At 62.4% G+C, this 57,344-nt stretch carries 52 protein-coding genes (2 of these 52 only partly in view); 28 read left to right on the forward strand and 24 right to left on the reverse strand.

The window, feature by feature from the left end:
- The 7 genes in view from JYU29_RS14240 to JYU29_RS14270 are tightly spaced (at most 49 nt apart) and all read left to right on the forward strand, a layout consistent with a single transcriptional unit that may run on beyond the window.
- Positions 1–22: the 3' end of an ABC transporter ATP-binding protein gene (locus tag JYU29_RS14240; protein ID WP_213985463.1), read on the forward strand. It extends 710 nt beyond the left edge of the window; 22 of the gene's 732 nt are visible here — the last part of the coding sequence; its start codon lies off the left edge, out of view; its stop codon occupies positions 20–22.
- Complete coding sequence (locus JYU29_RS14245; RefSeq protein WP_213985464.1) at positions 22–930, forward strand: branched-chain amino acid ABC transporter permease; 909 nt, start codon at positions 22–24, stop codon at positions 928–930. The genes JYU29_RS14240 and JYU29_RS14245 overlap by 1 nt, the downstream gene beginning before the upstream one ends.
- A complete protein-coding gene (locus JYU29_RS14250) occupies positions 927–1,871 on the forward strand; it encodes a branched-chain amino acid ABC transporter permease (RefSeq protein ID WP_213985465.1) in 945 nt (314 codons plus the stop codon). Before JYU29_RS14245 ends, JYU29_RS14250 begins: the two co-directional genes overlap by 4 nt.
- The gene (locus JYU29_RS14255; protein ID WP_213985466.1) at positions 1,861–3,195 is read left to right on the forward strand and encodes an NAD(P)/FAD-dependent oxidoreductase; all 1,335 of its coding nucleotides are present in this window, start codon (positions 1,861–1,863) and stop codon (positions 3,193–3,195) included. Before JYU29_RS14250 ends, JYU29_RS14255 begins: the two co-directional genes overlap by 11 nt.
- Positions 3,196–3,217: 22 nt before the next feature.
- On the forward strand, positions 3,218–4,474 hold the full coding sequence (locus JYU29_RS14260; protein WP_213985467.1) for an ABC transporter substrate-binding protein: 1,257 nt from the start codon (positions 3,218–3,220) through the stop codon (positions 4,472–4,474).
- Positions 4,475–4,497: 23 nt separating this feature from the next.
- Positions 4,498–5,385, forward strand: a complete 888-nt coding sequence (locus JYU29_RS14265; protein ID WP_213985468.1) for an alpha/beta hydrolase — start codon at positions 4,498–4,500, stop codon at positions 5,383–5,385.
- A gap of 49 nt (positions 5,386–5,434) precedes the next feature.
- Positions 5,435–6,613: a pyridoxal phosphate-dependent aminotransferase gene (locus tag JYU29_RS14270; protein ID WP_213985469.1), complete on the forward strand. Its 1,179-nt coding sequence runs from the start codon at positions 5,435–5,437 to the stop codon at positions 6,611–6,613.
- A 224-nt stretch (positions 6,614–6,837) separates the two neighbouring features.
- Here the strand turns inward: JYU29_RS14270 and JYU29_RS14275 are convergent, their stop codons facing one another.
- The 5 genes from JYU29_RS14275 to JYU29_RS14295 all read right to left on the reverse strand — a co-directional run bounded on the left by JYU29_RS14275 (position 6,838) and on the right by JYU29_RS14295 (position 12,166).
- Complete coding sequence (locus JYU29_RS14275) at positions 6,838–7,338, reverse strand: MarR family winged helix-turn-helix transcriptional regulator (RefSeq protein ID WP_250157451.1); 501 nt, start codon at positions 7,336–7,338, stop codon at positions 6,838–6,840.
- On the reverse strand, positions 7,325–7,810 hold the full coding sequence (locus JYU29_RS14280) for a MarR family winged helix-turn-helix transcriptional regulator (RefSeq protein ID WP_213985470.1): 486 nt from the start codon (positions 7,808–7,810) through the stop codon (positions 7,325–7,327). Before JYU29_RS14280 ends, JYU29_RS14275 begins: the two co-directional genes overlap by 14 nt.
- 89 nt (positions 7,811–7,899) lie before the next feature.
- Positions 7,900–8,379: an acyl-CoA thioesterase gene (locus tag JYU29_RS14285; protein WP_213985471.1), complete on the reverse strand. Its 480-nt coding sequence runs from the start codon at positions 8,377–8,379 to the stop codon at positions 7,900–7,902.
- On the reverse strand, positions 8,376–10,007 hold the full coding sequence (locus JYU29_RS14290) for an indolepyruvate oxidoreductase subunit beta family protein (RefSeq protein WP_213985601.1): 1,632 nt from the start codon (positions 10,005–10,007) through the stop codon (positions 8,376–8,378). Before JYU29_RS14290 ends, JYU29_RS14285 begins: the two co-directional genes overlap by 4 nt.
- Complete coding sequence (locus JYU29_RS14295) at positions 10,007–12,166, reverse strand: thiamine pyrophosphate-dependent enzyme (protein WP_213985472.1); 2,160 nt, start codon at positions 12,164–12,166, stop codon at positions 10,007–10,009. Before JYU29_RS14295 ends, JYU29_RS14290 begins: the two co-directional genes overlap by 1 nt.
- Positions 12,167–12,456: 290 nt before the next feature.
- Here JYU29_RS14295 and JYU29_RS14300 point away from each other — a divergent pair, with 290 nt between their 5' ends.
- Positions 12,457–13,248, forward strand: coding sequence for a cyclase family protein (locus JYU29_RS14300; protein WP_213985473.1), 792 nt, complete (start codon positions 12,457–12,459; stop codon positions 13,246–13,248).
- Between the two features lie 152 nt (positions 13,249–13,400).
- Here JYU29_RS14300 and JYU29_RS14305 read toward each other — a convergent pair whose 3' ends face one another.
- From JYU29_RS14305 to JYU29_RS14345, 9 genes are all read right to left on the reverse strand, one after another.
- Positions 13,401–14,642, reverse strand: a complete 1,242-nt coding sequence (locus tag JYU29_RS14305) for a cysteine desulfurase-like protein (protein ID WP_213985474.1) — start codon at positions 14,640–14,642, stop codon at positions 13,401–13,403.
- A gap of 9 nt (positions 14,643–14,651) precedes the next feature.
- Positions 14,652–15,422, reverse strand: a complete 771-nt coding sequence (locus tag JYU29_RS14310) for an amino acid ABC transporter ATP-binding protein (RefSeq protein ID WP_213985475.1) — start codon at positions 15,420–15,422, stop codon at positions 14,652–14,654.
- A gap of 55 nt (positions 15,423–15,477) precedes the next feature.
- Positions 15,478–16,152, reverse strand: a complete 675-nt coding sequence (locus JYU29_RS14315; protein WP_213985476.1) for an amino acid ABC transporter permease — start codon at positions 16,150–16,152, stop codon at positions 15,478–15,480.
- A 72-nt stretch (positions 16,153–16,224) separates the two neighbouring features.
- Positions 16,225–17,019 carry an ABC transporter substrate-binding protein gene (locus JYU29_RS14320; RefSeq protein WP_213985477.1) on the reverse strand — a complete coding sequence of 265 codons (795 nt, stop codon included), beginning with the start codon at positions 17,017–17,019 and terminating at the stop codon, positions 16,225–16,227.
- Positions 17,020–17,103: 84 nt separating this feature from the next.
- Positions 17,104–18,228: an aminotransferase class V-fold PLP-dependent enzyme gene (locus JYU29_RS14325; RefSeq protein WP_213985478.1), complete on the reverse strand. Its 1,125-nt coding sequence runs from the start codon at positions 18,226–18,228 to the stop codon at positions 17,104–17,106.
- Positions 18,229–18,349: 121 nt separating this feature from the next.
- Positions 18,350–19,036 carry a GntR family transcriptional regulator gene (locus JYU29_RS14330; protein WP_250157452.1) on the reverse strand — a complete coding sequence of 229 codons (687 nt, stop codon included), beginning with the start codon at positions 19,034–19,036 and terminating at the stop codon, positions 18,350–18,352.
- A 177-nt stretch (positions 19,037–19,213) separates the two neighbouring features.
- Complete coding sequence (locus tag JYU29_RS14335) at positions 19,214–19,999, reverse strand: MetQ/NlpA family ABC transporter substrate-binding protein (RefSeq protein ID WP_213985479.1); 786 nt, start codon at positions 19,997–19,999, stop codon at positions 19,214–19,216.
- A gap of 30 nt (positions 20,000–20,029) precedes the next feature.
- The gene (locus tag JYU29_RS14340; protein ID WP_213985480.1) at positions 20,030–20,707 is read right to left on the reverse strand and encodes a methionine ABC transporter permease; all 678 of its coding nucleotides are present in this window, start codon (positions 20,705–20,707) and stop codon (positions 20,030–20,032) included.
- The gene (locus tag JYU29_RS14345) at positions 20,697–21,797 is read right to left on the reverse strand and encodes a methionine ABC transporter ATP-binding protein (protein WP_213985603.1); all 1,101 of its coding nucleotides are present in this window, start codon (positions 21,795–21,797) and stop codon (positions 20,697–20,699) included. The genes JYU29_RS14340 and JYU29_RS14345 overlap by 11 nt, the downstream gene beginning before the upstream one ends.
- Positions 21,798–22,084: 287 nt before the next feature.
- Here JYU29_RS14345 and mfd point away from each other — a divergent pair, with 287 nt between their 5' ends.
- Positions 22,085–25,402, forward strand: a complete 3,318-nt coding sequence (gene mfd, locus JYU29_RS14350) for a transcription-repair coupling factor (RefSeq protein WP_213985481.1) — start codon at positions 22,085–22,087, stop codon at positions 25,400–25,402.
- Positions 25,403–25,522: 120 nt separating this feature from the next.
- On the opposite strand, the gene JYU29_RS14355 is transcribed toward mfd, so the two are convergent.
- A complete protein-coding gene (locus JYU29_RS14355) occupies positions 25,523–26,557 on the reverse strand; it encodes an SDR family oxidoreductase (RefSeq protein WP_250157453.1) in 1,035 nt (344 codons plus the stop codon).
- 199 nt (positions 26,558–26,756) lie between these two features.
- Here JYU29_RS14355 and JYU29_RS14360 point away from each other — a divergent pair, with 199 nt between their 5' ends.
- Together JYU29_RS14360 and JYU29_RS14365 are read left to right on the forward strand one after the other, a co-directional pair.
- Entirely contained in the window at positions 26,757–28,541 is a 1,785-nt protein-coding gene (locus JYU29_RS14360; RefSeq protein ID WP_213985482.1) for a thiamine pyrophosphate-requiring protein, read from the forward strand.
- Positions 28,542–28,808: 267 nt separating this feature from the next.
- On the forward strand, positions 28,809–30,437 hold the full coding sequence (locus tag JYU29_RS14365) for an MFS transporter (protein ID WP_213985605.1): 1,629 nt from the start codon (positions 28,809–28,811) through the stop codon (positions 30,435–30,437).
- Here JYU29_RS14365 and JYU29_RS14370 read toward each other — a convergent pair.
- Complete coding sequence (locus tag JYU29_RS14370) at positions 30,434–32,152, reverse strand: hypothetical protein (protein ID WP_213985483.1); 1,719 nt, start codon at positions 32,150–32,152, stop codon at positions 30,434–30,436. The two genes, JYU29_RS14365 and JYU29_RS14370, sit on opposite strands and share 4 nt — an antisense overlap.
- A 116-nt stretch (positions 32,153–32,268) precedes the next feature.
- Between JYU29_RS14370 and JYU29_RS14375 the strand changes: the two genes are divergently transcribed.
- The 4 genes from JYU29_RS14375 to JYU29_RS14390 all read left to right on the forward strand — a co-directional run bounded on the left by JYU29_RS14375 (position 32,269) and on the right by JYU29_RS14390 (position 35,752).
- Positions 32,269–33,387 (forward strand): inositol-3-phosphate synthase, encoded by a 1,119-nt coding sequence (locus JYU29_RS14375; protein WP_213985484.1) that lies wholly within the window; start codon positions 32,269–32,271, stop codon positions 33,385–33,387.
- On the forward strand, positions 33,384–33,983 hold the full coding sequence (locus JYU29_RS14380; protein ID WP_213985485.1) for a histidine phosphatase family protein: 600 nt from the start codon (positions 33,384–33,386) through the stop codon (positions 33,981–33,983). The genes JYU29_RS14375 and JYU29_RS14380 overlap by 4 nt, the downstream gene beginning before the upstream one ends.
- A gap of 72 nt (positions 33,984–34,055) precedes the next feature.
- The gene (locus JYU29_RS14385; RefSeq protein ID WP_213985486.1) at positions 34,056–34,820 is read left to right on the forward strand and encodes a TIGR04290 family methyltransferase; all 765 of its coding nucleotides are present in this window, start codon (positions 34,056–34,058) and stop codon (positions 34,818–34,820) included.
- Positions 34,817–35,752 (forward strand): beta-xylosidase, encoded by a 936-nt coding sequence (locus JYU29_RS14390; protein WP_213985487.1) that lies wholly within the window; start codon positions 34,817–34,819, stop codon positions 35,750–35,752. The genes JYU29_RS14385 and JYU29_RS14390 overlap by 4 nt, the downstream gene beginning before the upstream one ends.
- A gap of 48 nt (positions 35,753–35,800) precedes the next feature.
- Here JYU29_RS14390 and JYU29_RS14395 read toward each other — a convergent pair whose 3' ends face one another.
- Genes JYU29_RS14395 through JYU29_RS14405 form a run of 3 tightly spaced genes read right to left on the reverse strand, consistent with a single transcriptional unit; the run spans position 35,801 to position 39,224 of the window.
- A complete protein-coding gene (locus tag JYU29_RS14395; RefSeq protein WP_213985488.1) occupies positions 35,801–36,796 on the reverse strand; it encodes a Gfo/Idh/MocA family protein in 996 nt (331 codons plus the stop codon).
- Positions 36,793–37,782 carry an MDR/zinc-dependent alcohol dehydrogenase-like family protein gene (locus JYU29_RS14400; RefSeq protein ID WP_431192868.1) on the reverse strand — a complete coding sequence of 330 codons (990 nt, stop codon included), beginning with the start codon at positions 37,780–37,782 and terminating at the stop codon, positions 36,793–36,795. The genes JYU29_RS14395 and JYU29_RS14400 overlap by 4 nt, the downstream gene beginning before the upstream one ends.
- Before the next feature lie 14 nt (positions 37,783–37,796).
- Complete coding sequence (locus JYU29_RS14405; protein WP_431192864.1) at positions 37,797–39,224, reverse strand: UDP-glucose dehydrogenase family protein; 1,428 nt, start codon at positions 39,222–39,224, stop codon at positions 37,797–37,799.
- A 400-nt stretch (positions 39,225–39,624) separates the two neighbouring features.
- On the opposite strand from JYU29_RS14405, the gene JYU29_RS14410 reads away from it, so the two are divergent.
- The 7 genes from JYU29_RS14410 to JYU29_RS14440 all read left to right on the forward strand — a co-directional run bounded on the left by JYU29_RS14410 (position 39,625) and on the right by JYU29_RS14440 (position 47,321).
- Positions 39,625–40,731 (forward strand): NAD-dependent epimerase/dehydratase family protein, encoded by a 1,107-nt coding sequence (locus JYU29_RS14410; protein WP_213985490.1) that lies wholly within the window; start codon positions 39,625–39,627, stop codon positions 40,729–40,731.
- 36 nt (positions 40,732–40,767) lie between these two features.
- On the forward strand, positions 40,768–41,862 hold the full coding sequence (locus tag JYU29_RS14415) for an NAD-dependent epimerase/dehydratase family protein (protein WP_213985491.1): 1,095 nt from the start codon (positions 40,768–40,770) through the stop codon (positions 41,860–41,862).
- A gap of 77 nt (positions 41,863–41,939) precedes the next feature.
- Positions 41,940–43,016 (forward strand): glycosyltransferase family 4 protein, encoded by a 1,077-nt coding sequence (locus JYU29_RS14420; protein WP_213985607.1) that lies wholly within the window; start codon positions 41,940–41,942, stop codon positions 43,014–43,016.
- A 3-nt stretch (positions 43,017–43,019) separates the two neighbouring features.
- Positions 43,020–44,144 (forward strand): CgeB family protein, encoded by a 1,125-nt coding sequence (locus JYU29_RS14425; RefSeq protein ID WP_213985492.1) that lies wholly within the window; start codon positions 43,020–43,022, stop codon positions 44,142–44,144.
- Positions 44,141–45,232: a CgeB family protein gene (locus JYU29_RS14430; RefSeq protein WP_213985493.1), complete on the forward strand. Its 1,092-nt coding sequence runs from the start codon at positions 44,141–44,143 to the stop codon at positions 45,230–45,232. Before JYU29_RS14425 ends, JYU29_RS14430 begins: the two co-directional genes overlap by 4 nt.
- Entirely contained in the window at positions 45,229–46,338 is a 1,110-nt protein-coding gene (locus JYU29_RS14435; protein WP_213985494.1) for a CgeB family protein, read from the forward strand. The genes JYU29_RS14430 and JYU29_RS14435 overlap by 4 nt, the downstream gene beginning before the upstream one ends.
- Positions 46,338–47,321, forward strand: a complete 984-nt coding sequence (locus tag JYU29_RS14440; RefSeq protein ID WP_213985608.1) for a UDP-glucuronic acid decarboxylase family protein — start codon at positions 46,338–46,340, stop codon at positions 47,319–47,321. The genes JYU29_RS14435 and JYU29_RS14440 overlap by 1 nt, the downstream gene beginning before the upstream one ends.
- 34 nt (positions 47,322–47,355) lie before the next feature.
- Here JYU29_RS14440 and JYU29_RS14445 read toward each other — a convergent pair whose 3' ends face one another.
- Together JYU29_RS14445 and JYU29_RS14450 are read right to left on the reverse strand one after the other, a co-directional pair.
- Entirely contained in the window at positions 47,356–47,514 is a 159-nt protein-coding gene (locus tag JYU29_RS14445; RefSeq protein WP_213985495.1) for a YqaE/Pmp3 family membrane protein, read from the reverse strand.
- 103 nt (positions 47,515–47,617) lie between these two features.
- Positions 47,618–48,295: a superoxide dismutase gene (locus JYU29_RS14450; protein ID WP_213985609.1), complete on the reverse strand. Its 678-nt coding sequence runs from the start codon at positions 48,293–48,295 to the stop codon at positions 47,618–47,620.
- Positions 48,296–48,467: 172 nt separating this feature from the next.
- Between JYU29_RS14450 and JYU29_RS14455 the strand changes: the two genes are divergently transcribed.
- Both JYU29_RS14455 and JYU29_RS14460 read left to right on the forward strand, forming a co-directional pair.
- Positions 48,468–49,124 (forward strand): TetR/AcrR family transcriptional regulator, encoded by a 657-nt coding sequence (locus tag JYU29_RS14455; RefSeq protein WP_213985496.1) that lies wholly within the window; start codon positions 48,468–48,470, stop codon positions 49,122–49,124.
- A 60-nt stretch (positions 49,125–49,184) separates the two neighbouring features.
- Entirely contained in the window at positions 49,185–50,534 is a 1,350-nt protein-coding gene (locus JYU29_RS14460; protein ID WP_213985497.1) for a chloride channel protein, read from the forward strand.
- A gap of 49 nt (positions 50,535–50,583) precedes the next feature.
- Here JYU29_RS14460 and JYU29_RS14465 read toward each other — a convergent pair whose 3' ends face one another.
- The gene (locus JYU29_RS14465) at positions 50,584–52,770 is read right to left on the reverse strand and encodes an esterase-like activity of phytase family protein (protein WP_213985498.1); all 2,187 of its coding nucleotides are present in this window, start codon (positions 52,768–52,770) and stop codon (positions 50,584–50,586) included.
- 162 nt (positions 52,771–52,932) lie between these two features.
- Between JYU29_RS14465 and JYU29_RS14470 the strand changes: the two genes are divergently transcribed.
- Positions 52,933–53,589 carry a nucleoside triphosphate hydrolase gene (locus JYU29_RS14470; protein ID WP_213985499.1) on the forward strand — a complete coding sequence of 219 codons (657 nt, stop codon included), beginning with the start codon at positions 52,933–52,935 and terminating at the stop codon, positions 53,587–53,589.
- Positions 53,590–53,600: 11 nt separating this feature from the next.
- Here the strand turns inward: JYU29_RS14470 and JYU29_RS14475 are convergent, their stop codons facing one another.
- The gene (locus JYU29_RS14475; RefSeq protein ID WP_213985500.1) at positions 53,601–54,611 is read right to left on the reverse strand and encodes a YihY/virulence factor BrkB family protein; all 1,011 of its coding nucleotides are present in this window, start codon (positions 54,609–54,611) and stop codon (positions 53,601–53,603) included.
- Positions 54,612–54,721: 110 nt separating this feature from the next.
- Positions 54,722–55,417, reverse strand: a complete 696-nt coding sequence (locus JYU29_RS14480) for a TIGR02117 family protein (protein WP_213985501.1) — start codon at positions 55,415–55,417, stop codon at positions 54,722–54,724.
- Between the two features lie 250 nt (positions 55,418–55,667).
- Between JYU29_RS14480 and JYU29_RS14485 the strand changes: the two genes are divergently transcribed.
- The 3 genes from JYU29_RS14485 to JYU29_RS14495 form a co-directional block, all read left to right on the forward strand.
- Complete coding sequence (locus tag JYU29_RS14485) at positions 55,668–56,141, forward strand: hypothetical protein (RefSeq protein WP_213985502.1); 474 nt, start codon at positions 55,668–55,670, stop codon at positions 56,139–56,141.
- A 204-nt stretch (positions 56,142–56,345) separates the two neighbouring features.
- Positions 56,346–56,600: an acyl carrier protein gene (locus JYU29_RS14490; RefSeq protein WP_213985503.1), complete on the forward strand. Its 255-nt coding sequence runs from the start codon at positions 56,346–56,348 to the stop codon at positions 56,598–56,600.
- A 7-nt stretch (positions 56,601–56,607) separates the two neighbouring features.
- Positions 56,608–57,344: the 5' portion of a beta-ketoacyl-[acyl-carrier-protein] synthase family protein gene (locus tag JYU29_RS14495; RefSeq protein ID WP_213985504.1), read on the forward strand. The gene runs 475 nt beyond the window's last position; only the first 737 of its 1,212 coding nucleotides appear in the window; it begins with the start codon at positions 56,608–56,610; its stop codon lies off the right edge, out of view.

Raw genomic sequence — 57,344 nt, forward strand, 5'->3', positions numbered from 1 at the left:
CGGCGGGGGGCGCAAACACTGATGCTCTTTCAGGTTCTTGCAGACGGGATCCTCACCGGATCCATCATCGCTCTCGGTGCGATCGGGCTGACGCTGACAATGAGCGTACTGCGCTTCCCGAACTTCGCGCATGCCGAGTTGATCACCTTCGGCGCTTATATCGCGTTGGCCGTGCTGGGGCTTACGGGCGCGTTCATGGGGCCGCTTGCGCCATTGTCCTTCGGCCTGCCCCTGATCTTGGCGACGGTCGTTGCCATGGCCGCCACTGCCGTTCTGGCGCTGCTGATCGACCGCCTCGTTTATCGCAAGCTGCGGGCGCGGTCGAAAAAGATGACCGTGGTCTTTGGCTCCTTCGGCGTGTCGCTGCTGGTGCGCATGTCCATTCTTCTGGTGTTCGGTGGAGCTGCCACCTACTACTCGACCGCGCTGCAGAGAGCGATCAGGGTTGGCGGCCTGTTCCGGGTGATGCCCGATCAGGTCTTCACCCTTGGCTTGACGATCATCATCGTTGTCGGCCTGCACCTCTTCCTCAAATTCACGCGGCTCGGCCTTGCCATGCGTGCCTATGCGGAAAACCCGCAGCTGGTGGGAATCTACGGTTATGACAGCGAGCGCGTTCTGCGCTGGACCTGGATTATCGGTGCCGCGCTGGCGGCTCTCGCCGGCGTGCTCTACGGGTTAACAGTGCAGATCCGGCCTGAGATCGGCTTCCACCTGCTCTTGCCCCTTTTCGCCGCGGCGATCATGGGCGGCGTCGGCAATGTCCATGGCGCGGTGTTGGGCGGCCTGATTGTGGGACTGGCGGAGTCGCTGTCGATCTACCTCATCCCACCCGGCTACAAGATGGCCGTGCCGTTCCTGCTACTCCTCCTCATTCTTTACCTGAGACCGACCGGCCTGTTCGGATCGGCAAAAGGAGCCGTGAGATGACCGGGATCCTGCTTTACCTCGTTTTTTTCCTGATCGTGACGCTGATCTATTCGATTGTCGTGATGGGGCTGAACCTGCAATGGGGCTATACCGGCCTGTTCAACGCCGGCGTGGTGGCGTTCTATGCCATCGGCGCGTATGGCACCGCCGTCCTGATGGGGCCCGACCGCTCGACCTTGATCGGCGGCTTCGGCTTGCCGTTCCCAATTGCACTGATTGGAGGCATGGCGGCCGCCGGCCTCGGCGCGCTGATTGTTGGGCTTGCAGCGCTGCGATTGCGCGATGATTATCTTGCCATTGCTACCTTCGGGATCGCGATCTCCGTTCAGCTGGTGGCTCTGAACTTCGAAGGCCTGACCGGCGGCGCACAAGGCCTGATCGGACTGCCGCGCCCGCTGTTTTCCATGTTCGACAGCCCCAACGGGTTCAATCTGTTCTATCTCGGCTTCGTCGCCTGCATGGCCGCGCTGGTCTACCTGGCGCTTCAGACTGCGCTGGGGTCGCCATGGGGACGGTTGCTGAAAGCGGTGCGCGAGGATGAAACCGCGGCTGCTTCGCTCGGCAAGAATCCGGCCATGGTGCGGCTGCAGGCTTTCGTGCTTGGTTGCACCCTCATGGGCCTGGCTGGCGGGCTTTATGTCGGCTTCATCGGCTTTGTCAGCCCGCTGGACTTCCTGCCGATCCTGACGTTCCAGATCTGGGCAATGCTGATCGTCGGCGGCTCGGGCAATACGAAAGGGGCTTTTGTGGGAGCCTTCGCGGTGTGGGGCCTGTGGTCGGTCAGCGGCATGGCGGTCAGCAAGCTTTTGCCGGTGCAGTTTCAGTCGCAAGGTGGCGCGATCCAGACCATGCTGATTGGCCTGTTGATCGTCCTGACCTTGCTGTTCCGACCCCGCGGCCTGATCGGGGAATCCGAAACGATTTCACGCCATGCCAATTAGCCGCCCCAACACCTTCTGGCATTCTCGGGTGCCGCTGCCCGACTGTCCTGCGCTGCAGGGCGGACTGCAAGCTGATGTCGTCGTTGTTGGGGGAGGCTTCACAGGTCTGGCTGCCGCGGCCACCTTGGCCGAGGGCGGCGCGAATGTGGTGCTTCTCGAGGCCGAAGGCCTGGCGCACTCGGCTTCCGGACGCAACGCGGGTTTCGTTGTGCCCAATTTCTCGAAGGCAGATCCGGCGCAAGTCCTGGCAAAACTCGGACCGGAGCGCGGCAAACGTTTGCTTGCCATGGTCAGCGGCGCAGCCGACCGCGTCTTTGAACTGGCTCGCGAAGCGGATCTGGGAGCGGAGGCCGAACAAAACGGTTGGCTGCAACCCGCCCACTCACCGGCAATGGCAAAGACTGTTCAAGCACGGGTCGAGGCTTGGGCGGCGTTGGGCAGACCCGTGGAATGGCTGGACGCGGCAGAAACAGCTCGCCGTACCGGGATCGACATCTATCACGGCGCGCTTTTCGATCGCTCGGGTGGCGTCATCAATCCCGTCGCTCATGCCGCAGCCCTTGCTCGACGGGCGCAAAAGGCAGGCGCGCGGCTGTTCGAGGGCAGCGCTGCACGCAACATAACCCGCCGCAGTTCAGGCTGGAGGGTTGAAACAGCTTCAGGCCATGTCGACGCTCCAAAGGTGCTGATGTGCACCAATGCCCATACGCTCGGGGCAGCCAAGGCGCTTGGACGCACCGTGATCCCGCTCAACGTCTATCAGATCGCAACAGAGCCGCTGGATGCTGCCGTGATCGCGCGCTTTTCGCCGAATCGCGAGCCTCTATCGGACACCCGTGCAAACATCTTCACCTTCCGCCTGACGGCCGACCACCGGCTGATCTCGGGCGGCATGGCGGTGGTGCCGTATTTTGGCGCGGAAGCCCGAATGGCGCGGCGCATCGTGACGCGGCTGGCGCGCGAACTGCGCCTGCCGGCGGTGCCACGCGTCGATCATATCTGGCGTGGCACGGCCGCCGTTACGACCGACTTCCTGCCGCATCTGGTTGATCTTGGTCCAGGCTTTCTAGGCGTCACAGCCTGCAATGGCCGTGGCGTGGCTATGACAACCGTCACCGGTGAGATGATCGGCAAGGCTCTCCTGGAAGGCCATTCTCTGGATGATCTGCCGATTCCGCTGGGCGCGCCTTCGGCTGTTCCGGCACCCTTTCTGGCTCGATGGGCACCCTCGGCCTTTCTCCTGCAGGGCGACCGGGCCGACAGGCGAGCCATCCGTAAAACACAAGAAGACCGGGCTCACGCAAACCGGCAATCGGCAGCCTAACAAACAATCAATGGGATCACACATGAAGAAACTTCTGCTTTCAAGCATCTGCGCACTCGGCGCCATGACCGGTTCTGCCATGGCGCAGGATTGCGAGATCGCGTTCGGGTCCGTTCTTTCGCTCACCGGGCCCAACGCCGCCATTGGCAAGGCGATCGGCGATGCTGGCCAGCTCGCGGTCGACCAGTTCAATGAAGCAGGCGGCGCAGCCGGCTGTAAGGTGCGTTATGTCCTTCGTGACGACCAGGGGCAGCCCAATGTCGGCGTTGATGCCGCCAAGTCACTGGTCGAGATCGATGGTTCTCCTGTGATTCTGGGTTCGATCGCCTCCGGAGTGACGCTGCCGATTCTGACGTCGGTTGCTGTTCCGGCAAAGGTCACGCAGATTTCCTGCTGCTCATCGGCACCGTCGCTGACCGAATTGGCGGCCGAAGGCGGCACGGATGGCTTGTGGTTCCGCACCCTGCCGACCTCGCGTCCGCAGGGTATCGTCATGGCCACGCTGGCTCATGAAGCCGGGCTGAAGACCATGGCGATCGTCTATGTAAACTCCGATTACGGCGTGGGTCTCGCCCGCGACTTCAAGGAAGCGTTCGAAAAGCTCGGCGGCACTGTGAGCCAGATGATCGCCTATAACGAGCAGCAGCCATCCTACCGCGTCGAAGTGAATGCCGCGCTGCAGGGTGAGCCAGAGGCGATGTTCCTCGTGGCGTTCCCGGCAGACGGAGCGACGGTGGCGCGTGAATGGATCTCCTTCGGCGGATCTTCGAAGCTTTATCTGTCGAACGCGATGCGCGCTGACGAATTCGTTCATGCAGTAGGCGCGGATATCCTCGTTGATGCTGTTGGCATCGACAATGCGCAGATTTCCGGCGAAAGCGTCAGCAGCTTCGATGCAGCTTGGGAAAAGCGCTTCGGTTCGGCTCCAAACGGTCCTGGCCTCCATACAATGTATGACGCGACGGCGGTTGCACTCCTGGCCATGGAAAAGGCCGGTAAACCAAACGGTCGAGCCATCGCGGATAACATCCGCACCGTCACGGGTGGTGAGGGCGAGGTGATCCTGCCAGGTGTCGAAGGCTTCACCCGCGCCAAACAATTGGTGGCTGAAAACAAGCCGTTCACCTATGTCGGCGCAACGGGCCCGATCACCTTCGATGCCAATGGCGACGTCAATGGTCCCTACCTGATCTGGGGCGTCAAGGACGGCAAGCTGACCACGATCGACACCTGGGACATCCCGCGCGTCGATGCGGCCACTGCGGCCATCGAAAAGTAACTCAAGGAAAGGGGGGATCGGACATGACAGGCAAAGCTCCGCGCCTGCGAGACATGGACGTCCAGTTCAGCCTGGACGGTGTGTCCGATCTCCCGCTTTTGTTTCAACGGAGGGCAGAGGCGGCACAGTCCGCCTTGAACCGTTGGCCCGTTCATCATGCCCTCCGCTACGGGCCGAAACAGGGCGAAACACTCAATCTGTTCCCGGCAGATTCAGCACAATCATCAGTCGGCGGCGCACCGGTTCTCTTTTTCATCCACGGCGGCTTCTGGCGGTCGCTGGATGCTGATCTGTTCAGCTTCCTGGCCGATGGCTTCGTTCCCTTCGGCGCCATGCTGGTGGTGATCGATTATCCTCTCATGCCGGACGTGCGGCTTGCTGACGTTCTGGCTTCCTGCGCGCGCGCTTTGCATTGGACCCATGCAAATGTCGCGGACTATGGCGGTGATCCCAACAGGATCACGATCTGCGGCAACTCGGCCGGCGGTCACCTCGTTGCCGAACTCGCCTGCGCCGACGCGCCACATTCCTGCGGATCCAGCGCTCAAGGGGCCGGGATACCTATTGCTGCAGCAGTGCCGATCAGCGGCATCTACGATCTGGAGCCGGTAACGCGCTCTTTTCAGGACGACAGCCTGACGCTGACTGCAAGCGAGGTTGCAGACTTCAGCCCTTTGACGCGCCGTTACCGTTCGGTGGTGCCCATGCTGGTTGCGGTTGGCGCAGACGAGACGACCGAGTTCCTGCGCCAGACCGACGCCTTTGCTGATCTTTGCACACGCGCGGGGCAGCCTTCAGAGGCCTTGCACGTGCCGGGCACCAACCATGTCTCCGTTTTAACCGAAGCGCTGGCCGTGCCCGACCATTCCTTCAACCGGCGCGTTCGCGCCTTGATGGGGCTGGCGGTCTGATCGCACCGCAGCACTCACCAAAGACCTGATCTATCTCCAAGGAACTCTGATGCTTCGACTTGCCCGCCGGCTGACCCAGACCTCCGCAAAGAGCTATGGCATGTTCGCCAAGGCTGCCGCACTGGGACCACGCCCAGATCTCATCCATCTGGAACTCGGCATGCCGATCCACGACACGCCGGATTTGATCAAGGAAGCGACCGTGTCCGCGATGCGTGCCGGGCATGTCCATTACACCCATTTCCAGGGCATCCCCGAACTGCGCAACGCTCTGGCCGTGAAAATGCACGAGCAGAATGCGCTGGATTTCACTGCAGACGAGATCATCGTCACCAACGGCCTGACGCAGGCGTCCTTCATCGCCTTCATGGCGCTGCTGGATGAAGGCGATGAGGCAATCCTGCTCGACCCCTATTATCCCCAGCATCTCGGCAAGATCGAAATGGCGGGTGCCAAGGCGGTGATCGCCAGCACCGGTCCGGGGTTCACGCTGGTCAAGGAGCTTATCGAAGAGAAGATCACGCCGCGAACCCGGGTGATCACGCTGGTCAATCCGTCGAACCCGACGGGCCGCTGCTACAGCCGCGAAGAACTGACCGCTGTGGCCGAACTCGCACAGAAATACGATCTGGCGGTGATCTGCGATGAGGTTTACGAACGCATCACCTTCGACGGCACGCAGCATATTTCGATCGCCTCCCTGCCGGGGATGCGCGCGCGCACCATCACCATGTTCGCGTTTACCAAGGCCTTTGCCATGGACGGCTGGCGCATCGGCTGGCTTGCGGCGGACAAGTCGCTGATCGGCTCCTTGGTGAAGCTGCATGCAACGGAGGTCACCCATGTGAACACCTTCATCCAGCATGGCGCCCTGGCCGCGATCACCGCGCCGCCCGAGGTGCTGGGGGACATGGTCGACGACGATCGCATGAAGCGCGATCTCGTCGTGTCGCGGTTGAATCAGATGCCCGGCGTCACCTGCGAACTGCCCCAAGGAACGATCTACGCCTTTCCCGACATCTCAGGCACCGGCCTTTCAGCGCAACAGGCGGCAGACGCGCTTTTGAACGAGGCACAAGTCGTGGTCGAGGCGGGCACGTTCTATGGGAAGGGTGGCGAAGGTCACCTGCGGGTTTGCTTCGGTTCGGAAACCACGGAGAAGCTGACCTTGGCCATGGACCGCATGACCCGATTCTTTAACAATCTCCCGCAGCAGCCGCACTCATGATCCATGCTTTGTGCGGTATGCTCGCACGGGCATCTGAAGTGCCTTGCCGCCGCCGTGTGGCGTCGGTTCCCGGCCTGCAGATCCGGGACCTCTGAGCACAGCTGCCTTCGCAGGAACTGCAATCGACGCTGGCAATCTCAACGCAAACGCAGCTGCCGGAAGATTGCGATGGCCGTGACGTCAGGATGATCAGCAGTCCTGACCTGTTTGTTTCCTGACACGGATCAGACCGCGTCCCCGCCGATGTTGCGGATCATGGCGCGGATCGTGCGCAGGCAGGCCTGCATGTCTGCGTCCGGAATACCGTCCACCAGGCGGTCGTGATTGCGCGCGATGGTGGGCCATACCTGCTGCAACAGCGCTTCGCCTTCGCGCGTCAGGGCCACTTCGCGCCGGCGCAGGTCGCTGGCGGCGATCTGGCGCTCCACAAGCCCCGCCGTCACCATCGTTTCGATTGTGCGGCTGGCATTGGATTGCTCCACGACCGCATAAGCGGCGATCTCGTTCACCGTCAGCGTTTTATGGACATGCAGAACCGATAAAGTGCGCAGGACCGTGTTGTTGATGTTGAACGCGCTCAGATCGCGGTTCTGGTCGAGGTTCCAGCGATTGGCGAGCCGATTCAGGAGATAAGGCAGGTAATCATCAAGATCGACCGGCGCGTGGTCGATGCCGCTTTCTCCCTCGGGCACACGTTTGTGCATGGCCTTTTCAGGTCTGGTCATCTGCGTTTCCCTGGATGCGGACCGAAAGCGCCCGCAGCGCCCCGAGCGAGGCCTGCAGCTCGCTCATCGGCGCACCGGCGAAGCAGTTTGCGAGCTTTTGCGCGTGCAGGCGATTGGCCTCGTCGAACGCCGCCTTTCCTTCCGGTGTAAAGCGAACGATGAAGGATCGCCGGTCGTCCTGCGACATTGTCTTGGTGATCAGCCCGTCGGCGAGCAAACGCCGCACCAGACCCGACACATTGCCGCTCGTGACTTTCAGATTGGCGGAGATCTGTCCAAGGCTGATGCCGTCGGGATAGCGCTCGACCTGCGCCAGGAACTCGAACTTTGCCACCGACAAGCCGTGATGAGCACTCAAAGCGCTGTTGAGCCGCGAGAATACGGTGCTTTCCAGCGACAGGATCTGCAGCCAGATGCGCGTTTCCACCTTGCGGCGCTCGGGGTCCGCTTCCGTTTCGGCGATATCCGGCACTGGACCCTCGTTTGCTGCACCCCCCCTTAGCCGCCGCCGCACCTGGTTCTTCCGGTGCACAAAGGCTGCTCAGATTGCCGCAAACCTATTCACGATTTGGCATAATCAAGCAAGGCAACGCGCAGATCGTCGGGAATGGGCTTGGAGCGGTGCGTGGTAAGATCGGTGGTCACCACCGTGAAGCGACCGCGCAAGGCTTCCGCTTCGCCGTTGAAGGCATGAAGCTGCAGCGCAAAGGACGATGTGCCAACGCGCTCCAGATCAACCGCGATCTCCAGCGTGTCGCCCATGCACGCCGGCTGGAAGAAGTCGGCATGGGCGTTGACATAGCCAAGGCCGGTGCGGCGCGGTCCAATCAGGTCGTAATAGCTGATCCCAAGTCGCGCATTGTACCATTCTTCGATGGCCACGTTGAAGATGTCGAAGAATCTGGGCGTGTAAACGATGCCCGCAGGGTCGCAATGACCGAAGCGGATCTTGATTGCCGTCGACCACAAACCAGGCTTCAGGGCTGAGCGATCGAGCGGCATCGGCTTGTCGACGCTGGACGTCTGTGAACCCGTGGTCATACGAAGGTTCTGATGGTTGCGATGGTGCCGTCGAGCTGTTTCTCGGAGCCGTCCTTGACCGCTGCGTCGCGCAAACGGCGCGCCCAATCTGCCGCATCATCGCGCGTTTCCAGAAGCGTGACGGTGGACATGACCTTGTCGAACTTGGACATGCCCCGTGCATGGGTATCGGAATAGCCCTTCACCAGACGCTGGAACTGCAGCACTTCGACGGCGAGCGCATAGTTCTGGTTAAGCAGCCGCTGCGCGGTGGCCAGCCACTGGTCGCGATGGGCGACCTCGCCCTGATGGCGCAGCGAACGGCGGCGCAGGAAGCGCATGCCGCCCATAATGTAGAGTGCGGCGAACCAGGGCAGCGAATAGGTTTTGACGCGCCGACCTTTGGACACGCGCTTGTCGAGCCATGCGAAGAGCTTCGGCCGCGCTTCGATCCAGCGGCCGAGACCGGCGGGCAGCAGGCCGTTCACCTCTTCCATGCGCGGATGCATGAATTCGGTGGTTTGCATGACCTGACCGTCGCGCAGCCCCATGTCCTTTTCGATGCGGTCACGCCGCTGCATGCGGGTCTTGAGGTCGGCGACGCGGATCACGTCGTCGTAGCACATGGCGTTGGCGAGGTATTTTGCGGCGTTGGTGGTGAAGGCGAACGCATGCGCGCCGCCGCCGGCGGCAGCATCGTCGCGCGCCAGGCCGTCGAGCAGATCGAGATATTCCGCGCCATAGGCCACGTCCTGATAGTCCACCACCTTGCGCAGGCCGGCATCCGCCATTGCGCGTGCTTCCACCGGCAGGCTTTGGATACGCGCCAGCAATGGCTTCAAGCGCGGATCGCCATCGAAAGACGATTCCGCCGGCGTTTCGATAGGCGCGGAAGGTCCGAGATTGGGCGGCGAAGCGGCGGCCATTTCCGATGAAGGCGCGGCTTGTGCCGGCAGTTCTGTCGCGGCCGGACCTCCCTCCGTGTCATCCGGCTCGACATGCCGCATGGCGGCCTCGAAGGTGCGGATGCTGCCTTCAACGCCCTTGCCGCTTTTGCGGATGATGTCGAGATAGGCTTCCCTTGCAAAGGGCAGGGCGCCCGATGCGGCGAGCGCGCCGAACATGGCGGACGAAATCACGCTGCCATTGCGCACGGCGAGCTCTTCCATGTTGAAGACGATCTCGCGTTTTGCCACCACGCCGATGGCGCCGGTTACGGCGGAATTGTCGGCGATTCCTTCGCCGGGCGCAATCTTTTCGGTCACCGACAAGGAGCGGTGGTTGGACGCAATCAGCGTCGTGCGTTTTGGGGTCACGATGCCGCGCAGGATAGAGCGGCCGGCTTCCATGAATTCGGATGCGATCACCACATCCACGTCGCCCGGTGTGGGCATCTGGGCCAGGATCGGCTTGCGCCCATCGAGCGGCGGCATCATCTCGACATAATAGATCGTGGCGCCGGTGCGCTGGGCGACGCCCGGCACGGAGGTGGATTGCGCCACCCAATTCTGATCTTCGGCGAGCTTGACGATCCAGTCGGTAAGCACGCCGCCGCCCTGACCACCCATGGCGACGATAGCGATCGAGATCGGGCGCTCGGTGGCCGGACCAACGGCTGCGAGCGGCAAGTGGATCGTGTCGTCCTTCATCATGCCACGGCGACCTGTACGCGGCGACCCGCACGGCGGCGCTGAAGATAGGTGATGACCTTCATCGTCCATTTGGCCTTGAACTGGTCCCATTTGGTCGGGTTATGGATCACGTCCGCACGGAAGAAGGACGGGCACAGCACGGCCGCTTCCGCCACTTCGCCGCAATTGCCGCAAGCCACGCAGGTGTTGTCGATTGCCGCCACCGGATCGTCGCGCAAGGGATCGTCGAGTACCTTTACCGAAAGCGACGGACAGCCCGAAAGCCGCATGCAGGCGTGATCGCCCGTGCACACGTCCTCGTCGACGCCATAGCGCTCCTTGACGACGCGCTCGCCCCCCTTGATCGCCTTGTTGACCAGAGGCTTCACACGGCGCTGCTTGTTCAGCATGCATTCCGAAGACGCCACGATCACCTTGGGGCCTTCTTCGGTGGAGGTCAGCGCTTCGCGCAGCGTGTCGCGCATCTTGGTGACGTCATAGGTGCGGTCGATCTGGCGCACCCAGTTGACGCCGATGCCTTCCACCGCCTTGGTAATGGAATTGTTGGTTTGCCGGTTCTTGTTCCATGCGCGCGAAGACGGGATGTCCTGCCCGCCGGTGGCCGAGGAATAGAAGTTGTCGACGATAATGAACACGCCGTCATGCTTGTTGAACACGGCGTTGCCGATGCCGGACGTCAGGCCATTATGCCAAAAACCGCCATCGCCCATGATGGCGATCGACTTCTTGGCGCCCTTGACGTTGAAGGCCGAAGTGGAAGCCGGCCCGAGTCCAAAGCCCATCGTGGTGGCGCCGATGTTGAAAGGCGGCAGGATGGAAAACAGGTGGCAGCCGATATCCGCCGACACGTGGTGCTCGCCGAGTTCTTCTTCCACCAGTTTCATGGATGCGAAGATCGGTCGTTCGGGGCAGCCGGTGCAAAGGCCCGGCGGGCGCGGCGGAACGACGTCGCGCAGGCGCTTCACTTCCGGCAGGTCGAGTACGGGCCGCGCATCGGGCACCGGCGGGCGATTGCCGAGGATCATCGGGTCGTGCTGTTCCAGGAAGGCCTGGATGCCTTCCATCAGAACCTGCGCGGTGTAATCGCCGCCCATCGGCAGCACATCCTTGCCCGCCACTTTGGTGTTGATGTCTCGGCGGCGCAGAACCGTGTTGATCGCCTGTTCGAGATATTCCGGCTGGCCTTCTTCCACCATCAGAACGGCATCCTTGCCTCGGCAGAACTCCGCCACTTCCGTGTCGATCACGGGATAGGTCACGTTCATGCAGTAGATCGGCAGCTTCAACGTGCCATAGGCGTCCGACAGGCCGAGATATTGCAGCGCGCGAATCACGTTGTTGTACATGCCGCCCTGGATCACGATGCCTGTCTTTGCATTCTCCTGCGGCCCGAAATACTCGTTGAGCTTGTGCTCGTGGATGAAGTCGATCGCGGCCGGCATGCGGACCTTGATCTTCTCCTGTTCCTGGACGTAAGCGGCCGGCGGCAGAACGATGCGGCTCAGATCGCGCTTCGGGTTGTTCAGCGCGTCCTGCAGCGTGAAGGACGGCTTGACGTTATCCTTGGCGATGAACGAGCCATGCATGTGGCAGGAGCGCACGCGCACTTCCAGCATCACCGGCGTGTTCGACGCTTCCGAGAGCTGGAAACCTTTTTCGATCATGTCGACGATGCAGGTATGGTCGGGGCGCGGATCGAGCAGCCACATCTGCGACTTCATAGCAAAGGCGTGGGTGCGCTCCTGCATGATGGAGGAGCCTTCGCCGTAGTCTTCACCCACGATCACCATCGCGCCGCCGGTCACGCCACCTGAAGCCAGGTTGGCAAGCGCATCCGACGCCACATTGGTGCCTACTGTGGATTTCCAGGCGACAGCACCGCGCAAGGGATACATCACCGAGGCCGACAGCATGGCGGCCGCCGTGGCTTCGTTGGCCGAACTCTGGAAGTTGACGCCAAGCTCGTCGAGCACATCCTTGGCATCGGCCAGAACGTCCATCAGGTGGGAAATAGGCGAACCCTGGTAGCCGCCGACATACGACACGCCGGATTGCAGCAGCGCCTTGGTGATGGCCAGAATACCTTCACCACGAAATTCCTCACCGTCGCCGAGCCTGAGATCCTCGACTTCTCGCGCAAATGACCGTTCAGCCATCGAACACTCCTGGTAAACCAGCCAGAGAAATATGCTTTAGCATAGATTTAGCGGTGAACCGCGTCAATCTGCCAGTTCGAGAGCTGATCAGAACGTCGGCAAAGACAGCGAAATGATGCCTGGGAAACACCGCGTGATTTGCCGTCATGCCGATCGCCGATCACCCCTGAAGAGATGTTTGCATACGCATATTTTTACGTCTAGTCTTTCTCCCGGGAACAGCCTGTCCGCCTCCTCATGAACCGCTGTCGTGGCGCTGGCACATCTGCTTGATCGAAGGGAGTTTCTTTATGACTGCTGCAAACGCGCTCGGCCAACTGACGGAATTGCTGGTAAGCGGAGGGGTAGAGGTGGTCGACCTGACGGCACCACTCGGACCGAACACGCCGCTCCTGAAGCTGCCGCCCGAGCTTGCCAAGGATACCCCCAAGATCGAGATCCACCGCATCTCGGAATATGATCAGGACGGTCCGTTCTGGGCCTGGAACTGGCTCAAGGTCGGAGAACATTCCGGCACACATTTCGATGCGCCGCATCACTGGATCACGGGCAAGGACTTTTCCGACGGTTTCACCGACACGATCCCGGTGAAGAACTTCGTTGCGCCGGTAAACGTCATCGACTGCTCGCAGCAGACCGCCGAAAACCCCGATTTCCTCCTGACCGCCGAAGGCGTAAAGGCCTGGGAAGCCGCCAATGGCGAGATCAAGCCGGGTGAGTGGGTGGTGATGCGCACCGATTGGGACAAGCGCAACGAGTCGGAGGACGCCTTCCTCAACGCCGATGAAAACGGACCACATTCGCCCGGACCATCACCCGACTGCATCCAGTATATCCTGGAAAAGGGCGCGATCGGCTGGGGAACGCAGTGCATCGGCACGGATGCGGGCGCTGCCGGCGGATTCGAGCCGCCATTCCCGGCGCACAACCTCCTGCACAAGAACAACCGGTATGGTCTGGCGAGCCTCGTGAACCTCGACAAGCTGCCGGCAAAGGGCGCGATCCTGATCGTTGCGCCCCTGAAGATCGTACAGGGCACCGGCAGCCCGGTGCGTGCTCTGGCGCTTGTTTCAAAGGCCTGATCGGGCGTAACCGCCGATCACATCACCATCGGAGGCAGCAGCAACAGCGTTGTTGCCGCTTCCGATCTCTTCGGCGAGGTGTGCGTGATGCGGCGGGCAAAGCGGGTCATGGAACCTGCAGGCGATCGGGCAGGGAACGGCGTGCCCGTTTGCTAAAGGATATCGGTAATGGCCGCGTCGAAGCGCGCGATCTCATCGGCTGAGTTGTAGTGAACCAGCGAAATGCGCAAGGCACCGCTGGACATGGCAAGGCCGAGGCGGGCCATCAGGCGGGGCGCAAACATGTGGCCGTCACGCACCGCGACGTCCCTGTCGGCCAGCGCCTGGGCAATCGCACCGGGCGCGTGGCCGGGCAGGTTGAAGCAGATCGTCGGTACACGCTCCATCGTGCAGGCGGGATCGGCGATGCCGTAGATGGTGGCGCCGTGGCGGTGCAGCACGTCGAGGCTGCGGGCCGACAGGTCCTGCTCGTAAGCCTGGATCGCGTTCATCGCGGCAACGAGGGCATCGCGCCGCGAGGCTGTTTCGGACACGAATTGCTGCCCAAGCGTTTCGAGATAGCGGATGGCCGCCGCCATGCCGGCCACGTTCTCGTAAACGAAGGTGCCGACCTCGATCTTGAACGGCGGTTCGTTCGGGATGAAGTCTTCGCGGAAGGTCGGCAGCGCGCGCAGCTTGTCGAGCTTGCCCCACATGAAGCCCATATGCGGCGAGAACGTCTTGTAGCCGGAGCAAACGAGATAGTCGCAATCCCAGGCCTGCACGTCGATCAAACCATGCGGGCCAAAATGAACGCAATCCACGAACACTTCGGCGCCGGCCTGATGCGCGGCATCGGCGATGTCGCGGATGTCGACCAGCGTGCCGAGGGCATGGGAAGCGCGGGTAAATGCCACCAGTCGGGTGCGGCTGTTCAGCAGCGGACGAAGATCGTCGAGATGGAGCCTGCCATCAGGGCGCATGCGCCACCACACGATGCGCGCGCCGAGCGGCTCCAAGGCGAGCCATGTGGCAATGTTGGCGTCGTGGTCGAGATCGGTGACGATGATTTCGTTGCGGGTGCCGAGCATCTGACCGATGCCGAGGCTGACCAGGCGAATAAACGACGTCGCATTCATGCCGAACGAGACTTCCGACGGATGAGCGGCGTTGAGAAAGAGCGCAACGGTTTCGCGCGCGTCGGCGACCGACTGATCCACAGCCACGCTCTGGCGATAACGCCCGCCGCGCTGCACGTTGTGCTGCAGGAGATGGATGTGGATCGCGTCGAACACTCCTTGCGGCACCTGTGCGCCGGCTGCGTTGTCGAAAAAGATGGTCGAGCCGGATTGCGCCAGCGCAGGAAATTGCGCCCGCACATGATCGAGCGGAAAGACGGCCGGCGAGGTGTTCATTGAAGCGGCCTAGTGCATGATCTGGTTGAGGAAGGCGCGGGCGCGCGGTTCCTGCGGACTGGCGAAGAAGGCCTCCGGCGGCGCGACTTCCTTGATCTGCCCTTGATCCATGAAGATCACGCGGTCGGCCACTTCGCGCGCAAAGCCCATCTCATGGGTCACCACCACCATGGTCATACCTTCATCGGCGAGCCCGATCATCGTATCCAGCACTTCGCGGACCATTTCGGGGTCGAGCGCCGAGGTCGGCTCGTCGAACAGCATGATCTTCGGCTTCATGCAAAGGGAACGCGAAATGGCCGCGCGCTGCTGCTGTCCACCGGAAAGCTGGAACGGGTACTTGTTGGCGTGTTCGGCGATCTTGACGCGCTCAAGATAGTGCATGGCCCGGTCTTCCGCTTCCCGCTTCGGCACCTTGCGCACCGAGATCGGCGAGACCGTGCAATTTTCGAGGATGGTGAGATGGGGGAAAAGGTTGAAGTGCTGGAACACCATGCCGACGTCCTGGCGCACCTCGTCGAGCTTTTTCATGCCCGGCGTCAGTTCGATGCCGTTGACGATCAGCGTGCCGCTGACATGAGTTTCCAGCTGATTGATGGTGCGGATCAGCGTGGACTTGCCGGACCCCGAAGGTCCGCACAAGACGATGCGTTCTCCATAGGAGACATGAATATCGATGTCGCGCAACGCCTGGTAGGCACCGTACCACTTGTTGATCCCCGTCATGCTGACCGCCGGAACGCCGTTGAAGTCGATTTTGTGCGGGTGAGCAGACGTCATGAGGGCCTCGATAGGGAGCGAGCCGGAAACCGTGTGAGAGCGGCGAGGCGGTGGATCACCGCGCGTAAAGGCGCTGGTTGCGGCCTTCGAGATAGCCGACGATACGCACAAGCGGCCAAAGCAGCACGAGATAGATGATGGCGGCACCGATCAGCGGTGTCGGATTGGCCATCAGGGCTTGCGTGTCCTGCGCCTGCTTGAGCAGGTCGGGCATGGCGACAACGGAAGCCAGCGCCGTGTCCTTGAAGACGGCAATGGAGTTGGACGTCAGCGGCGGGATGATCACCTTGATCGCCTGCGGCAGGATGATCTTGCGCATGCTCATCCAGAACGGCATGCCGAGCGTCGCGGCGGCTTCGAACTGGCCGGCTGGCACGTTCTGAATGCCCGCGCGGCAGACTTCGGCGGTAAACGCCGCCAGCACCATGGACAGCGCCCACAACGCCGACACGAAGGAATTCAGCCGAATTCCGATAAAGGGCAGGGCGTAGTAGATCAGGATCAGCAGCACCAGGATCGGCAGGGCGCGAAAGATGTCGATATAGCCGATCGCCAGAAGCTGGATCGGACGCGGCGCATACAAGCGCACGAGGCATAGAAGCAGGCCGCAGAACGTGCCAAGCAGAATGCTGGCCACGCCCAGCATGATCGTGTTGCCCAGACCCCGCATCAGAATGGGGAAAGAGCGGATCAGGATGTCCCAGTTAAAGAAGGTCTCGATCAGTTCCATGGGACAAATCCGGAGCGGTGGAGAACAGGAAGCGAAGCGCCGCGCATCGAGGCGGCGCTTCGTTGAAGGCGATTACTGCGCGGTTGGCACGTCGGAAGGCGTGACCGTGCTGGTGCCGGCTTCAGGCGCCACGCCAAACCACTTCTCGTGGATCTTGGCCATCGTGCCATCGGTCTTCATGGCGGAGATCGCTTCATTGATCTCCGGCAGCATCGGCAGATCCTTCTTGGCCATCATCGCGAAGCGCTCACCGGTCGGGATGCGAACGAGAACCTTGAGAGCCTGGATCTTCTTGATGGCATACTGGAAGCCGGCGAGTTCGCCCGCGCCGCCATCGATGCGGCCGTTCTGCACGTCGAGCAGAAGATCCTGCTGGGCATTGTAGCTCGTCACATCGGCAATGCCGTATTTTTCGGCGTTTTCCTTGGCCCACTTGTCGCCGGTCGTACCGGCAACAACGCCGATGGTCTTGCCCTTCAGGTCTTCCAGCGTTGCGATCTCGGTACCCTGACGGCCGACGATCGTGCCGTCGCTGTCATAGTAAGCCTGCGTGAAGGACTGGTTCTGCAGCCGTTCATTAGTAATGGAGATCGAGGAGATCGCGAAGTCGATGCGACCCGAAGCGGTGGCAGCAAACAAGGCCTGGAAGCCCAGTTCCTGGAATTCGACGCCTTTGCCGATGCGTTTGGCGGCTTCGGTCGCCACATCCACTTCATAACCTTCAAAGGTGCCCGCTTCGTTTTTGAACTCCCAGGGCGGATTGGCGGCATAAGCGCCAACAACCACATTCTCCTGAGCCTGCGATGGCAGGGCAAAGGCGCTGAGCGCGGCGAAGGCCATACCGACAAGGACGATGCGTTTCATCATGTTCTTTCCCCTTTTTGTTCCGGTCGTGCCGGTGATTACGCCACCATGGCCCATTGGCAGGCCATCGGTTGCTTTTGTTATGCGTCAGGCGGTGCGCAACAGGGCGATCAGCCGTTCCTCCAGCGCATCCACCGCTTCGGGCGTCGTGACGATACCCGGCGACAAACGCAGCGTACGTCCGCGTGCGTCGGTGTAAAGCTCGGCCGCGCGCAAGGAAGCGACGATCTCGGCAGGATTGGCATGGTCCGGCAGGGTGATCATCACACTGCCGCCGCGCTCATTCGGATCGGCCGGCGAGGCGAGCGTCCAGCCGTTTGCATGGGCCATGGCGACCAACCGCTCCGTATGCGTGCGGTTTTGTTGTGCGATCGCTGCGATACCGGTTTGCTCCACCCATCGAAGTCCGGGCAGCGACGCCACGCTTGCCAAAATCGCCGGCGTGCCATGATCGAACCGGCGCGCATCGCCCGCATAAGTAAACTTGTCGAGGTCCCAGGAGAAAGGGTTCTCCTGGCTGAACCAGCCGCGCAGTTCGGGCTCGCACTGGGTGAGTAGATCAGGCCGCACTTGGAGGATGCCGGCACCTGACGTGCCGCACAGCCACTTCAGTGAAGTGGAAACAATGAAGTCGACGGCAAGATCGGCGACCGAGAACGGCAGAACGCCAACACCTTGCGTGATATCGACGCCAACAAGCGAGCCCATGGCGCGACCATGCTCGGAAAGCCGCTTCAAGTCGCAGCGATGCGATGTTGTTGAGGACACGAAGGTCAGCAAAGCCAGTCCGACATCGCTGCCCCATTGCTCCAGAATGTCTTCGTCGCGCACCCAGGTCTCATTGGGGCGGAGGGGGACGGTATGGAGGACGAAGCCGAACCGATCCTGAAGCTTGTTCAAGAGGAAATGAAGGCTCGGGAAACAATCGGCCGCCACAAGCACGCGCTTGCCCCGCAACGTGCCTTCGGGCAACCCGCCGATGAGGCTGAACAAGGCCGTGGTGACGTTTTCAGCTGTGGTCAGGCTGGATCCCGGGGCCTCGATCAGGCGCTGCCATGCTTCGATAAAGGCTTGCCGTGCCTTGAGGGCGTAGGGCCATTGCGCGTCATCTTCAGCCGACCAGGCATCAGAGAACTGCGTCAGGGCCTGCGTCATCGCCCCTGCCTTGCCGGGAAACGTGCCAATGGAATGATAAAGAAAATAACCCGACATCAGCGCCTCCCGATTTGATCAAATGATCATGTTAGGAGGAGGTCGTCAACTGCTACGCTTGCTCATGCGCGCTTCTTGGTGCCGTTCAGAAAAGGCCCAACCCACAGCCGGGGTAAGAGGCTCATCCGCAAAGCTCCTTCAGCAAATCCCAGGTGATGGTGATGTCCCGCTCGAGTTCAGCGCGCGCTTGGGCTTCGTCGCGGCGGTCGATCGCGGCAAGAATGGCAAGATGCTGCCGGATGTATGGCTCGTGCGTGCCGTTCTTGACGAGAGGTTTCACATGCTTGGACAGCATCCGCATATAGGGCCCGAAGCGGAGCCACAGCGTGTCGATCAGTTGCACAAGCACGTCGGAGCCGGACGCCCGGTAGATCGCGAAGTGGAAATCGCGATTGCCCACCAGCATGCTGTAAACATTACCGGCCTTGGCTGCCGCCGTATGCGCGTCTTCGATTTGCACAAGGCGGGCCAGATCTTCGGCCGTGATGAACCGTGTGCCGAGCTCGACGGCCAACCCTTCCACGGCCACCCGCGCCCGACACAGATCGTCCAGCCGCGCAAGCGTCACGGGAGGAACGCGTGCCGACCCGTTGCGTGAAACATCAAGCGCGTTCTCGGCCGCGAGACGACGCAGGGCTTCGCGCACCGGCATATGGCTGGTGCCGAACTGCCCCGCGAGCAAGGAAATCGTCAGCGCCTGTCCCGGATCGAAGTCGCCATTGATCAGCGCACTGCGCAGCTGGCTATAAACCATGTCTTGGACTGTGGCGCGGGTGGTGACGCGCTCAAGAACAGGTTCAAGGGTCAATGCGACGGTTCCGATGCTATGCGAATGCTCTAGCCTTAACACAACGCCCTTGTTCGTCCACCTCTGTGCACCAGGCGCTGCCACCCACACTTTGAAGCCGCAAGAGCACCCCCACAAAAAAGCGCCTGCCCGGTTCCCCAGGCAGACGCTTGTCAGTTCACCTATACGCCTGGCTGCTTACCAGCTGGCGAGAACCGAGCCCTTGAAGGTCTTTTCCACGAAGTCGCGGATCTGGTCGGAATGGTAGGCTGCAACCAGTTCCTTGACCCAGGGCTTGTCCTTGTCTTCGCTGCGCACCGCGATCACGTTGACATAGGGGCCCTTCGGGCTTTCGCGCAGGATCGGGTCTTTGACCGGATCGAGACCGGCTTGTTCGGCATAGTTGGTGTTGATGCCGGCGGCATCGACGTCGGGCAGCGCGCGGGGCAGCTGGGCTGCGTCGATCTCGACGATCTTCAGGTTCTTCGGGTTTTCGGTGATGTCGGCGATGCTGGCCTTGGTGCCCACGCCGTCCTTGAGCTTGATCACGCCTTCATCGGCCATGAGCAGAAGAACGCGGCCGCCATTGGTGGGATCGTTGGGAATGGCAACCGTGCCGCCTTCGGGCAGGTCGCCGATCGCCTTGATCTTGTTGGAATAGATGCCGATCGGGAAGTTCACGGTGGTGGCGACCGACTCGATCTTGTAGCCGCGATCCGTCACCTGGTTGTCGAGATAAGGCTGGTGCTGGAACGAGTTGGCGTCGAGTTCGCCCGAGTTCAGCGCTTCGTTGGGAACGACGTAATCGGAAAACTCGATGATCTCGAGATCGATGTCCTTTGGCGCCAGAAGCGGCTTCACGGCTTCGAGGATCTGGGCATGTGGTCCGGGCGTCACGCCGATCTTGATCGTTTCGGCATAAGCCGCACCGGTGGTCAGCGCAAGGCCGAGCGCGAGGCCGGCAAAAAGGGTCTTCAGGGTCATGAGAAAGGGATCCTTGAACTGGAGGGGGGGTTAGAACCGCGAACGCTTGTCGAAGCGCCGCGCAAGAAAATCGCCAAGGCTTTGCACGCCCTGCACGAGAATGATCAGCACGATCACCACCGTCAGCATCACGTCGGGCATGAAACGCTGGTAACCGAAGCGGATGCCGAGATCGCCAAGTCCGCCGCCGCCAACGGCGCCCACCATGGCCGAATAGCCGATCAAACTGACCACGGTCAGCGTCAGCGCCAGGGTGATGGCGGGCAGCGCTTCGGGTAACAACACCTTGCGCACGATCTGCATCGGGGTCGCACCCATTGCCCGGGCGGCTTCGATCAGGCCCTGGTCGACGCCGCGAATGGCGCCTTCGATCACGCGGGCGATAAAGGGCGCGGCTGCAATCGTCAGCGGCACGATCGCAGCCTTCGTGCCGATCGAGGTGCCGGCCAGAAAGCGCGTCAGCGGCACGATGGCGACAACGAGGATGATGAAGGGCGTGGAGCGCGCCGCATTCACGATGAGGCCGAGCACGCTGTTGATCCAGGGTGCCGCAAACAGTTCGCCGGAGCGGCTGGTCGCCAGAAACACGCCGAGCGGAATGCCGATCAGCGAGCCGATCAGGCCCGACACACCCACCATATAAAGGGTCTGGCCGAAGGAGGAGATCAGCAGGTTGAGGATCTGCGGGGAAAACACATCAGGCCACATAGCCGAGCACCTCCACTTGAAGGCCGAGTTCGCGCGACGCATCCGTCAGCGCCTGCAGATGGGCCTGATCGGCCGGCGTGCTGACAACCAGCGTGCCGAACGGATGACCGCCGATATAGTCGACATTGCCCTGGATGATGCCGAGATCGATGTTGAGCTTGCGCGTCAGCACCGACAAAAACGGCTGGCTGGCATCGCCGCCGGTAAAGGTGAGGCGCACCAGAACCTGGCTGCCGGCCAGCGGCTGGGCGCTCAAACGGCTGGCCAGATGCGCCGGCAGTTCGTTGCCGGTGATCGACGACACGAAGGAGCGCGTGGTTGGATGCTGCGGGCGGGTAAACAGGTCGAAGGTCGGGCCTTCTTCCACGATGCGCCCGCCATCAATCACCGCAACACGGTCGGTCACCGCCTTGATCACCGACATTTCATGCGTGATCAAAAGGATGGTCAGGTCGAGTTCGGCATTCACCTGGCGCAAGAGCGCCAGGATCTGCTCGGTGGTTTCAGGGTCGAGCGCCGAGGTCGCTTCATCCGAAAGCAGCACCTTCGGATCGGTCGCCAGAGCGCGGGCAATGCCGACGCGCTGTTTCTGGCCACCCGACAGTTCGGCGGGATAACGGCGCGCCTTGTCGGCCAGTCCCACAAGGTCGAGCAGCGGCATGACCTTGTTTTTGATGGCGGCACTGCTGACACCGGCGATTTCGAGCGGCAAGGCGACATTGTCGTAGGCGGTGCGGCGCGCCAGAAGGTTGAAATGCTGGAAGATCATGCCGATCGAGCGTCGTTCGTGACGCAAGGCGCGCTCGTCCAGCGCCGAAATGTCGGTGCCGTCCACGATCACCTGGCCGCGTGTCGGCCGTTCAAGCCCGTTCACGAGGCGGATCAGGGTCGACTTGCCGGCGCCCGAACGGCCGATCACGCCAAGGATCGCACCCTTCGGGACATCGAGCGTGATCGTGTGCAGCGCGGTCACCGCACCCGTGCCGGTACGCCCGGCATAGGTCTTTTCCACCTCGCGCAACTGGATCAAGGCGGGCGGCGGCGGCGCGGCGGCGGGTGCTGCGGCAGGGGAAAAGGAAGTGGGTGTCAAAGTCACAGGTAGTCCGAAATTGGGAGCGTATAGCTACTTGTTTTCTGGCGAAGGTGTCGAGGAACGCGGGTTCGCCGAACGGTTCTGAAAGAGCACGTTCTTAAACGAAACGGTTCGAAACGGGTCAGATTTTCCAAAATAGGGCAGCGCGGCAAACCGTCACCACATGAGCCGGTTTTCCGTGCTGATCGCCCATGCCTGACTTCCGGATGTCGGGAGGCTGCAGCCGGGCGCGGAACTGTTCGCACGTCATCCGTGTTTGGCTGCAACATTTTCCGGGGGTCTTCATGCCATCTCGTTTAGCCGTGGCCGAAAGTGAGCCGCAGCTCGTTCCAGGCGCTCTGCCAATGCCGACCGATCTCGTTGCCCGTCATGCACCCGCCGCAGCTGTCGCGGCCCGCCTCCTGTCCACCTTTGCCGATGAGAAAGCGCCCGGCCTGATCCACATCGCGCGCAGCGAACGCGAGGCCGACGAGATCGCGCGTGCGCTTCGCTGTTTCGATCCCGCGATCGAAGTGCTGCTTCTGCCGCCGTGGGATTGTCTGCCCTATGACCGCACCCCGCCGCAGCGCGACTGCATGGGTCAGCGCATGGCGGCACTTGCCGCAATCGATAGACAGCCAAACAAGCGCCGGCTGGTGGTCACGTCGCCCGCCGCCATGCTGCAGGGCCTGCCCCCGGCTAATGTCGTTCTGGAAGCCAGCTTTTCGATCGCCATCGGCGACACGCTGGATCGCGACGCGCTGAGCGCCTTTCTCCTACGCACCGGCTATATTCTCGATGATCGCGTCGATGAAGCGGGCGAAGCAGCCCTGCTCGGCGATGTCGTGGATATTTTCCCGGCCTCCGACGCCTTCCCCGTTCGCGTCATGCTGGGCGACGGCGATATCGTGGAAGACATCCGCACCTATGATCCGGCAACACAGCGCACAAACGAGTCGATCAAAAGCCTCGCCTTCGGCCCCGCCAGCGAAGCCATTGCGCCGGCAGGTGAGGAGGAAGCCGACGCGGTATCCGGTCAGAGCATGGAAGCGCGCATGTCGGCGCTTTATGACGACATGGGAACGCTGTTTGATCGCCTGCCCGACTTCGCCGTCAGCCTGTCGGAAGAAGCGGATGAGCGCGCCGATGCGGCCCTCGACCTGATCAAGGATGCGCTTCAGGCCCGCCGCGACTTCGGCGAAGCGCATTCGCGCGGCGGCGATACCTATTACATCGATGCAAAATCCTGGAAAAAGGCGCTGAAGAGCCGCAAGCCTGTGACGATCAAGGCTGAAGCGGTGGAAGCGGTGCCGCGCTTCACCCTGGAAACGCATCCGCAAAAAGCCTTTGCCCGCTTCGTGAAGAAAAAGGTCGAGGCCGGCAAACGCGTGGTGGTCACGGGCGTCGGTCCCGAGCTCAGGCGTTTGTCGCGCATTCTGGCGCGCAATGTGGATGGCGAGGTGACCAGCGTCGACACCTGGCAGGCGGCGCTCGAAACGCCGAAGGCCGGCGTCACCAAGGCCGCTTTCGATCTCAGCGGCGGCTTCGACGATCCCGACAATGATCTTGTCGTGGTCACCGCGTCCGATCTGTTCGGCGCGCGTTTGAGCGCAAGCGAAGCCACGACCGAAGACCTCCTATCGGAACCGGAACTGCGCGTCGGCGATGTCGTGATCCACGAAGATCACGGCGTCGGCGTTCTGCGTGCGTTGGAAAGCGTCACGGTGGACGGGGCCGAGCGTGATGCCGTGCGGCTGGAATATCATGGCGAAGCGTCGGTTCTGTCGCCGATCGAGGAGTTCGGCCGCATCTGGCGCTATGGCGCGGAAGCCGAAGCCGTGAAGCTCGATCGCCTCAACACCGATGCCTGGCTGAAGCGGCGCGCCGAAGTCAGCCGCGAGATCGACAAGGCCGCCGCCGATCTGATCGCGGCTGCAAAGGCGCGCGCTGCAGAAACGGCCGAAGCGATCAAGCCGCCGCGTGCCGCTTACGCCAAGTTCACGTCGCGCTTTCCTTATCCCGAAACGCCCGATCAGGCGGCCTCGATCGAGGCGGTGCTGGACGATCTGGAATCCGGCAAGGTCATGAACCGGCTGATCTGCGGCGATGTCGGCTTCGGTAAGACGGAGATCGCGCTGCGTGCCGCGGCAGCCGTGGCTTTGACCGGCAAGCAGGTCGCGGTTGTCGCGCCGACCACGGTTCTGGTGCGCCAGCACTTCGAGAACTTCCAGCGCCGCTTTGCCGATACCGGCATCAAGGTCGGCCATCTCTCGCGCATCACCGCCGGTTCCGAAATGGAGGCCGTCAAGGAAGGGTTGAAGTCGGGCGAGATCGGCATCGTGGTCGCCACTCAGGCCGTGGCCTCCGACGATGTCACCTTTGCCGATCTCGGCCTGCTGGTGATCGACGAGGAGCATCGCTTCGGCGCCAAGCTCAAAGACAAGATGCGCACGCTTGCTCCCGCGCTTCATACGCTCACCATGAGCGCGACGCCCATTCCCCGCACGCTGCAATCGGCGATGGTCGGCGTGCAGGATGTCAGCATTCTGGCAAGCCCGCCGGCGCGCCGCCGTCCGATCCGCACCTTTCTTGCGCCTTACGATGCCGCGTCCCTGAAGACCGCGCTGATCCGGGAAAAACGACGTGGCGGTCAAAGCTTCTTTGTGGCGCCCCGCATCGAGGATCTCGGCGAGATCGAGGCCCTCCTGAAGACCCTCGTGCCCAAGCTCGATCTGCGGGTCGCGCATGGCAAGATGGATGCCAAGGGCATGGACGAGGTCATGGTCGGCTTTGCCGCCGGAAAGGGCGACATTCTCCTGTCCACCAACATCATCGAAAGCGGCCTTGATGTGCCGCGCGCCAATACGATGATCGTGTGGCGTGCCGACCGCTTCGGTCTCGCCCAACTCCACCAGCTGCGTGGCCGCGTCGGGCGCGGTCGAACCCAGGGCGTGACCTATCTTCTCACCGAAGCCGACAAGGCGGTGCCCGACGCCACCCGCTCGCGCCTGTCCACGCTGGTTGCCTTCGACCGCCTCGGCTCGGGTCTCGCCATCAGCGCCCGCGACCTCGATCTGCGCGGCGCCGGCGATCTCATGGGCGAGGAACAGGCCGGTCATATGAAGCTGATCGGCGTCAGCCTGTATCAGCGCCTTCTCGCCCAAGCCGTGGATGCCGCGCGCGGCGATGCGGCCGGCGATCGCACCGAGCCCGAGATCAATCTGGAAATGGCGGGATCGATCCCGCAGGACTACGTGCCGGAAGCCACGATCCGCCTCAACCTGTACGCCCGTCTCCAGCGTATCACCCGAACCGAAGAACTCGACGCCTTTGTTGAAGAAATCGCCGACCGCTTCGGCGAGCCGCCGGAAGCCGTCACCACCCTGCTCGACCTCGCCCGCCTGAAACTCCTTGCCCGCGATCACGGCATGTCGCGCATCGCCGCCGGCCCGAAAGCAACCGCCATCAGCTTCCGCAAGACGCCGACCGAAGCACGTTGGAAGTCGTGGCTGAAAGGCGAGGACGTGTCGCGTCGAGAAGATCGTCTGATCCTCGCCAAGTCGACCGAACCGGGTTCTGAGCGTCTGGAACTCGTCAGATCGCTGCTCGAAACGATGGCGTGACGACAAAGAACGCGGCGCTCACGGCTCGCGCTTCACCAGATAACAAAAAGGAACGCCGATGCCTCGGCGTTCCCCTTGTTCTGTGTTGCCATATCGGCGTTCTGCGCTGCCAAATAGCGGTTACGGACCGCCATTACCGCCCACCGCACCATAAACCTGGCCGGTCGCGAAGCTGTTTTCGTTCGATGCCAGCAGCACGTAAATGCCCGCCAGTTCGCCCGGCTGACCGGCGCGACCGAGCGGCGTATCGGCGCCGAACTGCGGCAGATCCTCCGGCAGCTGGCCACCGCTCGGCTGCAACGGCGTCCAGATCGGACCCGGCGCAACACCGTTGACCCGAATGCCCTTCGGGGCCAGCTGCTTGGCCAGGCTCTGCACGAAGTTGCGCCCGCACGCTTTCGTCATGGCATAATCCATGATCACGTCGGGCGGATCGTAAGCCACGACCGAGGTCGTGATGATGATCGACGAACCGGGCTTGAGGTGCTGCAACGCAGCCTTTGTCAGCCAGAACATCGCATAGACATTGGTCTTGAACGTCGCGTCGAAGTCTTCGTCGGAGATGTCTTCGAGGCTTTCACGCGCCTGTTGGCGTGCCGCATTGCTGACGAAAATGTCGAGCCCACCGAGTTCGCGCGACGCATCCTCGATCAGCTTGCTGCAGAACGCGCGATCCTTCAGATCGCCCGGCAAAGCCACGGCCTTGCGGCCTTCCGCCTCGATCAGTGCGACAACTTCCTTGGCGTCGGATTCTTCCTGCGGCAAATAGTTGATGGCGACATCGGCACCTTCGCGGGCATAGGCGATCGCAGCCGCGCGACCCATGCCGGAATCGCCGCCGGTGATCAGCGCCTTGCGGCCGGCGAGCCGTCCGGAGCCCTTGTAGCTTTCCTCGCCATGGTCGGGCTTCGGGTCCATCTTGCTGGCAAGACCCGGCCATTCCTGCGTCTGCGCGGGATAAGGCGGCTGCGGATACTTCGTGGTCGGATCCTGCAAGGGCTGCGTCGGTGTTGCTGCCGCTGCCGCTGTGCCAGATTTCGCGGCTCCACTGCTTTCCTGCGCACTCGCACGGCCGGCAAAAGCCGTCACGAGGCCGGCGGACATGCCGCCAACAAGAAGACGCCGGGAGCGATCGGCGCTGTCGGATGTCATCATCGTCTCCAATCTTGTATGAAAATCGCATCTGGCAAAGCCTCAGCGCCGCCACCTGTTCCCCCATCACGCAAAACTTTACCGATCGGGCCGAACATGCCTCCTTGCTGATGGAACGGCGGCGCAGTTCAGGGGTTAGCGGGCAGGACCGGACCAGCCGGTCCTCAACATCCAGTTTCCCCCGCCAAAAGGACCGCGCCCGATGACCGAGACCGTTGCCGACTTCATCTGGACGCGCCTGCAGGCCTGGGGCGTTCGCCGTGTTTTCGGTTATCCGGGTGACGGCATCGGCGGTTTGATCGGCGCCTTGGCGCGCACGGAAGGCGCTATCGACTTCGTTCAGGTGCGCCACGAGGAAATGGCCGGCCTGATGGCCACCGCCACCGCCAAGTTCACCGGCGAAGTCGGCGTCTGTATTGCGACGTCTGGCCCCGGCGCCATCCACCTCCTGAATGGTCTCTACGATGCGATGGGTGATCATCAGCCGGTGGTCGCTCTGGTCGGCCAGCAAGCACGCAGCGCGCTCGCCTCGCATTATCAGCAGGACATCGACTTGCAGGCGCTGTTCCAGAACGTCGCCAGCGCCTTTATCGCGACGGCCTTCACGCCCGAACAGGTGCCGCATCTGATCGACCGCGCTTATCGCATCGCCAAGGCGGAGCGGAAGGTCACCTGCGTGATCCTGCCCAACGATCTGCAGATGGAAGCCATGAAGCAGCCGCCGATGGCGCATGGCATGACCCATTCCGGCACGGGCATCGAGCTGTCGCCCATGGTGCCGGGCGAGGCCGATTTGCGTCATGCCGCCGATATCCTCAACAGCGGCAAGAAGGTCGCGATGCTGGTGGGTGCCGGCGCGCTTGACGCCGGCGATGCCGTGCTCGCTGTCGCCGAAAAACTGGGTGCAGGCGTTGCCAAAGCCCTGCTCGGCAAGGCCGTTTTGTCCGATGAAGTGCCGTTCTGCACCGGCTCGATAGGCCTGCTCGGCACGAAGGCGAGCTGGAAGCTGATGCAGGAATGCGACACGCTTCTGATGGTCGGATCCGGCTTTCCTTACACCGAGTTCCTGCCCAAGCCCGGACAAGCGCGCGGCGTTCAGATCGACATTTCGGCAGGCATGCTCGGCCTTCGTTATCCGATGGAAGCGAACCTTCTCGGTCATTCCCGCGCCACGCTGGAAGCTCTGCTGCCCTTGCTCGACCACAAGCAGGACCGCAGCTGGCAAGATGAGATTCGCGAGGCCACGGCCGATGCCTGGGCCGAGACCCGTGAAGCAGCCATGGTCGATGCCGATCCGATCAACCCACAGCGCGTCGTGCATGAATTGTCGGAACGCCTGCCGGACCGCAGTGTCGTTGTGGCCGATAGCGGCACGACATCCGTCTGGTATGCGCGCAACCTGAGGTTCCGCGAGGACATGATGGGCTCCGTATCCGGCATGCTGGCGACGATGGGCTGTGCCGTGCCTTACGCGATCGCCGCCAAGTTCGCGCATCCGGACCGTCCGGTGATTGCGCTTGTGGGCGATGGCGCGATGCAGATGAACGGCATGTCCGAACTGATCACCATCGCGAAATACTGGCAGCGCTGGGCTGATCCGCGCTTGATCGTGATGGCGCTGAACAATCGCGATTTGGCCTATGTGTCATGGGAAGAGCGTGTGCAGGCGGGCGATCCCAAATGGGAAACGAGCCAGTCTCTGCCCGATGTGCCTTATGCCGAATTCGCCAAGCTGATCGGCCTGGGCGGTCGCCGTGTCGAGCGGCCGGAGGATGTCGGACCAGCCTGGGAAGAAGCGCTGGCTTCGAAAAAGCCCTTCGTGCTCGACATGATCACCGATCCCAATGTCGGCCCGATCCCGCCGCATATCACCTTCGAGCAGGCGCGCAACTTCATGGGCGCAATTGTGGAAGGCGACCCCGAACCGCGCGGCACGATCATGCAAACGGCACGCGAACTCACGGCCTCTTTCTGGCCTAGAAAGTAGCCGATCAGGTTCCAGGTAAAGGAACCAGATCGATAACGCGCTCGAGAACCCGCCCGGATGCGCGCTTTTGAAGGCGTGCTCTTGCCGACCCCATCGTTTTGTCGGCAAAATGGGTGAACGAAGCAGCGGAACGCGACGCGCACCTGCGTTCAAAGCGAGCACTGGGGGACGGCGTGCGGAAGTACTTGGGAACGTGATGTGAGCGAACGGAGCATCGGGAACGGGGTTGAACAAGCAGCCAGCGCCACCCCGCAAGCCGGCCCAGCCGTGGTGCTGCCAAGTTCGCCTTTGTCCCCCTTCCGCTCTCCCGTTTTCCGCGCCGTCTGGTTTGCCAGCCTCGCTTCCAATCTCGGCGGACTGATCCAGTCCGTCGGTGCGGCCTGGCTGATGACCTCGATCGCACCGTCGGCCGACATGATCGCGCTGGTGCAGGCATCCACCACCTTGCCGGTGATGATCTTTTCCCTGGCATCGGGTGCTGTGGCCGACAACTTCAACCGCAAACGCGTGATGATGACGGCGCAGGCCTTCATGCTGGTTGTGTCGCTGTTTCTGGCGCTGTTCACCTATTTCGGCTGGATCACGCCGTGGATGCTGCTCGGCTTCACCTTCCTGATCGGCTGCGGCACGGCCCTGAACAACCCGTCCTGGCAGGCATCGGTTGGCGAGATGGTGCCGCGTAGCGATCTGCCTCATGCGGTGGCGCTCAACAGCGTCAACTTCAACCTGACGCGAAGCGTCGGTCCGGCGATCGGCGGTATCATCGTGGCGAGCGCCGGAGCGGTCGCGGCCTTTGCCGTTAACGCGCTGAGCTATCTGCCGCTTCTGTTCGTGATCTCACGCTGGAAGCTCGAAACGCCGCCGCGCACGCTGCCGCGCGAAACGCTGCTCAGCGCGATGTTTTCTGGTTTGCGCTATGTCGCCATGTCGCCGCAGATCGAAAAGGTCCTGTTGCGCGGTTTCCTGTTCGGCTTCACCGCCATCATCGTTCTGGCGCTTCTGCCGATCGTGGCGCGTGATCTGCCCAATGGCGGTCCGCTGCTTTATGGCCTTTTGCTCGGCTGCTACGGCATCGGTGCCGTTGGTGGTGCCTTTCTCGGCGGCAAGGTGCGCCAGATGACCTCCAACGAGAACATCGCGCGCGGGTCCTTTGTCGGCTTTGCCGTATCCGCTACCCTGATCGCCTATGGCGGCAACGAGGCGTTTGTGGCGCTCGGCATGCTGATCGGCGGTGCATGCTGGGTGCTGGCGCTGTCGATGTTCAACGTTACCGTGCAGCTCGCGACGCCGCGCTGGGTGCTCGGTCGTGCGCTTGCGCTTTATCAGACCGCAACCTTCGGCGGCATGGCGCTTGGCAGCTGGACCTGGGGCCTGGTGGCCGAAAGCCATGGCATTTCGGTCGCCTTGATCAGCGCTGCCGCGGTGATGCTGGCCAGTGCCGCGGTTGGTCTCAGTCTGCCGCTGCCCAATCTGTCGCGCGACAATCTCGAACCGCTCAACCGCTGGAAGGTGCCCAGCCTCGCACTGGATCTTCAAGGGCGCAGCGGGCCGATGGCGATCATGATCGAGCACATCATCCCCGAAAACTACACCGAGCGTTTCCTCAGCCTCATGCATGAGCGCCGCCGCATCATCCGGCGCGATGGCGGTCGCAACTGGGAGCTTTTGCGCGACACGCAGCATCCCGAGCAGTGGATCGAGACCTATCACGTCCCGACCTGGAACGATTACGTTCGCCACAACCAGCGCCGTACCCAGGCCGATGCGATCATCTACGACGCGGTGCGTGCGCTCCATGCCGGCAGCGAACCGCCAAAGGTGCATCGCATGGTCGTGCGGCCGACCGACCCGCGTGAACCGGGCCTGCAAACCAAGACACCGGTCGATCTCGGCTAAAGCTGCATCAGTTGGTGCTTGCAGCGCTCGAGCAGATGGCGCAGCGCCGGCTTGTGATCGTCGGCTGCGGCATCGAGCGCCATGCTCCACAAGCCCGTTTGAAAGCCGAGGTAACAGGGCAAGAGCAGATCCATGAGCTCGCGCTCAATCGCTCGCCCGCTCCCGCATTCGACGTGGCTGACGAGCCGCTCGGTCTCATCCTGCGTCAGGTCGTGCTCGACAATGGCGCCGGCGATGTCCCAGGCGATGTCCTGACATCCAACGAGATCATGCGCGCCGCTATGGTCGAGCGCATCCGTCTTGATCAGGCGCTGATCGGGCGTCACCCGCCATTCCCATCGATGCAGTCGACTGTCCGTATCGACCGGCCGAACCAGATGCTGCAGCGCCGCGGCACTGCCGGTCGCCTTGCGCACAAGCGCTTCCGCCTCGCCGCCAAAGGCCTGGCCCGCATTGAAGGCGGCGACGTCCGCAAGGAGGGCAAGCGAAGCCCCTTCATTATGGGCGGGCAGAGTGGCGCGCACGGCGAGATAGGAACCGAGCGTTTGGAGGAGGCGAGCGCGATCATGATCGGCGGTGAGCGGTTCGCCCCCAACCCAGTGCTCGACGATCATGCCATGCAGGAGGGCGACCGGCTCGGCTGCGAAGCCTCCGCGATACAACACCTTCGCAACCTCGAACTTCCGCTGCCCTTCCGAACCCAGACCGGCAAATTTCACCAGGAAAGACCCGTTGGCCGTATCAGCCAGAAACTTGCGTCGCTCCAGCCGTGCATCCACCGGCGACGACGCATCTTCCGCCCGTTTCCAGTTGCCCCATGAAAGATCCTGCAACGGGCGCTCGAGCGGCCCAAGCAGCGTTCCGATCCAGCCTTGCAGCCTGTTGTTCTGCAGAAAGGTCGTATCGAACGGGCGCACATGGCGCGGCGCCACCTCCCACCGCTGGCGATGATCGGCGGGCGCCTGTCCGCCGGGCACGCCGGCATGGCTGGGGAAGAAGTGGATGCGATCGCGCGCAACACCGCCGCGTTCCAGCCAATCCGCCACCGCGAAAAAGGAGCTGCCGGACAGACCGGGGCCTTCATCCACGATGGCGATCGGTCCGTCGCCACGGGCAAGCACGGTGTCCAACAGTTGCGGATCGGCCTCGATCCTGCGCGCGAAAGGATCACCGGTGGGGCGAAGGCTGATCGGCGCTGGCGCTTTGAGCGCGGCCGCCACCAGACAAGACAGGCTCAAGCCGATGCTGCGGATGCCGATGACGATCGTGTTGGAACCGAGACCGGACGCCTGCGCTGCTTCGAGATAGGTTTCCGGATAAAGCGCATAGATGCTGTAGCCTTCCGCACTGCGCGTGGTGATCGCACCTTGATAATCGCGCGCAACACCCTTCAAGTCGTCAACCAGCGTCTCGGGCACCACCTGTTCGGTGAAGCCGCTTTGCCAGCTGCGCTCGACGACACCCGCAAAGGCGAACAACAGCTGTGTCAGGATGGTCTGCTCGGGCGACGCCGCATCGAACCCGCGCTCGTGGAACGTCCTGTCGATCAGACCCTGGATCAGTTCCGCCGCATCCACAAAGGCGCGGGCGATCGCCTCATGCCGTGCGATCCCGTTAGAAAGGGCGCTGGCATCATCGAGTGTTTGGACAATGTGGGTCGCGAGATCCTGCACGTCGCCGGTTCTTTGCGCGTCGCCATACACCCACATAAGCAAGCCTTTACCGTTTATTGTGACGGGCAATGTCAGTTCGGTTGGGAAAGGCGCTGGAAGGAACATTCCGGAGCCCTACAATGTTGACCATGTACTTAGCTCCTAAGATCGGGAATTGAATGGGTTCCAAAAAAGTCCGTGTCGCAATCGTCGGCGTCGGCAATTGTGCGTCGTCCCTTGTGCAGGGGTTGAACTATTATCGTGAAGCGAGCGGCAACGAGCCCGTTCCTGGCCTGATGAATGTCGACCTCGGAGGCTACCATGTCGGCGACGTCGAGATTTGCTGCGCCTTCGATGTGGCCGACACCAAGGTCGGCCGCGACGTATCGGATGCGATTTTCGCGGAACCCAACAACACCTTCAAGTTCTCCGGCGTCGAGAAAACCGGCGTCACGGTTGAGCGCGGGCCGACGCTCGACGGCATCGGCCGCTATCTCGAAGACACGGTGAAGGAATCGTCGGCACCCGTTGCCGATGTGGCCGAGATCCTGCGCCGGACCGGGGCCGATGTTCTCGTGTCCTATCTGCCCGTCGGATCGCAGAAGGCCAGCGAGTTTTATGCCGAGCAGGCGCTGGAAGCAGGCGTCGCACTCGTCAACTGCATCCCCGTCTTCATCGCCTCGCAGCCGGAATGGCAGCAGCGTTTCGCCGACAAGGGCGTGCCGATGATCGGCGACGACATCAAGAGCCAGGTCGGCGCCACCATCGTGCACCGTATGCTCGCCAATCTGTTCCGCGAGCGCGGCGTGCGGCTGGACCGCACCTACCAGCTGAATTTCGGCGGTAACACCGACTTCCTCAACATGCTGGAACGCGAGCGGCTGGAATCCAAGAAGATCTCCAAGACGCAGGCCGTCACCAGCCAGATCGACGTACCGCTCGAAGCGGGCAATGTTCACGTCGGTCCGAGCGATCATGTGCCATGGCTCACCGATCGCAAATGGGCCTATATCCGGCTGGAAGGCACGACCTTCGGCGGTGTTCCGCTCAATGCCGAGCTGAAGCTCGAAGTGTGGGATTCGCCCAATTCCGCCGGCGTGGTGATCGATGCCGTGCGTTGCGCCAAGCTCGCGATGGATCGCGGCATCGGCGGCACGCTGACGGGACCGTCGAGCTACTTCATGAAGTCGCCGCCGGAACAGTTCACGGATGCCGAAGCGCGCGATCGCACCTTGCGTTTCATCGGCGGTGAAAATGAACCTGCCAGAGCTGGATCAGGAGCCGGTTCACCCCAGTGACCACGACGATCTATCTCGTCCGTCATGCCGCGCATGACAATGTAGGCGGCTTCCTCGCCGGCCGCACGCCTGGCATTCGGCTGGGTCTGGAAGGCAGGGCGCAGGCGGATCGCCTTGGGCAACGCATGCGCCGCGAGCCATTCGCGGCCGTGCTGTCCAGTCCCCGCGAGCGCACCCAGGAAACCGCCTTCGCCATTGCGTCCGCATCCGGCATGGTCGTGGAAACGGATGAGCGGCTGGACGAGATCGATTTCGGCGACGCGTGGACCGGCAAGACCTGGGAAGCGCTCAACGGGGATCCCACCTGGAACCACTGGAACGCCGAGCGCGCGGTGGCGCGAACGGCTGGTGGCGAAAGCATGGGCGAGGTTCAGCTGCGCGCCGTTGCCGCCTTGTCGGACGCCGCCGGGCGCCACGCCGATGGTGCGGTGGTGCTCGTCACCCATGCCGACGTCATCAAGGCCATCATCTGTCACGTGCTGGATCTGCCGCTTGGCCATGTCCATCGCTTTGACATCAATCCGGCGTCCATCACACCCGTGGTGTGGGGGGATTGGGGCGCCAAGCTGTTGTGGTTGAACGAGACGGTCTCGTAACGCAAAGCTTGCCACCTCGGGTAAGCACACTACGCTCTGCCCTGTGGTTTCAGTGAAGAAGGAGATTGGGTTTTGTCGCTTTCAAGCAGCGAAATAGAAGGGCGCATCAGGGAACTCGGCCCCTGGTTTCACAACATCGAGCTGCAAGGGCAGTTCACGGCGCCCGACCATTTTCTCGGCAACTATCCGCAACAGAAATTCCGCAAGTTCGCCGATGCGATCCCCGCGGATCTGACCGGCAAGACGGTGCTCGATATCGGCTGCAATGGCGGCTTTTATTCGCTTGAAATGAAGCGCCGCGGCGCCGAGCGCGTGTTGGGCGTCGATTTCGACGAAGCCTATCTGGCGCAGGCGCGCTTCGTGGCCGAAGTGGAAGGCGCCGATATCGAGTTCCGTCAGCTGTCGGTTTATGATGTCGGCAAGCTCGGCGAACAGTTCGACGTCGTGATCTTCATGGGCGTGCTTTACCATCTGCGTCACCCGCTGCTGGCACTCGACCTGATCCGCGAGCATGTAGCCAAGGACATGCTCGTGTTCCAGTCCATGCAGCGCGGCAGTGCGCAGGTGCCGGTGCCTGAATTGGAAGAGAACTATCCGTTTGAACAAACGGAGCTGTTCGACGATCCAGCCTATCCGAAGATGCATTTCATCGAGCGCCGCTACGCCAATGATCCCACCAACTGGTGGGTGCCGAACCGCGCCGGCATGGAAGCCATGCTGCGCAGCGCCGGCTTCCGGATCGAGGCGCATCCCGAACAAGAAGTCTATATCTGCCGCACGACTGAACGCCCCTACGGCGCAGAAGCGATTTACCCCGCGAAAGGAGACCGCCCATGATCGAAGCGGCGATGATCTGGAACGAACCCAACAACAAGTCGCATTGGGATCCCGAGATCGATCCGGACTGGTCGAAATTCGCTGATATGGCCAAGCTCGCCGGTCAGGCGATCGCAGCCGAGGCACCTGGGCTCACGCGCGTGTTGGGCGGCATTTCGCCGATCGATCCGATCTTCATCAACCGCATGAAGGACTTCGGCGTGCTCGACCATGTCGACGCCGTTGCCGTTCACGGTTTCCCGCTCGACTGGAATCTGTGGCAGATCGGGGAATGGCCGCAGAAGGTGCAGGAAATCCGCGCGCTCACCCATCTGCCGGTCTGGGTCAGCGAGGTCGGTATCTCGACCTTTGGCGCCGAAGAAGTGCAGCTTTGGGGCATCAAGCGCACGGCGGAGCTTTTGAAAGGCCAGGCGCCGCGCGTTCACTGGTATTCGCTTTATGACCTGCCGCGTGAATGGGAAGCCACCACGCGTCATCGCGAAGCGGAAGGCTCTTCCTATTATCGCCACTTCTACATGGGCCTTCTGCGCCAGGACGGCACGCCGAAGCCCTCGGCCGAAGCCTTTGCCGAGCTGACGCCGGATATGGGCGTGGTGCAGTGGTTCCATTATCATGACCACCGCCTCGAAGACGCCGTTGCCTGGATGAAGCGCCTCGGCGTCACCTATCTGCGCACGGGCATTTCCTGGGCCGACAGCTTCCGCCCCAATGCGCTCGACTGGTTCGACAAGCAGATGGAAGCGCTGGCTGATTTCGACGTGACGGTCACCTACTGCTTCACGCCCGAGCATCGCGGGATCGCGCCGCATCATTCCAGTGCGCCACAGGTGCCGGAAGAGTTCGCGGAATTCTGCGCCGCCATGACGCGCCGGTATGCCGGTTCGTCCAAGCGCAACCAGACGGTGCCGGCAACAACGCCCGCGCTCGTTTGAGCCGGACAGGAGCCTGAAACGAAAAGGGAGCGCCGAGCGCTCCCTTTTTTATGCGATACCGTAGATGCGATCGAGAACGCGCGACACATCCACGATCCGCTCGGCTTGTGGGTCGAAGCGCTTGCTCACAGCAAGCCGCTGCGCCCAATCCTGCGCGGCCCGCACGCCCCATTCGTCGGGTGGCGAAACCAAAGTTTCGCTCGATGTGCCGCGAAAGCGCTTGGCCGTGAAGTCATAGAACGAGCCGTTGACGTTGCGCAGTTCTGCGCCGCCCCCTGCGCCATAGAAGGCAGCCGAGATCACCGCTTCTTGCCCCGCATGCAGCTGCCACGAACAGGCGATGCGCACGATCGTACCGGAGCCCAGCCGGAACGAGGCCACGGCATAATCCTCGACGGCCTCCGGATTGGCTTCGAGCAGCTTGCCGTCGGACAGAAGATGGCCGCTGACGTCGCTCACCTCCGGAAAATCGAGCACCCAAAGCGCCAGATCGATCAGATGCACGCCCAGATCGATCAAGCAGCCGCCGCCAGACAGATTGCGGTCATAAAACCACGGCTTGCCCGGCCCGTAAGCGTTGTGGAAGGTGAGGTCGATCGCGCGGATGTCGCCGAGCTGTCCGCCCTGAACCAATTCGCGGATAGCCTGAACGCCGGCGGTGAAGCGATAGGAGAAATCCACGCCAAGCAGCCGATCAGCCTCCCGTGCCGCATCGATCACGGCCTGCACTTCGCGAGCCGAACGGCCAAGCGGCTTCTGACAGAACACGGCAACGCCGGCTTTCAACGCCGCAATCGATTGATCCGCATGCAGGGCGCTCGGCGTGGCGATCACCAAACCGTCGAGATCCTGCGCCAGCACATCTTCCAGCGTCGTCCCGACCGCCGCGCCCGGCACGAGCTTGGCGGCTTCCTCTGTCATCTCGGGCGAGGGGTCGGCAACGGCGACCACCTCGACGGCTCCCGTCTCGATGATCCCTTCCATCCGGTGCCGGCCGATCCAGCCGACGCCGAGGAAACCGATGCGTGGCTTGGCAGCGCTCATTGCGGCACCACCAGCGCCTTGAGGAAGCCGTCCGGCCGGTCGCGCGTGGCGTTCAAGGCGGTGCCAAGCTCTTCGAGCGGATAGGTGTGGGTATAAAGCGGCGTCGGGTCGAGCCGGCCGCTGACCACCGCATCCACGGCCTCGCGCATGCCGCGAACATAGATCGCGGGATCGCGCTCATGCGCGTTGATCACGTCGAGCCCGCGCCAGTTCCACATCTGCATGTTGACCTGACGCGGCCCATCCTGATGGTAACCGGCGATGATCAGGCGGCCGCGCTCCATCGTCAGTTCGCCGGCCAGATCCAGCGGCCATTGCTTGCCGACCGCTTCGATCACGCGATCACAGAAGCGTCCGCCTGTCAGCTGCTTGACCTGTTCGATGATCGCCCAGTGATCCTCCATCGGGATCACCTCGGCAGCCCCCATCGCTTTCGCAAAGTCCAAGGAGAACGGCCGTCGCGAAATGGCGATGACGCGCGCGCCGGCCTTGGAGGCAAGCTGTGTCAGCAGGGCGCCAAGAAAACCGATGCCGATGATCGCCACGGTCTGCCCGGCCTCGATCTCTGCGCGGCGAAAGATGTTCATGGCGCAGCCCAGCGGTTCGCCAGGGAACGGTTTTCCGGCAAGGGTATCCGGCAAACGAACCGCCATATCGGCCGCAACCGTGTCATAAGCGGCATAGGCGTGCTGGGAGAGCGCTGCTACCCGGTCGCCGACGGCAAAGTCGGTCACACCATCTCCCCGCGCCTCGATTACGCCCCAGCCTTCATGCCCGAGACCGCCTGGTTCGGTCGGAAATTTCATCCAGTCCGGCCCGCTCCATGGACCGAGATTGGACGCGCACACCCCGGTGCCTTCCAGCCGGAGGAGGATCTCGCCGGCTTTCGGTTGGGGAATGGCGACCTGATCGACCTGCATCTGGCCGGCGCCGGTCACGACAGCGGCCTTCATCGTGCCGCGGTTGCCTGCGGCTTTCTCGTTGATGGACATGATGCTGCTCAGCCTGCCGAAGACGTGGCCGTCATCGCACGCTCAACCGTGCGCGATGCAGGTTTCGCGACCTGCACCGCCGCGCTGGCACGGCTGACCGTTGGCCGGCCGATGCTGAGATAGGTGAGGTCGAGGTCGGTCATGTCGGATGGCAGCCAGAGATTGCGGTAATCGGCCAAAAGCGCGCCGCGCATCGTGCCGGCGATTTTGGCGAGATCGAGGTGGCGATACTCGTCCCATTCCGTCAGCACGATCACGCCATCGGCGTCGCGCGCGGCGTCATAGGCGTTGTCGCAGAAGGTGATGTCGTCCAGCTGCTTGGCCGCTTCCGTCATCGCTTTCGGATCATGCGCCTTGATGCGGCAGCCAGCCTTTTGCAGCCAGGGAATGATGGCGAGGCTGGGTGAGTCCCGGATATCGTCGGTGTTGGCTTTGAAGGCGAGGCCGAGCACGGCGATCGTCGCGCCGTTTGCCTTGCTTCCAAGCTCGCGCAGCACGCGTTCCGCCAGCATCCGCGAGCGGGCTTCGTTGCCTTCGATCAGCGTTTCGATCAGCCCCTGCGGCGCATCATGCTTGCGCCCCGTTGCGGCAAAGGCGCGGGTGTCCTTGGGAAAGCACGAACCGCCGAAGCCGGGGCCAGCCGACAGAAAGGCCGAGCCGATGCGGGTGTCGAGCCCGATGCCGGCCGCAACGGCCGACACATCGCCGCCCACCTGCTCGCAGAGATTGGCGACATCGTTGATGAAGCCGATCTTGAGGGCGAGAAAGGCGTTGGCGGAATATTTGATCAGCTCGGCATTGGCGTTGCTGGTACGCATCACGGTCACGCCACGATCGGCCAGCGGTTGATAGATCTGTTCGAGCACGGCGCAGGCGCGTGGATCGTCCGATCCGAACACCACCCGCTCGGGCTCGAGGAAGTCGCGCACGGCCGTGCCTTCGCGCAGGAACTCGGGATTGGAGGCGATCGAAAAATCGAGCGCGCCGCGTTCTTCCGCAATGATCTCGCGCAGCGCCTTGCAGGTGCCCACCACGACGGTTGACTTCACCACGACAACGCAGTTCGGCTTGATCACCCTGGCGATGCCGCGCGCCGCGTCCTGAACGAAGGACAGGTCGATGTCACCATCGGCAAGCGAGGGCGTTCCGACCGCGATGAAGACCGCATCCGCATCGGCAGCGCCGTCAACCGTGTCGGCGCTGAACAGGAGGCGGCCGGCCTGGATATTGGAGGCCATCAATTCCTGAAGTCCGGGCTCGTAGATCGGCACTTCGCCGGCCCGCAGGCGCGCCACGCGATCTTCGTTCATGTCGATGCAGGTGACATGGTGACCAAGTTCCGCCAGACAGGTTCCGGACGTCAGCCCCACATAACCGGCACCGATAATCGTGATCTTCATATGTCCCTCAACTTCGGTGGGCGCCGGCGGCATCATCGAGTGAGCCGCCCGAACCTTTGATCGATGCTCCCGTCGGATAGGGGTGCAGCGTTCTTCTTCATGTCGTCAACTTCGGAGAATTCGGGAGGGACATCAAGCTTTGTAGCCCTGTCGAGCATAAGCGTGGTGACATTGCATGAAACGGACAAGCCGTTTTCGAGCTCAGTTCCAAGCGCTCCTGCTCAGCATTCACCATGCAAAATCCTGAAGACCCTCATTGAAGCGGCAGCTAGAGCATCAGCAGCTACGTTCAAGTGGATGATGCCACGCCGACGACCTTGGGGAACTGCCGGTGATTGTCGGTAGGGATCAGGCAAAGGGTTGGTGCTCCCCCACTTCCCGAGTAGAAGATCCTCCCTAATTATGTCGGCGCAGTGAGCTGAGGAGCGACAAGCAGGTGCAGAAGGTATTGGTGACGGGAGGCTGCGGCTTCATCGGGCGTTATGTGGTCGAGGAGCTTCTCGCGAAAGGCCACGACGTTCGCATTCTCGACGGGTTGATCGAACAGGTCCATGGCGGCGTTGCTCCCGAACTTGATCCGCGCGTCGATTTCATCAAGGCCGAGATGACCGACGCCAAGGCGGTGGAACAGGCGCTCGATGGCGTCGAAAGCGTCATCCACCTGGCAGCCGAAGTCGGTGTCGGCCAGTCCATGTATGAGATTGCCCGCTATGTCAGCGCCAACGATCTCGGCACGGCCGTTCTGCTCGAAAAGATGATCGGCAAACCGATCAAGCGCATCATCGTGGCATCGTCGATGAGCGTTTACGGCGAAGGCTACTACCAGGACGAAAGCGGCCAGCTGCACGGCGCCGTTCGCCGCCAGGCCGAGCGCGTCAAGGCCGGCCACTGGAACCCTGAAACAAAAAACGGCGGTGCGCTGACGCCGGTCGCGACGTCGGAAGACAAGCCGGTCGATCTCGCTTCCATCTATGCGCTGACCAAGTTCGCGCAGGAACGCGAAGTGCTGATCTACGGTCAGGCCTATAACGTCGAAGCCATCGCCCTGCGCTTGTTCAACGTGTTCGGCCCGGGCCAAGCCCTGTCCAATCCCTATACGGGCGTTCTCGCCAACTTCGCATCGCGTCTCGCAAACGGGCAGCCGCCGATGATCTTCGAAGACGGCCAGCAGCGCCGCGATTTCGTGCATGTGCGCGATGTCGCCCGTGCCTTCCGCCTGGCGCTGGAAGCTCCGAAGGCCAACGGCCACGTCATCAATGTCGGCAGCGGCAACGCCTATACGATCGAAGAGGTCGCGACCTTGCTGGCAAACGCCATGGGCGTGCCGGAACTGAAGCCCGACATTCTGCACAAGACGCGTTCGGGCGACATCCGCAACTGCTTCGCCGACATCACGGCAGCGCGCGAACTCCTCGGCTTCGAGCCGAAATATCGCCTGCAGGACACGCTCGGCGAATTGGCCGAGTGGGTCAGCGTCACTGGCGCGGTGGATCGCGGCGCGCAGATGAAGAAGGAGTTGGAAGAGCGGGGCTTGGTGTCGTAAATGACGCGAAGCATCGGCAATAAGGGAGCTTGAAGCGTGGCAGGACCTGCGATCGTCGAAGGCGGTCAGACAGTCGTTATCGTTGGCGGCAGCGGCTTCATCGGATCGAATTTGGCGGAAAGCTTCCTTCGTGAAGGCCGGCACGTCACGATTCTGGACAATCTCAGCCGTCCCGGCGTCGAAGAAAACCTTGCCTGGCTGACTGCCACCTATGGCGATCTCGTTGAAGCCGCCCGTGTCGATATCCGCGACACGGCGGCCCTCGTTCCGGTTGTCAGCAGAGCGAGCGCGGTGTTCCACCTCGCCGCCCAAACGGCCGTCACCACCAGCCTCGTTGATCCCATGGACGACTTCGAGGTCAATGCGCGCGGCACGCTGAACATTCTGGAAGCGATCCGTGCCACGGGCCGTCGCGTACCGGTGATCTTTGCCAGCACCAACAAGGTCTATGGCGGCCTTGAAGACATGGAGATGGTGGAAGGCGACGAGCGCTACCATCCCGCCGACGAGGCCATCGGCGATCATGGCGTCAGCGAAAGCCGTCCGCTCGATTTCTGCACGCCTTATGGCTGCTCCAAGGGCGTGGCGGACCAGTATGTGCTGGATTACGCCAAGTCCTATGATCTGCCGACCGCCGTTTTGCGCATGAGCTGCATCTATGGTCCGCGCCAGTTCGGCACCGAGGATCAGGGCTGGGTCGCACACTTCCTGCTCAAGGCGCTGCGCGGCGAACAGGTGTCGATCTATGGCAACGGCAAGCAGGTGCGCGACATCCTGCATGTCAGCGATTGCGTGGCGGCCTATCGCGGTCTGCTCGATCATATCGACGAGGTGTCCGGCCAGGCCTTCAATCTCGGCGGTGGACCGCAGAACAGCGTCAGCCTGCGCACCGTGTTGAGCGAAATCGCCCGTTTGACGGGCCGCAACATGCAGCTCGAGCATGGTGAATGGCGCAAGGGCGACCAGTTCTATTTCGTCGCCGATACGCGCAAGATCGAACAAGCGATCGGCTGGGAAGCCAAGACCGACTGGAAAGAGGGCCTGGCGGATCTCGCCCGCTGGCTGGCCGAAAACCGCGTCGCGTCCAGAGCGGCGAAAGAGCAGCCGGAGCAACAGGTTCTGTCGGCGTGAAGGCAGCAGGTCGCGCGGCAGGCGAAGGATCGAACATCGAAACAGCCGCAGACGGGCAGCGCCCCCTGCGCGTCCTGATGACGGTGGATGCCGTTGGCGGTGTCTGGCGCTACGCGATGGACCTTGCCGCCGGCCTGCAAGCCTCCGGTGTTCATTTTATCTTCGTCGGTCTCGGTCCGAATCCATCCCCCGCGCAGCGCTCCGAAGCCGAGCGTTGGGGAAAGCTGATCTGGGAAGATGCACAGCTCGACTGGCTGGCTGAAGGCCCGCAAGATCTGGCTGATCTTCCAGCCCTCCTGGAGCGGCTCGTCGGCGAAGAAGGCGTCGACCTTCTTCATCTCAACGCACCCTCGCAAGCCTGTGGTTTGAAGCTCGACTGCCCGATCGTGGCGATGTCGCATTCCTGCGTCGTGACCTGGATGCACGCCGTTCGCGGTCAGGAGGTTCCGGCGCAATGGTCGTGGCAGAAACGGCTCAACCGCGAAGGCTTCGATGCCGCCGATGTCGTTCTTGCGCCAAGCCGCAGCCACGCCGACGCGCTGGAACAATGCTACGGCCCGATCGACGCTTTGTCGGTGGTCTACAACGCTTCCCAGGCAGGCGCCGAGATCGCGCAGCGCCAGCCCTTCGTGTTTGCCGCCGGCCGTTGGTGGGACGAAGGCAAGAATGGCGCGGTTCTGGACGACGTTGCGGGGCAGGTGGAGTGGCCGGTGCAACTTGCCGGAGCGCTGAAAGGGCCGAACGGCCAGCAGATCAACCTGCAACAGGCGGATCATCTGGGCGTTCTGCCGACCGCGCAGATCCAGGAGCTGATGAAGGCTGCCGGCATCTTCGTGTCGCCATCGCTTTACGAGCCCTTTGGCCTGGCTCCGCTTGAAGCTGCGTGCACCGCGACGCCGCTGGTTCTCGCCGACATTCCGACCTACCGCGAATTGTGGGATGGCGCGGCCTTGTTTGCCTCGCCGCGCGATCCCGCTTCCTTTGTGGAAGCGCTCCAAACGCTGATCGCAAGCGAGACGCTGCGCCGCGACATGGGCCGCAAGGCCCTGGATCGCGCCAAACGCTATTCCCTCCAAGCGCAGGCGCAAGCCATGCTGCAGATCTACGACGCTGTTTGCGTGGCGGCCGAGCCGCGCCTGGTTTTATCGAGCTGATTGATGAGAATTCTTCTTTATACCCATTCCCTCCTGTCCGACTGGAACCACGGCAACGCGCATTTCCTGCGCGGCGTCATGCGCGATCTGGTTGAACGCGGCTATCAAGCCAGGGCGCTGGAGCCGGTTGATGCCTGGAGCCGCGAGAACCTGGTGAAGGATCAGGGCGAGGCCGCCGTTGCGCGCTTCGCGCAGGATTTCCCCACGCTCCAGTCCGAGCAATACGATGCCGACTTTGACCATGAAGCAGCCCTTGATGGGGCCGATGTGGTGCTCGTGCATGAATGGACCGACCCTGCGCTGGTGGCGCGTATCGGCAAGGCGCGCCGGGATGGCGGCCGTTTCACCCTGATCTTCCACGACACGCATCACCGTGCCGTTTCGGCCGAAAGCGACATCGGCGGCCTTGATCTGAGCGGCTACGATGCCGTGCTCGCATTCGGCGAAACGCTGCGCGAGCGCTATATCAAGGCCGGTTGGGGACGGCGCGTCTTTACCTGGCATGAGGCGGCCGATGATCGCTTGTTCAAGCCGCATCCCGAGATAGAGAAGACCGGCGACCTGATCTGGATCGGTAACTGGGGTGACGACGAGCGCACCGCCGAGATTGCCTCCTTCCTCACCGAACCGGCGGCCAGACTGCAGCTGAACGGGACCGTTCGCGGCGTGCGCTACCCGCAGCGCGCTTTGGACTCGCTGGAAAAGGCCGGGCTGAACTATGGCGGCTGGATCGCCAATGCGGATGTGCCGATGGCCTTTGCACGACACAAGCTGACCATGCACATCCCACGCCGGCCCTATGTGGAATCGCTGCCGGGTATTCCCACGATCCGCATGTTTGAAGCGCTGGCTTGTGGCATTCCGCTGATTTCGGCCCCGTGGAACGACGCAGAAGGTCTGTTTCGCGCCGGCAAGGACTTCCTGTTCGCCAAGGACGGCGAGGAGATGACCCGACTGATCCGTGATCTGCTGGCCGATCCGGCGCGCCGCGAGGAGATCGCGGCATCCGGTCTGGAAACCATCCGCGCCCGCCACACCTGCCGCCACCGGGTCGATGAATTGCTGGCGATCCTGTCCGGCCTCGATGTCGATATCACCCCATCCAATTCCAAGGAGACCGCAGCGTGAAGATTGCATTCTACGGCTCGAGCCTGCTGTCGTCCTACTGGAACGGCGCTGCCACCTATTATCGCGGCCTGCTGCGCAACCTGGCGGCCCTCGGCTATGACATCACCTTCTATGAGCCGGATGTGTATGACCGGCAGAAGAACCGCGACATCGAGCCGCCGGAATGGTGCAAGGTCGTGGTGTATGACGGCACGGTCGAGGCGCTGCGCAATGCGGCGGCCAAGGCTGCGGATGCCGACATCGTCGTGAAAACCAGCGGCGTCGGCTTCGAGGACAATCGGCTGCTCGACGAAGTGCTGCGCGCCGCGCGGCCGGGTGCGATGAAGATCTTCTGGGATGTCGATGCGCCGGCGACGCTCGCCGAACTGCGTGCGGATCCCGATCATCCGCAGTTGAAGGCGCTGAATGAGATCGACGCGGTGCTGACCTATGGCGGCGGCGATCCCGTGGTGAACGCTTACACCGCAATCGGCGCCAAGCGCTGTATTCCGATCTACAATGCGCTTGACCCGCAAACGCATCATCCGGTTGATCCCGATCCGCGCTTCACCGCCGATCTCGCTTTCCTCGGCAACCGTTTGCCGGATCGCGAAGCGCGGGTCGAAAGCTTCTTCCTGAACCCCGCCGCTGGCCTGCCCGAGCAGCGTTTCATTTTGGGTGGATCCGGCTGGGGCGACAAGCCGATGGCCGGCAACATCGATTATATCGGCCATGTCGGCACGCGCGATCACAACGCCTTCAACGTCACGCCAAAGGCCGTGCTGAACATCTCCCGCGACTCCATGGCAGATATGGGCTTTTCGCCGGCAACCCGGGTGTTCGAAGCCTGCGGCGCCGGCGCTTGTCTCATTACCGATGCCTGGCTCGGCGTCGACTTCTTCCTCAAGCCCGACGAGGAAGTGCTGGTGGCGCGCGATGGCAAAGACGTCGCCGACATCCTGTCCGGCCTGACGCCCGAGCGCGCCCGAGAGATCGGCCAAGCGGGTCTCGCACGTGTGTTGCGCGATCACACCTATGCCGACCGCGCCGCCGAAGCCGACGTGATCTTCCGCGACTTTCGCGCCAAACAGGCGGAGGCTGCCGAATGAGTGACGCGCTCGACATCGTCATTATCGGCCTGTCGCTGTCGTCATCCTGGGGCAACGGTCATGCCACGACCTATCGCGGCATGCTGCGCGGGCTCGAGGCGCTGGGCCACCGCGTCACGTTTCTGGAACGCGACGTGCCCTGGTACGCCGCCCATCGCGATCTGCCGTCGCCGGATTTCTGCGCCCTGCATTACTACGATACGGTGGACGAGCTGATCACCCGTTTCGGCGAAAAGATCAGGCAGGCCGACGCGGTGATCATCGGCTCCTACGTGCCGGAAGGGCCAAAGGTCATCGACGCCGTTCACGCACTGAACCCAAAGCAGCTCACCTTCTACGACATCGACACGCCGATCACCGTTGCGCGCCTGAAAAAGGGCGACGAGGAATATCTGGCGGCACGTCAGGTGCCGTTCTTCGATATCTATTTCTCCTTCACCGGCGGTCCCACGCTGCGCCAGCTGGAAAGCGAGTTCGGCGCGCCGCGGGCCGAAGCGCTGTATTGCTCCGTTGACGACACGCGCTACCGCAACACCGGCGAAGCGCCGATCTGGGACCTCGGCTATCTCGGTACTTATAGCGACGACCGCCAGCCTACCCTCGAAGCGCTGCTGATCGAGCCTGCCCGCCGTTTGCCGCATCTGAAGTTCGTGGTAGCCGGGCCGCAATATCCCGACACGATCGACTGGCCTTCGAATGTCGAGCGCATCGACCATCTGCCGCCGGCCGAGCATCCTTCTTTCTACAGCCGCCAGCGCTTCACGCTGAACGTCACGCGCGCGGACATGATCGCCGCCGGCTGGTCGCCAAGCGTGCGCTTGTTCGAGGCCGCCGCCTGCGGCACCGCGATCATCAGCGACTTCTGGGAAGGCCTGGGCGATCTGCTGCCGTTGGGCGAAGCGATCGAGATCGCCAGGACCAGCGACGATGTGGTGCAGATCCTGACCGAAATGGATGAACAGCGCCGACAGGCGATGGCGGAAGCCGCAAAGGCGCGTGTTCTGGCCGGTCATACCGGACATGCGCGCGCGGCCGAGCTGGCGGATTATCTGCGCAACGGCGCATCGAAAGCGGCACGTGCCGCGACGACTGAGGAATTGGCATGATGAACCAAGCAACATCGTCCGGCAAAACGGCCATGGTGACCGGCGGCGCCGGCTTCCTCGGCTCGCATCTGTGCGACCGGCTGTTGGAGCAAGGCATGCAGGTGATCTGCGTCGACAGCCTGCTGACCGGTTCGATGCGCAACATCGCGCATCTCGAGAATATTACGCAGTTCCGTTTCATCAAGCAGGATGTCTGCGAGCCGCTCGACATCAAGGACGATCTCGATTTCGTCTATAACCTCGCCTGTGCGGCCTCGCCGCCGCGCTATCAGGCAGACCCGATCCACACGATGATGACATCGGTGCAGGGCACGCTGAACCTGCTGATGCTGGCTGAAGCCAAGGGCGCCAGGTTCTTGCAGGCCTCCACCAGCGAAGTCTATGGCGATCCCGACCGGCATCCGCAGGCCGAAGACTACCACGGCAACGTCAACTGCACGGGACCGCGCGCCTGTTACGACGAAGGCAAGCGTGCCGCGGAGTCGCTCTGCTTCGACTTCCTGCGTCTGGGCCGCGCCGATGTGCGCGTCATGCGCATCTTCAACACCTATGGGCCGCGCATGGACCCCGATGATGGGCGCATCGTGTCCAATCTCGTTGTGCAAGCGCTTCGCGGCCAGCCGCTGACGATCTACGGCACCGGCGAGCAAACGCGCTCGTTCTGTTACGTGTCGGACCTGATTGCGGGCATGATGGCGCTGATGACGGTGGCCGAGAACCCGAAGGCGCCGGTCAATATCGGAAATCCCGGCGAGTTCACCATCAACGAACTGGCAAAGCTGGTGGTGGAACAAACCGGCACGTCAAGCGAAACCGTGTTCAAGCCCTTGCCGGTCGATGATCCAACGCGCCGGCGTCCCGATATCAGCCGCGCAAAGGCGCTGCTTAACTGGGAGCCGACCGTGCCGCTGGAAAAAGGCCTGCGCGATACGATCGCGCATTTCCGCGAGCGCGTGGCCGACGAAAAAGGCCACGCTGCATGACGAAAGGCGGCGCTGCTGATCGGCGCCTTTCTTCTTACTTGCGCATGATGACCCACACTGCGTGGATGATGCCAGGAATATAACCGCACAGCGTCAGCAGGATGTTCAGCCAGAAATGCAGGCCAATGCCGACCTGCATGAACACGCCCACCGGCGGCAGGATAATGGCAAGCAGAATGCGAAGAACGTCCATGTGAGTTCACTCCGGATAAAAGCGGTCGTTGCGGCTCCTGAAACAACGCAAAACCGGCGAGCATCGTTGCTGCTCGCCGGTTTTTTGTCTTGGGTGGCCAGGATCAGCCGGCGAGCTTTTCGCCGACCCAGGTCCAGTTCACGCGTTCGGCCAGCACGGTCTTGATGTGATCCGGCTTGCGGTTCTCGTAATCGAGATAATAAGCGTGTTCCCAGACATCGATGCCCAGAAGCGGCTTCAGATTGTCACCGAGCGGGTTGCCGGCGTCCTGATAACCACGAACGGCAAGCTTGTCGCCGTCCTGCACCAACCAGACCCAGCCCGTTCCGAACACCTTGCCGCCCTCGGTGACGATGGCTTCCTGCAGATCGGTCATGCCGCCGAAATCGCGCGTTGCGGCTTCTTCCAAGGCCGTTGTCGGCTCGGTCGGGCCGCCGTTGAACTGGTCCCAATAGAAGATGTGGTTCCAGGCCTGGCCGGCCTGATTGAAGATCGCGTCGTCACCCTTTTCCTTGGACTGCTTCACGACCTCTTCGAGGGTCATGTCGGCATAAGGCGTGCCGGGGGCGAGTTCGTTCAGCTTGTCGAAATAGGCCTTGTGGTGCTTGCCGTAATGCAGGCCCACGGTGCGCGCAGAGATCTGCGGCGCAAGCGCATCTTCGGCATAAGGAAGCGGCGGCTGTTCGAAAGGCACTGCGGCGCGCGCGACATAGGGCTTGAACACGGTGCTGGCAGCGGCGGCAGCACCGAGCGCAAGAGTCGTGCGGCGTGAAATGGCGATGGTCATGGTTAAGCTCCCTCAGGTGATCTGCGGCTTCAACGAAAGGAAGGAGCAGCCGTTCCCCCGATCACGCAAGCGCTACCAGCTTCATCCACCTGAATGCCGCGCAAACAAACGAACGTTAGAGCAAGAAGGGCTCGCGCCGCCGGTTGTTTCCGGCTAGATCGCTTGAATGACGTCATCTCCGCAGAAAACCAAACGCCCGGCCGCCAAGCCGAAGGAGGGCGCGCGCGCGTCTCGCGACATCAGGAGCGAGAAACCATCGGACGACGATGCCAGCGTCGGTGCGCGTCGGCGTCAGATCATGCAGGAAGCGGCAAGGCTGTTTGGAACGCGCGGCTTCGAGGCGACCACGATCCGCGATATCGCATCGGCTACCGGCATTCTCGGCGGCTCGATCTATTACCATTTTGCGTCGAAGGAAGACATCTTCGTGGCCGTGCACGGCGCCGGCATGGAGAAGATCACCGAGGCTGTTCTGCGGGCGATCGAAGGCGTGGAAGATCCCTGGGACCGGCTGGAAGCGGCAGCTGTAGCGCACTGCTCGGATCTGCTCGGCTCAAGCGAAGTGCCGGTGATCGTGTCGCCTTATTACTCGGAATCGCTCGATGCTCTGCGCGAAACGCTGGTGGCGCAGCGCGACCGCTACGAGACGGTGATTGCCGGTCTCGTGGACGCGCTCGACCTGCCGCCATCGCTCGACCGCAGCCTGTTTCGGCTAAACTTCCTTGGCGCGCTGAACTGGATGCCGACCTGGTATCGCACGTCGTCGCGCCTGACCCCGGCTGAGATCGGCCGTCAACTGGTTCTGGCCTTGCGTCCGCGCTAAGGCTCCATCCTCGTTAAGCGTGCGACCGGCACGGCTGCAACCGGTCCTGTTGGAAGATTGATGCCTGCTTTCCCACGTAAACACCCGATGTTCCGGCGCTCCCGCGTTTTGTTGGGAACGCGGCGCACCTGGCGCCCGCGCGTGGTGTTCTGGGCAGGCGCGCTGGGCATCGGCGTCGTCAGCGTGTTGTTTGCGCTTCTGGCCGATGAAGCGCAGCGCTGGTTCACCGTGCTGACGCAGACCGGATCGGGTTGGCGCTTCTATCTTCCGCTCCTGATCACGCCGGCCGGCTTCGTTTTGTCGGCATGGCTAGCCGCCAAATATTTTCCCGGTTCGCAGGGAAGCGGCATCCCGCAGGCGATCGCTGCCCGCCATCTGCGCGACGACGACGACCGCTCGCAGATCCTGTCCTTGCGGCTGGCGTTCGGCAAGATCATGCTGACGATCGTCGGCCTGTTCTGCGGCGCCTCGATCGGCCGCGAAGGCCCGACCGTGCAGGTGGGCGCATCCCTGATGCTGTCTGCGGCGCGCTGGGGCGGCATGCTGCAAACGCGCGGCGTCATTCTCGCAGGCTCGGCGGCAGGCATTGCTGCGGCCTTCAACACGCCGCTCGCCGGCATTGTTTTCGCCATCGAGGAAATGGGCCGCACCTATGAAGCGCGCACCAACGGCCTCGTTCTGACCGCCGTGATCCTGGCGGGTCTGGCGTCTTTGGGATGGGTCGGCAACTACACCTATTTCGGCATGGCGCATGAAATCGCCTCCTTCGCCGACTGGCCCTTTGTTCTCCTGTGCGGCGTCGGCGGCGGCGCGCTGGGCGGTTTGTTTTCCCGGCTTGCTTTGAAGGCGATGCGCCGCATCCGGCGCTGGAACGGTCTCGCGCCCATGCCACGTGCGCTGGTTCTGGCGGGTGTTTGCGGCTTGCTCGTTGCGGTGATCGGCATCCTGTGCGGCGGCCTGACCTTCGGCACCGGCTATGATCAGGCGCGCGGTGCGATCGAAGGCGAGGCGCTGCCGTGGTACTTCTTTATCGCCAAGTTCGCGGCCGGCGTGTTGTCGATGATATCCGGCATACCCGGCGGCATCTTCGCGCCGTCCTTGTCCATTGGCGCAGGCTTCGGCAGCACGCTTGGCCTTCTGTTCGGCACGGCAACCGGCGTTGCGGCCCTGCTCGGCATGGCCAGCTATTTCGCCGGCGTGGTGCAGGCGCCGATGACGGCCTTCGTGATCGTTCTGGAAATGACCGGCAACCATGACAATGTCATCGCGCTGATGCTGGCTGCGATGCTCGGCTATGGCACGGCTCGCATTATCTCGCATGAGCCGCTTTATCATGCCCTGTCGCGCGACTTCATTGCCGAAGCGCTCCGCCGCAAACGCCGGCACGAACCACCGGCGAAACCGGTTTGATGGAAATAGGAGCCGCCGCGATTGAAACGGCTCCTTTTTGCGGTGAAGCTTAGAGCTTGCCGAGCCGCAGGAACTGCGTTTCGCCCGACGCGTCGTCCACGCCGTCATTGTCGGTAACGGCAAAGGCCTCGCCATCGGCGTCGATCGTGAAGCCTTCGATCTTGTCGAGCACATAACCCTTCGGCGCCTGCATATCCGGCAGGAGGTCGTGCAAGACGGTCTTCTCCACAAGCGGCAGATCCCCACCCAGCGGTGCCGGCTTCATGTCGGCCAAAGCCACCGAATAGAGCTTTTTCAGCTTGGCATCGGCACCCAGCAGATTGTCGCGCTCGATCAGGATCACGCGGTCACCGGCAGCGGTGATCTCGGACAATCCGACCCAGCCGGCGCCTTTGGGATCGAGCTGGTAGCGCACCGCGCCCCATTCCTTCGTAGCCGGCTTGTAGGCGAACAGTTTGACCTCGTTTTCCGCATCACCCTTCCATGGACGCTGCTGCGCCAGCCAGATCAGCTGCTCGTCGCCTTCGCCGGTCACCGTCACGCCCTCGAAGCCCGACGACGTGGCGGTTGCGGCCACATCGGCTGGAAGCTCGATTTCCTCTTTGATCGCGCCTTGAGCATCGACATGAAGCAGCAGGTTCTTGCGCTCTTTGGTGTTGCCTTCGGAAGCCAGCCAGAAGCCGCCTTGTTCAGCGATCGCAATGCCTTCCAGGTCGAGATCGGCAGCCGGCTTGTTGTCGCGGGTCACCGTCAGCTCGGCCGTGATGCGTGCCGGCTTCTGCGTCGCATCGACGGTCAGGATGCGCGGCGCGGCGCCGTAAACGCTGTCGGTCACGGCATAAAGCTGGCCGGGCTTGGCTGGATCGGCAGCAAGACCGGACAAGGCGCCCCAGGCGATCGGCAGGCCGTTTTCGCCCTTTTCGGAGCGGATGGTCGGGTAAGCGGGCGCCGGCCGCTCGCCACGCTCGTAAACCACGACCTGGCCACCGATACCGCCGTCTTCCGTAAGGTCGGTTTCGGTTGCGGTCACGAACAGGTTGCGCTGTGGGATAGCAAGCAGGCCCTCCGGCCCGATGCCGCCGGGCAGCACCTGCAGCAGTTCCGGCGTGTTGCCGTTGTCGCGATAAACGGCGATCACCGAAGCGCGTTCGGAGCCGACAAAGAGAAGGTCCTCGTCACCATACTGACCGACGGCCACGCCCTCGATCTCGATCCCCTTCTTGTTGCGCTTTTCGGGGTAGTGACCGAGCGAAACGATCTCGTGCTCGAGCGTGTTGCCCGCATCGAAGGCGACTGTTCCGTCACGATTGAAGATGGTGAAGCCGCGCGTGCCGCCCTTCCAGTCGCCTTCGTTGGCGGTGATGATGCGGTCATCGCCGATCCAGGCGAGGCCATCGGGCTCGCGCGGCACATCCTTCATTGAGCCGGACAGGTCAATCACGCCATCCTTTTGCGTGTCGATCCGGTCGAGGCTGACCGTGCCGGCATCAAAATGGCTGGTGACCTTGCCCGTGATGCCGTCGATGATCAGGATCGCGTTGTTTTCCTGCAAGGACAGCGCGATCTCGCCCTTGTCGTTGATATCAACGAATTCCGGCTCCGGATCGTCCGCCGCGACGACACCGTCGAGGCCGGTCAGCGCGATCTCGGTGATCGCCGCGCAATCCAGCGTGTCGCCGAGTTTCACCGTCACCAGGCTGCCGGCCGGAAGCTGCGGCAGGGCGCCGTCGTTGAGGTCCTCGTCGCGCTGGTTTTCCATGGCGATCGCCAGAAACGCACCATCGCTGCTGGCGGCAACCGAGTCCGGCTGGCCCGGCAGCTTGCATTCCGCTCCAGCCGTCTTGGCGGCGATATCGACGGCCACCAGCTTGCCGGCGGGCTTGGTGAAATCTTCCGTCTGGTCCACGGCGACATAGGCCGTACCGCCCACGATCTTCACCGAAGTCGGCTCGCCGCCGACCGCAACCGTACCCATCGGCTTCGGATTGGCCGGGTCTTTCAGGTCGATCATGCCGATCTGCTTGCCGGGTGCATCGGTGTAAACCAGCGTCACGCCGTCTTCGCTGACCGAAATGATCTCGGCAACCGCTTCCTTCACGCCCTTGCCGCCGTCCGGCAGGTTGTCGCGCACCATCATGGTGGCGATACGGTCGAAGAACGGCTCGGCGCCCGCCGAAAGACTGGTGGCGAGCAGCAACGAGGCTGCGAGCGGTGCGAGAATGGTTTTGCGCGGCATGGATAAACCCCCGATAATGATGCGTCAGGGGCTCCTTAGAAGCCGCGTCATGACGGGCGAATGACAGCCGGCCGTCCGGCAGGCGCGAGACGGGACCTGCAACCCAGCTTGCTTTGTTCGAAGCCTTTACGCATCTCAGGCTGATGGGGGAGGAGAAGCACCATGTCGGAACGGGGCGCCATTGCATCACAGATCGTTCGCCGGGCGCAGAACCACCAGCGCTTCGTCGTGGCCATCGCCGGGCCGCCCGGTTCAGGCAAGTCCACGCTGGCAGCCGAACTGCAAACGCTTCTGCCGGCCGGTGAAACGGTGGTCGTGCCGATGGACGGCTTCCATTACGACGATGTTGTGCTGGAAAGGCGCGGCCTTCGATCCCGCAAGGGCGCGCCCGAAACCTTCGACTTCGGCGGCTTCCAGGTCTTGTTGAAGCGCATCCGCGCCCATGACGAGGCCGAGATCGCCATTCCCGTGTTCGACCGCACGATGGAACTGTCGCGCGCCGGCGCAGACATCATCTCAGCCGACACGCGCTTTATTCTGGTTGAAGGCAACTACCTCTTGCTGGACGAAGCGCCATGGTCGACGCTCGGTCCGTTGTTCGATTGGACGATCATGCTGGACGTGCCGGTCGCCACGCTCGAACAACGGCTCGTCGAGCGCTGGCGCTTCCATGGCAAGTCCGATGCGGAAGGACTGGCCTGGATTGCATTCAACGACCGGCCGAACATTGACCGGGTTCTTGCGCACCAGCGTCCCGCCGACCTCGTTGTCAGCACGCCGGCGCAGGAGGTTGATCAGCCCGTCGACGCGCAGGGCTGATCGAGGAGAGATCAGGTGGTCGGCTTCTCGTCGGAAGCAACGCCGACCGTGTCAGCCATTACGGCACCGCGTGTGCCCATGGGCTTCGGCTCGCCCGTGGTGGTGTCCATCACGGTCTGATGTTCCATCTCGCCGTTGATCTCGGCACCCACGATCAGGATGATGCAGGAAATCCAGGTCCAGGTCATGAAGCCGATCACCGCGCCAAGCGTGCCATAGGTCGCGTTGTAATCGGCGAAGTTTTCGAGATACCAGGAAAACAGGATCGACGTGACCAACCATACGATGGTCGAGAAACCTGCGCCCCAGGTCAGCCAGCGGAGCTTGGCCGGCTCGCGATCCGCGCCATACCGATAGATCAGCGTGATCCCCGTGCCGATGAACAAGAAGATCACGGGCCAGCGAAGAACCTTGACGATGGTCTCTGTCCAGCTGTCGATATGAAGGAAAGCAAGCAGCGCGGGAACCACGCCGACCATCGTGATCATCAGGATGCCGATCACGATCGCGCCCAGGGTGAACATGAAGGACACGAGGTTGACGCGAATAAAGGAGCGCGTTTCTTCCTCGCGGTAGGCGACGTTCATGGCCTCGAACAGGGCTTTCACGCCGTTGTTCGCACTCCAGAGCGCTATGCCGAGACCGAAGATGAAGCTGAGCGAAAGCGAGCTGGTTTCCTGCGTCGTCAGCGCCTGCAGCTGCGCCTGGATCATGTCGATCGAGCCCTGCGGCAGCATGGCGCCGAGATAAGCGACCTGATCGGCCACGGTGCGCGGATCGGCAACGAAGCCGTAAACCGAAACAAAGGCCGCGAGTGCAGGGAACAGAGCAAGCAGCAGATAGAAGGTCGCGCCGGCCGCGATCAGCAGGATGCGGTCTTCCATGACGGAGGAATAGATGCGCCAGCCGATGTCCAGCCATCCCTTGGCGGGGATCTGGGTGGGCGTCTCGGCCTCGCGTCCGCGCCCTGTCTCGGACGCCCGCTTCTCGTATTTACCCGCCACCGTTGTTGAACCCGCCATACTCGTACACTGCCCCGCCTGGTTTTGATGCCCATTCGCAAACGCGAGATGAACAAGGCAGGTTCCCGCCGCCAGGCTAAAATGCGGCAAAAATGTGCGAGATGCCCCGGCTAGGGGCTTTGAAACGTGTTTTCGGGATTAAAGAGCTTCAACGACAAGGCGAGGCTTTGCGGGATCGGGTTCCACAAGCCGGTCCGCAGACCGCCCGTGCGCAGCGCCTGGGCAGTCCAGGTATTGCAGCCGAACAAGGCGTTGAATCGGCCCTTGGCTTCGAAGAAGTGGTCGAACGCCCCATAGCTGCCGATCGAAGCGACCTGGTTATCGGTTCGGATAAAACTGCCGGCGATGAAATCCATCATCGAGTGAAGCTGCGCATCGTCGATCGTAAGTGGCGTCACCCAAGGCTGCGTCACATCGATCGCTCCAGCCAGATCGACATGCATCACGGAGTGATCGATCGTCAGCCCCTTGAACAACGGCATCGGCTTGAGGTCGGCCCAGGTCGGCGTTTCCATGTAGAAGGATCGCCCGCCCCATCCAAAGATCAGCCATTGCGCATCGGGATGATGCAGCTGCACGCCGGCGTCTTCGAGAAAGCCGAACTGCGCGAGCGTCTCGGCATCGAGCCGCAGCGCGATGTCGGTGTGGATCGGGTTCGACAGGATCAGGATTTCGCGCGGCTTGGGCTCTGCCCGGCTAACGGGTGCGGGCGGTTCGTTGAACGGCACCGCGATGAACGTACCCGCAGCGCCCGCCGCGACAAAAAGCAGGATGAGCAACAGGAGACCGGCAAGCAGCTTCTTCAAGAACCGACCTCGTGACTGATCATCGAAGAGCCGTTGCGCCACAAGAATGGCGCGGCCAAGGCGGCGGCGCTTGAAGCGCCAATAAACACGGCTCTTCGCGTGCGGCGACGCAAGGTAGGCTTGTCTTGGCGTCCTATCCTCCCACTTATTGCCCCGAGGTAGAGAAGGCGACCTCCCTCGCAACCCTGATCCGACCGTCGTCGTTGGGCCTCATCGCCTGAGAACGACCATAAAAACGAGGTTCTGCCCTATGGCTCGCCATGCGCAAATCCTGGCTTCAACAGCTGCACTTCTCGCGTTCCTGAACACGGACGTTTCCGTCGCGCAGGGCCTGGAAAGTCCCGAAACGATCGAAGCGATCGTCGGCACGCCGGTGCATCAGGAGGAAACGAAGGCCGCGGCGGACCCCGAAAAGGTCATCGCTGCGATCGACAAATCGACCGACAACATCTCGACCGTGCGCAAGACCACGATGCTGGACGAAGTCGAGATCGTGTTTCTCGCCGATGCCGCGCCCACCGAAGGCGGGCCGCCGGATGCGATCGAAGCCAAGCTCACGGAAAAGAAGGACGACGTGCTGCGTTTGCGCAAGGAGATCGAGGGCAACGCCATGCTCTATCATGCGCTCAACTCGCGTCAGGTGATCTTGCGCGATGTGCTGGCCATCGAGTTCCAGAACAACAAGGCGGTGATCTACGCCGCAGCCGTCAAACCGACCCAATAAGCACCGGGCGATCTGCCCTCATCGCGCGCAGTTCGAGCCTCCCGGCCCGGCAGGCCGTGTCACGGGGCTTGCGTGTTGAGGACAGCGAGGTTGCTTTGCGGCCCAAGCCTCTCCTATACCGGTTGTGAAGCGGTGTTTTCGTCAAAACAGATGACCAATGCGGCCGCTTCCTGGATAAACGCGGTTGAACGGGGATGAGCTTCGATGGCTGATGCGCTTGCTGACGACATTATCGCAAAGATCGAGCGTCACGGCGAATTGGAGCCCGGCAGCGTCACGCCTGAAAGCGAGTTGAGCTCGCTCGGCATTCATTCCCTCGAATTGACCGAGATCATCTTTGATATCGAGGATGAGTACGACATTCACGTCGAGATGAACACGGCCGAGGCCTGGAACAACCTGCGCAATGTCGGCGACATCGTCGCTGCCGTGCGCACGCTCGTCGAACAGAAAGCCTGATCCTTTAATGGCAAGACCGCGCATCGTCATAACCGGCCTTGGCGGCATCTGCGCGCTGGGCCTCGATGTCGAGGCGATCTGGTCGTCCATGAAGACGGGCACGTCGGGCATCGGCGTGCTGGAAAACACCGATACATCCGCGCTTCATGTGAAGGTCGGTGCCGAGATCAAGGCGCTGCCGGATCATGGCTTGGATCGACGGCGCTTGATCACCATGGATCGCTTCAGCCTGCTGGCGATCCTTGCCGCCCGGCAGGCCTTCACCCAGGCGGGCGTCGAGGTCGACGAGCAAACGAGCACGCGTATCGGCGCCGCGATCGGTACGGGCGTTTATGGCGCCCAGACCGTGGACGAAAACTACCGCGCCATGCTGGTGGAAGGAAAGCTGCGGCCCAACGTCTTCACCGTGCCGCGCATCATGCCAAGCGCACCGGCCGGCCAGGTGTCGATGGAGCTTGGGCTGCGCGGTCCGGTGTTCGGCCTGACCTCGGCCTGCGCTTCCGCCAATCACGCCTTTGCGTCCGCAATGGACCAGCTCCTGCTTGGCCGCGCCGATGTGATGGTGGCCGGCGGAACAGATGCACCGCTGTCTTTCGGCGTTTTGAAGGCCTGGGAAGCGCTGCGCGTTCTGTCGCCCGATACGTGCCGGCCGTTTTCCGCCGATCGCCAGGGTCTGGTGATCGGCGAGGGCGCCGGCATGGTGGTTCTGGAAACCGAGGAGCACGCCCGAAAGCGCGGCGCGAC

This window comes from Tianweitania aestuarii (assembly GCF_018457165.1).
GTDB classification, from domain to species: domain Bacteria; phylum Pseudomonadota; class Alphaproteobacteria; order Rhizobiales; family Rhizobiaceae; genus Tianweitania; species Tianweitania aestuarii.

What these genes read in the sequence shown, in the direction of transcription:
- JYU29_RS14420 (WP_213985607.1), top strand. Translation starts at nt 41,940, where the DNA reads ATGACGGTGGATGCCGTTGGCGGTGTCTGGCGCTACGCGATGGACCTT.
- JYU29_RS14460 (WP_213985497.1), top strand. Translation starts at nt 49,185, where the DNA reads ATGCCTGCTTTCCCACGTAAACACCCGATGTTCCGGCGCTCCCGCGTT.
- JYU29_RS14390 (WP_213985487.1), top strand. Translation starts at nt 34,817, where the DNA reads ATGATCGAAGCGGCGATGATCTGGAACGAACCCAACAACAAGTCGCAT.
- JYU29_RS14360 (WP_213985482.1), top strand. Translation starts at nt 26,757, where the DNA reads ATGACCGAGACCGTTGCCGACTTCATCTGGACGCGCCTGCAGGCCTGG.
- JYU29_RS14490 (WP_213985503.1), top strand. Translation starts at nt 56,346, where the DNA reads ATGGCTGATGCGCTTGCTGACGACATTATCGCAAAGATCGAGCGTCAC.
- JYU29_RS14265 (WP_213985468.1), top strand. Translation starts at nt 4,498, where the DNA reads ATGACAGGCAAAGCTCCGCGCCTGCGAGACATGGACGTCCAGTTCAGC.
- JYU29_RS14405 (WP_431192864.1), bottom strand. Translation starts at nt 39,224, where the DNA reads ATGATGCCGCCGGCGCCCACCGAAGTTGAGGGACATATGAAGATCACG.
- mfd (WP_213985481.1), top strand. Translation starts at nt 22,085, where the DNA reads ATGCCATCTCGTTTAGCCGTGGCCGAAAGTGAGCCGCAGCTCGTTCCA.
- JYU29_RS14310 (WP_213985475.1), bottom strand. Translation starts at nt 15,422, where the DNA reads ATGACGTCTGCTCACCCGCACAAAATCGACTTCAACGGCGTTCCGGCG.
- JYU29_RS14300 (WP_213985473.1), top strand. Translation starts at nt 12,457, where the DNA reads ATGACTGCTGCAAACGCGCTCGGCCAACTGACGGAATTGCTGGTAAGC.
- JYU29_RS14465 (WP_213985498.1), bottom strand. Translation starts at nt 52,770, where the DNA reads ATGCCGCGCAAAACCATTCTCGCACCGCTCGCAGCCTCGTTGCTGCTC.
- JYU29_RS14260 (WP_213985467.1), top strand. Translation starts at nt 3,218, where the DNA reads ATGAAGAAACTTCTGCTTTCAAGCATCTGCGCACTCGGCGCCATGACC.
- JYU29_RS14325 (WP_213985478.1), bottom strand. Translation starts at nt 18,228, where the DNA reads ATGTCGGGTTATTTTCTTTATCATTCCATTGGCACGTTTCCCGGCAAG.
- JYU29_RS14425 (WP_213985492.1), top strand. Translation starts at nt 43,020, where the DNA reads ATGAGAATTCTTCTTTATACCCATTCCCTCCTGTCCGACTGGAACCAC.
- JYU29_RS14255 (WP_213985466.1), top strand. Translation starts at nt 1,861, where the DNA reads ATGCCAATTAGCCGCCCCAACACCTTCTGGCATTCTCGGGTGCCGCTG.
- JYU29_RS14475 (WP_213985500.1), bottom strand. Translation starts at nt 54,611, where the DNA reads ATGGCGGGTTCAACAACGGTGGCGGGTAAATACGAGAAGCGGGCGTCC.
- JYU29_RS14355 (WP_250157453.1), bottom strand. Translation starts at nt 26,557, where the DNA reads ATGATGACATCCGACAGCGCCGATCGCTCCCGGCGTCTTCTTGTTGGC.
- JYU29_RS14470 (WP_213985499.1), top strand. Translation starts at nt 52,933, where the DNA reads ATGTCGGAACGGGGCGCCATTGCATCACAGATCGTTCGCCGGGCGCAG.
- JYU29_RS14445 (WP_213985495.1), bottom strand. Translation starts at nt 47,514, where the DNA reads ATGGACGTTCTTCGCATTCTGCTTGCCATTATCCTGCCGCCGGTGGGC.
- JYU29_RS14290 (WP_213985601.1), bottom strand. Translation starts at nt 10,007, where the DNA reads ATGAAGGACGACACGATCCACTTGCCGCTCGCAGCCGTTGGTCCGGCC.
- JYU29_RS14275 (WP_250157451.1), bottom strand. Translation starts at nt 7,338, where the DNA reads ATGACCAGACCTGAAAAGGCCATGCACAAACGTGTGCCCGAGGGAGAA.
- JYU29_RS14320 (WP_213985477.1), bottom strand. Translation starts at nt 17,019, where the DNA reads ATGATGAAACGCATCGTCCTTGTCGGTATGGCCTTCGCCGCGCTCAGC.
- JYU29_RS14455 (WP_213985496.1), top strand. Translation starts at nt 48,468, where the DNA reads ATGACGTCATCTCCGCAGAAAACCAAACGCCCGGCCGCCAAGCCGAAG.
- JYU29_RS14440 (WP_213985608.1), top strand. Translation starts at nt 46,338, where the DNA reads ATGAACCAAGCAACATCGTCCGGCAAAACGGCCATGGTGACCGGCGGC.
- JYU29_RS14250 (WP_213985465.1), top strand. Translation starts at nt 927, where the DNA reads ATGACCGGGATCCTGCTTTACCTCGTTTTTTTCCTGATCGTGACGCTG.
- JYU29_RS14270 (WP_213985469.1), top strand. Translation starts at nt 5,435, where the DNA reads ATGCTTCGACTTGCCCGCCGGCTGACCCAGACCTCCGCAAAGAGCTAT.
- JYU29_RS14335 (WP_213985479.1), bottom strand. Translation starts at nt 19,999, where the DNA reads ATGACCCTGAAGACCCTTTTTGCCGGCCTCGCGCTCGGCCTTGCGCTG.
- JYU29_RS14285 (WP_213985471.1), bottom strand. Translation starts at nt 8,379, where the DNA reads ATGACCACGGGTTCACAGACGTCCAGCGTCGACAAGCCGATGCCGCTC.
- JYU29_RS14295 (WP_213985472.1), bottom strand. Translation starts at nt 12,166, where the DNA reads ATGGCTGAACGGTCATTTGCGCGAGAAGTCGAGGATCTCAGGCTCGGC.
- JYU29_RS14315 (WP_213985476.1), bottom strand. Translation starts at nt 16,152, where the DNA reads ATGGAACTGATCGAGACCTTCTTTAACTGGGACATCCTGATCCGCTCT.
- JYU29_RS14305 (WP_213985474.1), bottom strand. Translation starts at nt 14,642, where the DNA reads ATGAACACCTCGCCGGCCGTCTTTCCGCTCGATCATGTGCGGGCGCAA.
- JYU29_RS14375 (WP_213985484.1), top strand. Translation starts at nt 32,269, where the DNA reads ATGGGTTCCAAAAAAGTCCGTGTCGCAATCGTCGGCGTCGGCAATTGT.
- JYU29_RS14340 (WP_213985480.1), bottom strand. Translation starts at nt 20,707, where the DNA reads ATGTGGCCTGATGTGTTTTCCCCGCAGATCCTCAACCTGCTGATCTCC.
- JYU29_RS14245 (WP_213985464.1), top strand. Translation starts at nt 22, where the DNA reads ATGCTCTTTCAGGTTCTTGCAGACGGGATCCTCACCGGATCCATCATC.
- JYU29_RS14395 (WP_213985488.1), bottom strand. Translation starts at nt 36,796, where the DNA reads ATGAGCGCTGCCAAGCCACGCATCGGTTTCCTCGGCGTCGGCTGGATC.
- JYU29_RS14485 (WP_213985502.1), top strand. Translation starts at nt 55,668, where the DNA reads ATGGCTCGCCATGCGCAAATCCTGGCTTCAACAGCTGCACTTCTCGCG.
- JYU29_RS14435 (WP_213985494.1), top strand. Translation starts at nt 45,229, where the DNA reads ATGAGTGACGCGCTCGACATCGTCATTATCGGCCTGTCGCTGTCGTCA.